This window comes from Candidatus Phytoplasma asteris, from assembly GCF_038505995.1.
GTDB lineage: Bacteria > Bacillota_I > Bacilli_A > Acholeplasmatales > Acholeplasmataceae > Phytoplasma > Phytoplasma asteris.
In genome coordinates, this window is sequence record NZ_CP128414.1 from 115,344 (window position 1) to 171,399 (window position 56,056).

Below are 56,056 nucleotides of genomic sequence, written 5' to 3' on the forward strand. Positions count from 1 at the left end.
TTAGTTGTTATAGTTTCTCATGATACCCAAAGTGCTTATAAATATGCAGACCGCATTATTGAATTTGCTGATGGTCAAATTGCAAAAGACCTTACTAAAAAAGTAACTAAAGCTTCCACTGATAAACCCCAAATATTACAAAATAAAACTTATACCCAAGAAGAAGTTGCTAATTTATTAAAACAAAAAAATAATGCTATGGAACTAGATTTTGCACCCACTTTGGCAAATGAAAATTATAGTTCTCAACATCAAGCAATGCATTTGCCTTTAGTACAAACTCATCTTTCCAAACAAACAGCTCTTTTAGTAACTCAAAATATTTTAAAAAATAATAAGAAATTAGCTTTTAAAATCATTTCTACATCTAGTAATGTTGCTTTATTCTTAACTCTTTCTTTTTTAATATTTTTCAATATGTTTCTTTGGCTTTGTAATTTAGGTTATGTCACACCAGAAAGTCAAGCCAAAACCAAAACATTTTGGTTGTTATTAGCACCTTTATTATTTCACATATATTTTTTAGGTATATCTTTTTATCAAATGATTATTCATATGAGAAATATTATCACCTTAAAAAACAAAGATATTGGCATTCTAAAATCTTTAGGGGTTTCTGATCGAGATATTCACAAAATATTTCATCATTTAAATATAAAAATAGTTATTATTCAATTTTTGGGAATTCCTTTATTCTTTTTGATATTTGTTTTATTCATGGCAATATCAGCTTCTTTGCAAGGCAAATTAGAATTCTTTTTAAAGTATTTGCCCACCCTTTACTCATCTTTAAAAGAATTTGTGCCTCTTTATTTATTTTTGGTAAATATAGTTTTATTTTTTGCTTTAGCTTTTGCTTATCCTTTTTTCTTAAATCATGTTTCAATCAAAAAACAATTAAAAAAAGTCTTAAAAAAAAATCCTTTAACTATTATTTTAACTGTTCCCAAAGCATAATTTTTTGAACCATTTCATTTATTAAGCATTAAGACAATCAAATTTTAATATAATATTTAAGATCAACTTTAAGTTGGTCTTTTTTATTTTTATCGACTAAATTGCTATCATTTCATGCATTCACCAAGTTATTTATATATAATAATTTTTTCAAGCAATCAAACACCAACTAAAATTAATTACCAACTAAAAATTACTAAAAATATTATTTTATTTGACTACTTTTGTTGTATAATTTAGTTAGATAATGCCAATTTTATTTACTGCAATCTATCTATTTTAATTTATGAAAAATTTAAATTAATTGTTTTGCAACGCTTTAACCATTACTAAAAATATTATGAATTTATTTTTTATTTATACTACCCATTAAAATTATTTCTAATAGCTTCGTTGCATTCAAATCCTTAAATTTAAATAAATTATTTATTTGCTTGAGAAAGGTTTAAATTTATGCAAACTCCCCAAATTATTAAAGTTTCAAGCCCTTTGCAATCAGTTGTAAATACCCTCAATAAAGCTCGTGATTTAGTCAAAAAAGACGGTATTGACCTCCAAGTTACTAAGGTAAATTATTATACAGAAGGAACAGATTTAATTTCTTCTGGCAAAGCTGATGGTCTAATATATTTTAATATTCACGTTCTTAATTATCACAACGAAATTTTAAAAACTAACAATAAAGAAATGTTTGAATATGTTCAAGCCTTTTATTATTCTAAATATGGCCTTTATATTAATAAAAATCGCAATCCTGTTTTGAAAGATTTAGAATATGTTAAAAAACATTCTAATTTAAAAGTTCTTTTAGCTGTGACTTTTTCTTATATTTGTCCTTGCGATACTCCTCGTTCTTTGGTTTTGTTAAATAAATTAGGTTTAATTAAAATTGATCCAAAGTATTACAAGAAAAAAAGTTTGGCATTTCTTTTGAAGACCTGCAAAATCCTTACAATTTAGAATTTATTAAGGCTTCTCAAATTCCTGATAAATTTGCCCAAAATCCTCAAAAATACGATCTTATGGCGAACTGGCCTGCTTTTATGAATCCTTATCCTGATTTTGTCCGCATTGGAGCTACCATTGAAGGCAACGAAGAACCAACAGATGATTTTATTGCCTCTTATGCTATTGGACTTTCTTGTTTGAAAAGTCATAAAGATAGCGAACAGATAAAAACTCTTAAAGCCATTTTAAATAATCCTCAAGTAAAAGCATTTCATTTACAAGAAGGTGGCGCCCAACAAGATTATGTTATGGTTAAAGACCCAGAAAAAACTACTAAACATATCAAAGAATTATGGCTACAACATTAAAATTTCAAATAGATAGTAAAAATATTTTAGTTTATTAATATTGCCATTTTTTCAATTCTACAAACAATACCATCCCCAAATTAAAAACAACATTATAAAGCAAAAACAAAAAAGGAATTAACAATGGAACAAATAATTAAAATTGCAAGCCCTTTTCAAAGAGTACTTGATGCTCTTGTTGAAATTAAAGATGATTTTTTACAATACAACGCTAAATTAGAGATTTTAAGCGAACAAGAAGTTCAAGCCCAATATCAATTGTCAGGTAATGACGCCTTAAAACAAGGTTTGATTGATGATAATATTGGTAATAATTTTCATACTATGCAAGGATATAATCAAATTTATAAAACCAAAGAAGGAACTTTGCCTTTAACAATGCCTTTAACAATGGTAAGCCCCTTATTTCATCCTAAATATGTATTATACGTCCACAAAGCAAATACTTTAGGACTCAAAACTTTGGAAGATGTTAAAAAACACAAACATTTACGTGTTTTGTACGCCCTTTTTAATGAATTGCACATAGCTCCTTGTGATTTTGCTCAAAAAATTAGGACTCGTTGAAGTAAGCGAACAGACCATCAAAGAAAAAGGTTTTAATCTATCCTTAAAGGGTGTCAAAAACATTTATGATTTTGAATTTATTAAAACTTCGCATCTTTTAGAAATTCCTCAAAAATTTCAAGATACTCAAAAATATGATCTTGCAATTAATTGTCCTGGTATGATGAGAGATAGTAATTTTGTAAGAGTTGGTTCTATTGGTTTAGGCAAAGAAGAAAATATTGAACCTCAAGAAGATGTTTTTTTATCTTATGCTGTTATTTTAGCTGCTAAAACAGGAACCGAGACAACTCCCAAAGTTACAATCCTTAAAAAAGTTTTAAATGACACTCATTATAGAAAAGTACAATTTTTACATGGTGGCACAACTCAGGATTATATTATGGTAAAAGACCAGAATGAGTTAAGAGAACAAATTCAACAAAAATGGTTATAATCAAATTATTCACATATTTTGTATTATAAGTGCCAGAAAGAAATAAAATGTTTGATGCTAAAAAACACGAAATAATTATGAAACATTATCACAATCCACAAAATCAAACCGATGTTCGACTTCCAGGCTATATTCCGTTTGAAAAGCAAACTTCTTATTGTGGTGATAAAGTTATTATTCAATTAAAGTGTGATAACAATAAAATTATAGATATTAAATATGAAGCTAATGTTTGTTCTATTTGTGTTGCTTCTGCCAGTGTTATGTCAGTTTATTTGCAACATTTAACCAAAACACAAGCCTTAAATAAAATTAATCATTTTATGGCTATGGTACAAAATCAAACTTATGACAGCACTTTGCTTAATTCTGATCTAAAATCATTTGATATAGTTTATCAATTGCCAGGTAAAATTAATTGTGTTTTGTTGCCTTGGCAAACTTTGCAAGAATTCTTACTTGGATAATTTATTACAAAACTTTTAATATTTCATATTATAACAAAAATAAAATAGATAATAAATAATGATTATTACAACAAAAAAGACCGTTTAAAAACGGTCTTTTTTTATTATGAAATGCATTTTCAAACTCACTATTTTTTGTAATTAAGAAAACAAAATTATTCATCATCATTATTTTGATCTAAATCTAATGATTTATAAAACCCTTTTCTTTCTAAAACAGGGATGGGTTTTGTAAATGTTTGGGTGGTGGTTTTTTGTAAAAATTCTTGTAAAGATGTTAATTTGCAATCAATATTATCTAAATACCAAAGTAAAATAGCTTCTCCTATTTGTGGTCTTTTGGCAGCTCCATGTTCTAAAAGTCCATGATGAGAAATTAACATATGTTTTAATAATAATACTTCTTCTTTATCTTGAAAACCCAATAATTGGGCTTCTTTTTCTAATTCACAAGCACCCATGACTAAATGACCCAATAGCAAACCTTTGGGAGTATAGTTTTTTTGTTCTAAATCTAGTTCTTTAATTTTTTCCATGTCATGTAAAATAGTACCTGCAAATAGTAAATCACTATTGAGAAAAGGATAAATTTTTAAAAGAGATTCTGCCATTTTTAACATAGTTAAAGTATGATAACCAAGTCCGCCATAATAATTATGATGAATTTTTAACGCTGCTTTGGAAATTAAAAATTTATTTTTGTTTTTGCAATATAAATTGTAAGTAATTTGTTTTAAGACTTTGTTTTTTATTTTATGTAAATAGTTTTCTAATTCGTCTTTTACTATTGCAAAAGAAATAGGAGCACATTCATAAAAGGCTAAATAAGTTTCATACAAAGTTTGCATATCTAATACATTATAAGCTAAATTGTATGTTTGATTCATCAAAATAAGTTCTTCATTTTTGAGAAGACAAATAGTTTTAAAATGATATATTTGTCCTTGGATAGGTGGTTTGGTTTGAGGTTCTAATTTGATGTTGATGTCGCTTTTGTCTTGTAATTGCAAGGTGATATTATAAAAATGAAGTCCTTGATTGATGCTTGTTACTTTGCCTGTAAAAAAGTTGATTTGTCCTTTTTGATATTTGGGTAAGATGTTGGTTTGGTTTTTTTTCATACGTTTGTTTCCTATTGGTCTAGATTGGGATTGATAAAAATATGTTGATGGAAGTGTTTGTAAATGGAAATAGTAAGTTTGCATTATTACATTTATAAACAAAAATAAATTGATGTTTATAATTTTGTTATTACATAATTTAGTTCATTTTATTTTTATTCATTATTTTATTTATTTATTGTTTATCTAGGATTTGATTTTGGCTAAGTACAAAATTAATTAATTGTTCTTTAATGTTGGGTATTTCTCTATTAAGTACTTTGGTAATTAGTTGTTTTTGTGTATGTTTAATCCATGTTCCTTTGGGTTTGTGGGGTAATTGTTTTAAGACTTCTTGCCAACTAAAATTAAGTTCAGTAATTGTTTTTATTGGTAAATATTGATAAATATATTGTATTTTGGCTGCTGCATAAGGTTCTTTTTGCAAAAGATAATTAATTTGATTAGCTAGGAGACAATTTTTTAATCCATGTTTAAATAAATTAAAAGTAATATTTTCCCAAAGATATAAACTTAAAGAGGCAATGTTTTGGTAGCTTTTTTTCTTTTGTTTGGTAAAAGGAAAAGATGCAAGGATTTGGTTGTTGAGTAAAAGCGACATTGACCAAAAAATTCTTCTTTTTAATTTGTGGTGTGCTTGAATGTATTTAAGTTGAGTTTCATGTAGATAAGCTAAACAAAGAATGCTTTGGGTTAGTTGGGGTAAAAATAGATGGGTTTTAGTTTCTATCATAGTTTTAAAAGTTTGGTGCCAGTTTTTGTGAGTGATGATTTTTTCGATGTGTTCATAGATTCTTTGAGAAGAAATTTTAGCTAATAAATGGTTTTTGTGGATGATAGCTTTTTGGGTAGTTTTTTCTATGCAAAATCCTATTTTAGATTGAAAATAAAAAGCTCTTAAAATTCTTAAAGGGTCTTCTTGGAATCTAATAAAAGGGTCTTTGATGGTGCGGATCAAACCTTGCTTTAAATCTTTTTTTCCTTGTTTTTCAGGTGTGAAATCAAATATTTTACCAGTTTCATCCATTAAAAGAGCGTTAATAGTAAAATCACGTCTTAAAAGGTCTTGATGGACGTTTTTGGTGAAAAAAATTTCACTAGGGTGGCGATAGTCTTTGTAAGTGCCTTCTTTTCTGTAAGTAGTAATTTCGAAAAGATAATTTTCAAAAGTTATTTTAAAGCTACCATAATTAATTTTTATTTGGGTTGTTTTTTCTGGGCATAAAAGGAGTTTTATTTGTTGGGGGGCGGCGTTAGTAGTGATGTCGATGTCTTCGTTAGCATTTATTTTGAGTAAATAATCTCTGACAGTTCCACCCACAATAAAGGCTTCGAATCCGTTTGTTTTTAAGATAGTAATTATTTTTTGAGCTGTTTTTAGTTGATTGGAATGTTTCATATTTTGGGCTTTTAGCAATATTTCTAATTTTTTTATTTTGTTGTGTTTGATTGGTTGGTTGCCTTTGATGATAAATATAGTTAAGATAAAAGTAAAATAGATAATAGATATAAATATTAAAGGTTGTTTTTAGTTTGTTTTATTATTTATTTTTTGGTAAATGTGGTTCAATATAGTATTTTTTATTAGTATTTATTTGTAATTTTAATGTAGGTTGTATTATTTAGGATGTGTCAATATTTAAAATAACAACATTTTATTATTGGCCAATTAGTTTTTTTGAAAATAAAAGACCATCGGTTGTGATGGTCTAATTTGGTTGTGATAAGAGTTTTTATTGGGTTGCTGAAATTATTTTTTTTGTTTTTTTGTTGTTTTTATCGGGATAGTAAATTATTTTTGTTGATTCTTAGTTCTTGAAAAAATTTTTGTAAAAGTTGCATGCTTTCTTGAGCTAAAAGTCCTGATTGGATATTTAATTTATCCATAAAAGGCATATTTTGGATAGATGACATATCATTAAAAGAATATGATTTTTCCATGCTTGTGCCATAATAAAGGTTTTTGATGCCTGCTTGTATGATGGCTCCTGTACACATTAAGCAAGGTTCTAAAGTGACATAAAGAGATACATCATTTAAAAAACGGCTGTTTATCTTTTTGCCTGCTTTCATGAGGGCTAAAAATTCAGCGTGTCCAAAAAAAAGTTTTTTAGTGTTTCTGTTATTGTGAGCTCGTGCAATTATTTTTTGGTTTAAAACAGCGACAGCTCCGATGGGGACTTCTTCTTTGAGGTAGGCTTTTTGGGCTTCTTTTAAAGCTTCTTTCATAAAAAAAATATGTTGTTGGTTGTTATTTTCCATATTTTAAGTATTAATCCACATTCCAAAAGAATTATTGAGATGAATTATTTTAGTGGAGTTATTTAGATTGGTTGGTGAAGTTTTGCCAGTTAATTTTTGTTTTGTCAATATCTGCTAAACAATGGTGTTTGCGACAACGAGGTTCGTGGTATTCTTTTCCGCCTACCAAAACAACAGGTTCATTGCTTTGAGCAGGTTTGCCGTCAATTAATCTTTGAGTGCGGTTGGCTTTTTTGCCACTGATAGCACAAATTGAAGTTAATTTAGTAACGGTGTCTGCAATTGCTAATAAATAAGGCATTGGTCCGAATGGTTTTCCGCAAAAATCAAGTTCTAAACCTGATATAATAACTTCAATATTGCAGTTAGCTAAATAATCTACAATAGCGACAATGTCGTTATCTAAAAATTGGGCTTCATCTATTATGACAACATTAATTTCGGGAGTAATAAACGGGAGAATGTCTTTGCTTTTGTCAATTAAAATAGCAGGAATAGTGTTTTGATTGTGAGAAACTATTTCTTCTTTAACAGAATAACGGTCATCTATTTGCGGTTTAAAGGATAAAATTTTTTTGTTGAGTTGTAATGCTTGATTACTGCGTTGAATTAATGCTTCTGTTTTGCCTGCAAACATTGGTCCACAAACAACTTCAATAAACCCTTGCCCTTGTTCTTTTTGGGTCATTCTTTTGAACTCCTTTATAAATAAGATAATTTGAATTAATTTTTTTGTTTTTTGTGGTGTGATAGTTGGTCCAAAAGAACTTGGAGGGTGATTTTCTATTTTATTTTTTAAGTATTTATTATTTATTTTTAATCAATTCTTCGGTGGTTTCTTTTTGGTTATCAGCATTTGAAGAAACTGTTTTAACTTTTTGGTCTTGGGTAATACCATAACGTTTGTTAAATTTGTCAACTGGCCCTGCTTTAACTACAAAAGTTTGGGCGCCAGTGTAAAAAGGGTGGCAATTAGAACAAGTTTCTATTTTGATTCTAGTAACTGTGGTGCCAATTGGGTGTTGTTTGCCACAAGTTGCACAAGAAACTTCCACTGTTTCAAATTGAGGGTGAATATTTGCTTTCATGTGTTTAGGACTCCTTATTATTTTTTTGATTTTATTTATTTTTATTTTGTTATGCGATGTGTTTGTGTTTTATTATTTATTACTTTTTAATTTTTGATTTTTATTATTTGAACTTTTTGATGGGATTTTTGAACTTTTGATTTTTTATTTCTTTCTTTATCTTTATGAAAAAATCATAAAATATAAATATAAAAAATAAGAAAGAAAAGGAAGGCAAAGAGTTTTTAGGCTCTTTGTAATTTGAGCTTTTTGAGTGCCCTAGCAGAGATTTTTACTTTTTGAACCTTGCCGTTTTCGTCAACAATTTTTACGTTTTGTAAGTTGGCTTTCCAAATTCTTTTAGTTGCGTTCATAGCGTGGCTACGACGATTACCAAAAAGGGTGGTTTTTCCAGTGATATAACATTTACTCATTGTTTTTCTCCTTTGTTAATTACAATATATAAGTTATTATATCACAATAAGGGTTTATTTGGGTGATTTTTTTTGTTAAAAATAAATTTATTGTTAGTTGTTTGGTTTGGGATAATTTTATATTTAGGATAGGGATTTATTTTAATTGCAACATTATTTGATTTGATTGTTTTTATGTTATTTTGCGCACGGTTATTATCTTTTTTGTCCATCATCTCCATTATATTTGTATATTTATTTGATAATTTAGTAAAATAGTTAAAGCCTTTATTTGGTTTGTACATAAACACTTTGTTTTTTCTTGGATTTTTGGTATATTTTTTGCTACAATTAAAATATAATATATATTTAGATGAAACACTCCAATAATTTGCCCCTAGTAAAGAATGAATATTTTATTTTTTTAGTATATTTTGTTTTTGCTTAGGGTTTATTATATTTGTTGTTATTTATTTTATTTATTATTTTCATTCCTAATTATTTTTTTCCTATTTCATTTGCATTATTAACATTTGTATTATTCATATTTTTATTAAGGAGATATTTATGTTTGCGAAAAAAAATTTATTGATTGTCTTTGTGTGTTCCTTAATTGCAATGCTATTTTCGTTGTTAGTTTTTGTAATTGTTGTAATTAAGTTAGGATATTTGAGTTTTAAAGATGTTAAAGAAACTAATTTATCCAAAGACATAAAATCACCTAAAACACAAGAGCAAAGAGATAATAAGACAAATCAATTAGCTCAAAGAGTTGCTGAACAAGTAAAGGAACAATTTCAATTGACTACTTTAACAGAAAGCCAAATTAAAGAAATTAAGGATGGCAAAATAGTTTTATCCAAAGAACAATTAGAAGCAATAAAAGGAGAGTTAAAGCCTTTGGTGGATCTAAATTTTTAACTGAAGAAAATAAATCTAATATTTTAACAATTGATGCAAAAGAACGTTTTAATCGTATTAATAAAGATATTCATTTATTTTGTAGTTCGTTAGAAAATAAAAAAATTGTTAAAGAACATTCAGTTAAGGAAAAAGAAAATTTTATTGTAGAACTTATTATTATGTATTTGCAATTAATTTATCCTGCGCAAATAAAAATCAATAAAGAAGCGATGAATTGTGGAGGTAAAGTTGATATTAAAGTTGATTTTGATGATTTTGTCTATATTGCTGAATGTAAAATGTTTGATAAAGTTCTTAATAAAGAGATGGAAAATATTGATCATGCCTGTGATCAATTAATGAATTATATCAATGGTCAAAATAAAGAAGGTTCTATTTTTTTGTTTAATAAAAACTCTAATTTTGCAGGACAAATAAAAACTATTGAAAAATGGATTAAAGATAAACACAAATTAGAACCTAATAATTGTAAAGGACCAAATCCTAATTCTTGGGTTTTACCAATAAAACACGTAAATGGGCATGATTTTACATTATATATTGCTTGTTATAATTTGAGTAGTTTTGTAGCTGAAAGTAAAAAACATGAAAAGCAAAAAGATGTAGGAATTAAAACAGTTTCATCCCATAAAGAAGGAAATATACAAAGTAATGAAGGCATTCAAGAAAATTTAACGACAAATAAACAAGGAGAATAAAATCAAGTTTTAGATGTCAATAGAGTGAGGTGTTCCAAAAGTTTAGACACTTTTTGCTTTTTAAAAATTCTTTAAGACTAACTTAATAGTTAGTCTTTTTTTTGTTTCAAAGACTAAAAAAATAATTTCATATCTTTTCTAAAAAACGTTTTTAGAGAGGAATTGAATGTTAAGACAAAAATTATTTAAAGATTTTTTAAAAAATAAAAAGAATTTAGAAATTCGCAATCAATTAATCGAACTTCATTTACCTTTAGTAAAAAAACTAACTTATCAATTTAAGTATTACCCTAAAGTTTTAACTAAAGAAGATTTATATCAAGAAGGGATTTTAGGATTAATCAAAGCCCTCAATAATTACCAAGATTTAGGCTATGACTTTGTTACTTACGCAACTCCAAAAATAAAATTTGCAATCAGCGAACTAATAAGAAAAAGCCACTCACCTTCAATCCCCCAAAAAACAACCAAACCAAATAATATCAGTTTTAAAGAAGAACAATACAAACAATCTAATTGGGATAAAATCCTTAATCCACATCAATTATGGCTAAAACAAGTAAAACATGAATTATTAATAAAAAAACTAAAAACTAAACTAAGCAAAAATGAATTCAATGTTATTTGTTTAAATTTTGGTATCTCATTAAAAAACAACAACAAACCTAATCAACAACCCCTATCCAATCATGCAATCGCGCAAAAACTTAATTTAAAACTCTCCCAAATTGAAGATTTAAAAGATAATGCAATTAGAAAACTAAACCCAAATTATAAAAATAAGGAGAATAAAAAATGTTAAATAAAGTACAATTAATCGGTAATATCGCTCATAACCTAGAAAAACAATATATCAATAGCAACAACGAACAAATACCTAAAATAGATTTCAATTTAGCAATTAACAATAAAGATAAAGTTCAATACATCCCTTGTGTCGTTTTTAGAAATCAAGCTGAAACCATGAGTACATATTTAAATAAAGGTTCAAAAATATATGCAGAAGGCGCATTATCCATCCAAAAATATACCACCAACGAAGGTAAAACGCGAACCACATCCAAAGTAATTATTCAAAATGTCATTTTTTTAGATAACAAAACCAAATAATATTTAAAAAATTAAGTCCCCAAAAGGGACTTTTTTTATAAAAAAAGGAGAAAAAAATGAAAACAATTATTAAAGAATTTATTGATGATTACGGAATTAAAGTCGTTCAAGAATTCGACAAAATCACTGGCCATATAATTAAAGCAACTTATTATAAAGATGATGAAAAAATAATTTATTATCGTTCTGATAAAACTATTGACTGTATAATTGAATCCGTTAAAAATACTAGCTTTACGTTTCAAGAAGTTTTTTATCAAGCTGATGGCAAAACTATTGATTATATAGAAAGTTACGAAAGAGATATTGACAAACTAATCAAAGAGACATATTACAAGTCCGATGGCAAAACTATTGATTATATAAAAGAATATGATGGAGAGGATAGCGCACGCATATTACTCAAAAAGACATATTACTATGATGATGGAACTATTAAAAAAATCATTAACTTTTGGAATCAATAAAAATAAAAGGAGATTTTAAAAAAATGAAAAAAATTATAAAAGAAATTATTGATAATAACGGATACAAAATAACCGAGGAATCTAACGAAAACAACCAAATAATCAAAAGAACCACTTACAACCCAGACGGCGTGACAATTTGGTACATCACTGAATACGATCCTCAAACTGGTGAAATAATCAAAGAAACCAATTACAACCCCGACGGAATAACAATTGATTTAATCATTGAATCCGACCCTCAAACTGGTACAATCATCAAAAAAACCTACTACAACAACCTCAACAGCAAAAAAATTGACTTCATCATTGAATATGACCCACAAACAGGAAAAAAAATCAAAAAAACAGGCTACCACCCCGATGGAACTGTTAAAGATATTATTAACTTTTAAAAATCCAATAAAAATAAACAAACAATTAAAAAAAATCAAAAAAGGAGTCAAATCATTATGACGAAAAAAGAATTAATTAAAAAAATAGCTGAGGCAAACAAAACCTCAATTTCAAAAACAGAAGAATTTTATCATATCTTCGAAAAGACTTTAATCGAAGCAATCACTACTAATGAAGAAGTAGTTTTATCAACACAAATTGGCAAATTTAAATTAAAATCAAGAAAAGCCTACATCGGTAGAAACCCCAAAACAAAGAAAAAACTAAAAATACCCGCCAAAACCGTAGTAACTTTCAAACTTTCTAAAACCATTAAAGACCAAGTGAAAACTTTAATTTTAAAATAATCCAATTATTTTCTTTTAAACACCTAAGAAAGGAGGTTCTCTATGTCCTTAAACAAAAAAATTTATTTGAGTTTGATCGGATTATTGAGTTTAGGTTTATTGATTTTATTAATCTTTGGCATCACCCATTCTCGTCCACCAACTCAAAACCCATCATTAACTAAACAACCCTCATCAACACAACAACAAGAGATCGACCACCAAATCAAATTAGAACAAGCCAAAATCCAAGAACTCCAACAACAAGATCGCACCTTAAAAACCCAAATTGATGAAAATGTCAAAACTTTAACTGAAACTATTACCAAAATTAAAACTCTGCAAACCGAATTAACTAATAACCCACAATTACCCCCAAACACGAAAACCCAAAAACAACAACAATTAACAGAACTGAAAAACCAACAACAAAATCAACAAACTTTAGTCAATAATTTATTAGAACAAAGAAAAGCTTTAAACCAAAATCAAAAAGAAAAACAAGAAGAATTAGAAAAATTAGCCCAAGAAAAAGCTCAACTTCAAACCCAAGAAAACCTTCAACAACAAATTTTCCAATTAAACCAAGCCCTTAATTATGTGGAAGCTAATCAAAAAAGAATTGAAGAATTAAAAACGCAAAAAGAATATCGAAAAAATCAAACTGAATTAAAAAATCTAAATGATTTTCAACTGTTCTTAACTGATCAAAAATTCGCTTTTGAAAAACAAAAGAAAAATTTAACTATCCAATTAAATCATTTAAAAGAAAATAAACCTCTTCCTCATACTAAAAAACAAGTGACATTCAAAGATGTTTACGGCATGGAAAGTGAAAAAGAAGAATTAGATGATTTATTAAGTTATTTTCAAACGAACCAATCCTTAATCAACTTCGATCAAGTCCGCCCTAAAGGTTATTTACTTTATGGACCTCCAGGAACAGGAAAAACCTTTTTAATTAAAGCTCTTTGTGGAGAAGCGAACGTGCACTTTATTAACTTAATTCCTTCCAAATTCCGACAAAAATACATTGGCGAAGGGGAAAAAGAAGTTGATAAAGTTTGGCAAGAAGCCGAAAATCATGATAAAACCATTATCTTTATTGATGAAATCGAAGGATTAGAAAATCGTAATGATTCAAACATTTCTTCAGGAGGAGTTAATGTGATTAATACTTTATTAGATAAATTAGATGGTTTTAATAGTAGTAATAAAAAAATTGTCTTAATGGGAGCAACTAATAATCTTCATAAAATTGATACCGCTTTACGCAGTCGTTTCAGTAAAGAAATCTATATCGGTCATTTAAAAGATCATGAAATTGAAGGTTATTTAAAACATATTATTGTTCCTTATCAAATTAGTTATCATACTTTCTTAGCTTTAAAAGATATTACTCAATTATGTCAAGAAAAAAACCTCTCTAATCGTGATTTAACGACCATCATCGAAGAAGCTTACAAAAAAACGGCTAAATGGGCTGAACAAAACCCTCAAACCCACGAAGTTATGTTGCCTTCGGATATTGAAGAAGTCTTAAATTTAAAATTAAAAATAAAACCCGATCACCACCAAGTAAAACAACGCCGAACAGCTTGTGAAAATCAATACGCCCAATGGCGTCAAGGAATCCTTCAATATTTAGATAAACCCAAAGACGAAACTAAAATAGAAACTAATTTTACCTTTGATGGTTTAAACGGAATTAACTATTACAATCGTCGCTATTCTCAAATCCAGTCTGATTTAAATGATATTAAAAGTCAATTAACTAAAATCCACCAAGAAAATAAAATCTCCCAATTAGAACAAGAATTAGTAACTTTAAACCAAACACCTGACAAATATGAACAAACCATTAAAGATAAAAATCAAGAAATTATTGACATTAAAAACGATCTTAAAACTCTTCCAACTCAAGAAGAAAGTTTAAGAAAAGAATTAAAGCTGGTCGATAATCGTCGCGAACTTCAAAAAGAACCCTCTAACTTAGTTTGTTACATCAAAGACCGTCATCCTTTCGACCGTTGGAATAAAAGAGGTTTAACTTACGATCGTACCACTTTAGACGGATTCGATTCCGCTTCTTTCGATAAAAAAGATGACAGTCAATTATATTTATATGTAAAATTTAAAAAACAACAACACAAAGGCCCAGGTGGTAATTGCTTAATCGTTAAATACAAAGGACCTAAACACTTCTTAGAAGACGACAAAGACTATTACCTTGGTGAGGCTTTCGTTCACGATTCCGATTTCAAATTAACCCATTTCCACCTCCACTTTAACCCTGTCCGCAAAACTTTATCCCTTTATCAAGATAAACATCACGCAATATCTCAAAACAATAATCAAAAATAATTTCACCAATATTAAAAGACTCTAATTTAGAGTCTTTTTTATTTTAAAAAAACTTTAAATCCAAAAAAGAAAGCGAGTAAAAATCATATGTCAAAAAAAATAATTGAAACTAAAAAAAATCAATCAAAAAATAATAATAAAACAAATAAAAACACTAAAAATCAATCAAAAAACAATAAATCTAATAAAATAATTATTAAAAGAAAAACTCCAACTCCTAAAATAATTATTGAAACACAAGCTAAAAAAGAAAACTGGTTTCTTAAAATCATTAAAACTTTCTTTAATATCCTCAAATGGTCCATCCCATTATTATTAATTGGTGGGGCGATTTATTGGACCCTTTTCAAATTCTTTCCTGAAGTTTTAAACCAAATCAACACTTTTACAGGTGATGCCGCGGCCAAAACCAAAACGTTATACGATAAAGCCACTCAACCAATTCGTCAAGTTATCGAGTATATTTATAATAAAATAACAGGTAATGATAAAGATCCTAATCACACTCCTTCACCACAAAATAAATTAGGTTATTATCTAGCCACTACTTTAAGCGTCATCGGGATTTGTTTCGGAATTGGAAAAGTCGGTCATTGGTTAAAAAGTGGAAAGAAAAAAACTATTAAAAAAGGTACCACAAAAGCCATTAAAAAAACTTCTCCTTCTAAATTGGCTAATTTAGGTGGTAAAGCGTTAAGAATTGGTAGTAAAGCTTTATTTTGGGTTTCTTTAGCTTCAACTGCTTATGAACTTTACCAATTTTATCACGAAGAAACTAAAACTCCTAATCCCCCACAACAATTAACCCATAAAATGGAAAATCCCCAACCACCAATCTTACAAACACCATCTATTCAACAACAACCAAACAATGAATTATCAACTATAGTTAATCCAATTCAAGAAGAAACAAATCAAGAAGAAAGTGAAACTGGTAACCTTAACAATCCCTGATAAAGGTTCAGTTGAATCAACAACTGAACCTACCTTACTCCAACAAGAACAACTCCCCACACACCCACTTGGTGAGGAATTAAAAGAAACTGCCAAAAACAATGAAACACAACAACTAACTCCTGAAGAAATCATCAAAGCAAAAAACTTATTAGAAATCCAACTTCAACAAGAAAAAATTAATAGTTTAACTTTAGAAACTCAAAAAGCCAATTTAGAACACGATCTAACTCAAAAACAAGAAGAATTAGAAAATAATCAAAAACTATCTGAACAAGAAAAACAAGAACTCCAAAAAGAAATCAATCAACAAACTGACAAAATCCGTTCTAAAGAAAATGAAATCTTTACCCAAGATCAAAAGATTAATCAATTAGAAACTGACCTTCACCAAGAAAAAACCATCAACACTGAAAAAGAAAAACAAATTAATGAATTAATCAATCAAATCAATGAACAAAACCAAATGACTGAACAACTCCAAAACCAACTCCAAGAACAAAAATCGTTAATCGAAACCAAAAATCAAGAATTAATAACCAATCAAGCTTTATCAGAACAAGAAAAACAAGTACTCCAAAATGAAATCAATCAATTAACTACTAATTTTCAACAAAAAGAAAAAGAATATCAAGCAACTATCTACCAAAAAGACCAAGAAATCACCCAACTAAACCAAATCATCAATGAACAAGCCAATGAAATTAACCGTTTAAGCGAGGAATTAGAACAACAAATCGATAAATGGGTGCAACAAGGCCTTCACATTGAAGCTTTAGAAGGAACCATTAAAGCTTTAGAAAACGTCTCTGGTAAATATCTTGAAGAAAACGCCGAACTCCGTCATGAAATCAATAAACTCAAAGAACAAATAAAAGAAGAACAAAAAGCTCATGAAACAACTAAAATAACCTTAAAAGAAAAAAGTGATAATTTAATACAAAAAACAACAGAATACGAACAAATTAAAGACACCATAGACAACCAAAAAACATGGAAAGGTTCAATTCAACCCTTTACTACAAAAATTAAAGCTGACGTAAAAGAAACATCTATTAAAGTAAAATCTTGGTTCAAAAAATGGTTTTAATTAAAATTAAAAAGTCAAATGTGTTAAAATGTTGGTATGTTATAAATTGTCCGAAAGGAATTAATCATGTTTAATATTAAAAAAATCATTAAATGGTTTTTTATTATTTTAGGAATACTTCTTTTTTTATTTATCGGTTTTATTGTTTTAACCGAAATGGAAATCATTAAATTGCCGAAAGAAGAAATTCCTATTTTAAAAGAAAACAAAGCTGATATCAAAGACGAATGGGAAGTAACTGATCACCGAGGAAGAACTAAATCAATGATTGAAATTCATTATACCTTCGATGGCCTTAATGGCATTGGTTATTATGAACAGCAAAAACTTAAGGCAGAACAATTATTTCGCGAACGAGAATCGTTAGAAAAACAAGCTAAAGAAAAAAACCTACAAATTTATTTAAATGATAAAGCCATAGATATGAATCGTTCACCTAATAATCCTGAATTAGATAATTTATCAGAAAAAATCATGAAAAATCACAATGAACTAATCAAAATAAATCAAAAATTAATATTAGATCGCCTCAAAACCCAAAAAGAACCCTCTAACTTAGTTTGTTACATCAAAGACCGTCATCCTTTCGACCGTTGGAATAAAAGAGGTTTAACTTACGATCGTACCACTTTAGACGGATTCGATTCCGCTTCTTTCGATAAAAAAGATGACAGTCAATTATATTTATATGTAAAATTTGAAAAACAACAACACAAAGGCCCAGGTGGTAATTGCTTAATCGTTAAATACAAAGGACCTAAACACTTCTTAGAAGACGACAAAGACTATTACCTTGGTGAGGTTTTCGTTCACGATTCCGATTTCAAATTAACCCATTTCCACCTCCACTTTAACCCAAAAAGAAAAACTTTATCCCTTTACCAAGATAAACACAATAACGATAAAGTCAAAGAAGCCGAAAATAATAAAAGAACCAGCGATGACTGGTGATAAATAATAAGTTTTGATTTAAAAAAATAGTAAATCTATATTAGAAAGTTTATTCAAAAAAAATGAATTTAAATTTTAAAAACATCAACTATACTTCAATTTTTTTATTTATAATATTTTTATTTTTCATATTTATAAATTATTTTATAAAATCTAATTTGGTTTATGCTGGTCAAGTTTATTCAGAAATTAAAAAAACAGATTCTTCAGAACAATTATTTGATTCTTCAGAAACAAAAATTGAGTTTTTAAGATCTAAAATAGATGATTTATCGCGCAAAAGAAATTCAATATTAAAAGAAATTAATAGAATAGAAGAAACATTATCATTTCATTTAAAAATCAGAAGTAAGAAAAATCCTAACGCTTCAGAAAGAAATTCAAGTTTTTTAAAATTTCAAATATCTTTTTTGAAAGAAAAAAAATCTTCTCTTAAAAAAAAATTATATGAAATAAATTTAGAACAAATAGATTTAGAAATTCAATTAAGAAAAAATATATATTCTCTTAAAAAATAACTTGCCTGCAACAAAATATATTAATTTTAAAATATAAATTAAATGAATTTAATAAATTTTTAATCACAAACTAAGACCCTCCTCAGGGTCTTTTTTATTTAACAACACACAAACCTTGGAAAGGAAAAAAACTATGTTCATTAAAAAAATCTTTCAATCTTTACCTAGTAATATCATCTTTTTTATTATCGCCTTATTTTCATTTATTCCAATTATCACCATTTATTATGTCATTAAATTTTATCTTTTCACCGTCAAACTAAGTATTCACCAATTAAAACAAGGAATAGCGGTTAAATTTTATCAATATTTAACCACAAAGCAACCAAATCATCATGTGGAATTTAATTAATACTTGGCTAACTAAGTTAAATAATGTTCTTAATAATATCAGTCATTATTTCTTCACTTATCAAAATCAATGGTTAAACTTAGGTTTATTAACAATTATTTTATTATTTATCCCTCATCTTTTATATTTAATTGATTTTCTTTTTAAATGTCTTTATCACATTCTACGGTTTATTTATTATTTAGGAAAATATCTTCTATTATTATTAAAGAAAATATTTAAGAAAGAATGATTATTATGAGAATTAAAAACTTAAATCAACGCACTAAATTATGGTACCAACATCGAAAAAAATACATCAACGCTTCGGAAATCGCTTCCATTACAGGGTTAGACCCCTTTCGTTCCATGGAACAATTAGTTCATGATAAACTCTTTGGCACCACTTTTACCGCTAATCAATATACGCTTCATGGCCAAAAAATGGAACCTATCGCTCGCCAGTTTTTCATACAAAAAACCAATTTAACTTTTGAAGACACCATTTTCACTGATGATAAAGTTAACCTTTTTTCAGCATCTTTAGATGGTTACAATGAACAACATCAAGCTGTTTTAGAAATTAAATGTCCTTTTGTTAATGAAAACAAAGAAGTCTCATCCACTTGGACTAGTTTTTTAACCAATCCTCAACTCGAAAATATCCCTCAATACTACTGGGCCCAAGTTCAATGTCAACTCTATTGTAGTCAAGCTAAATTCGCTTACTTTTTAGTCTATTTCAATAACACTAATTATCATGTAGTGCGAATTTACCAAGACGATAACTTCATTAATAAAATGATTGCAGATGGTAAAAAATATTTAGAATTACTACACAAAGCAAAACAAGAATTATCACAAACAACTTTTTTAAAACAATTAAGCAAAATAAAATACAACTAAGACTCTCATCACGAGAGTCTTTTTTTTAAACCCAAATTTTTAAAAAGAATCATAAAATGAAATTAATTATATTCGAAGGACTCGACGGGAGCGGAAAAACAAGTCTAATAAAAAGCGTTCAACAAGAATTAACAAAACAAGGTAACGAAGTAATTGTTATTCGCGGATTAGGAAGTTCTACAATCGGAAATTCTATACGTGAAACGTTTTTAACCCACAATACTTTACATAATTTAACTAGATATTTTTTAAGTTTTGCCAACATGATTCAAACCCAAGAAGAGCTCATCAAACCCAACTTACAAACAAATAAAATCATTTTAGTAGATAGATGGTTAGGCTCTAATTTTTCCTATCGCGTATATCCTTCAAAAATTGACAAAAATTACCAAATTTTTAACAAATTAAGTAAAAAATTCATCAAACCTGATATCACTATTTATCTAAAAATTAATCCTCAATTAGGTTTGGAACGAAAAATAAACCAAAAGAATCACAAATTAGATGTGATTGAAACTAGTTCCTTAACTTATTTTCAACAAGTAGAAAAGGGATATTATGAATTTTTGAAAAAACAAAACCTAGGAACTAAAATCATCTTAAATAATATGAATGATAAAGATGCTAAATTTAATCAACAATACATTATCAAAAAAATAGGTGAAATAAAAAATGGCAATAATAATTAAGAAAAAATGTCAAAACGGCAATTTATATATCTATTATAGCAACGGCAAAATCAAAACTATTAAAAAAGATGGAACTATTCAATGGCGCACCAAAAAAATTAAATTTAAAAACCCAAAAAGACTCTTTAATTAGAGTCTTTTTTTATTTAGAAAGGAATAATCAAATGAATCAATTAACTAATTTTCATTTCAACAACATTAATGTTTTTAACCACCAATCTTTGTGTGTTAACATCACTAAACAAATAATCCAACCATCTTTATTCAACAAACCATTTAACGAATATATGATAAAAACCCATAACCTTCTAAACGAATATCTTAATAATAAACAACACAATTCTCAAAGTCAAAAAGTAATCCGTGGTAAAATCAATGAATATTTCATTTTATTATATTTTCAAAACAAAGGAATCATCAATTTATATCCCCAGGCTTATTTATTCTTCATCCCAGACATTAAATTTGATTTAGTTTTATTCACAGAAACCAAACGGATAATGGCGTTTAATTTCAAAACCTGTCTCCGAGACCGCTATAAACAAGCCATGGTAGAGGGACAACAACTAAAAAAACTCGATACTCGTTTTGAATTCTATTTATTAACCAACAACAAAAAAGAAACTCAAAGACTAAATAATAAAATCAATCAAGGAAAAGTACAAGGCATTAATAAAGTAATTAACTTATTTTCCAATTCAGCCAATAATTTTTTACAAAACTTAATTACCACCAAATTCATCCCCTTTTCTAATATCAATATAATTAAAAAATAAAAAAAGGAGTTAATATAAAATGTTAACCAACGAACAAAAAGCGTTAAAACAATTAATAAATTATATCGAACAAGGCCAATGGGAAAAATTAAACCTTTATTGCCAAATAATCAACCCCAAAAATTTACTTGACCCCAAAAATACAAAAATATTTACAGCTTTAAAATATTTATTTTTAGAAAAACAAACATCTCATCCGTGGGACAAACCCACTACAAAACCCATTATTATCAAAGAGTTATTAACATATTTACAAACTAATTTCCCCCAAGCTAATTTTACTTTAGATTCTTTAAATTATTTAAATGATGATTTTAATAAACAAAATAACACTCATTTTTTAGACAATCTAAAACATACTGAAGTGTTCCAAAACTTTAGACACTTTTTACTTTTTAAAAATTCTTTAAGACTAACTTAATAGTTAGTCTTTTTTTCTTTTCAAAGACTAAAAAAATAATTTCATATCTTTTCTAAAAAAGTTTTTTAGAAAGGAATTAAATGTTAAGACAAAAATTATTTAAATATTTTTTAAAAAATAAAAAGAATTTAGAAATAAGAGATCAATTAATTGAACTTCATTTACCATTAGTAAAAAAAATTAGTTCAAAATTCAAATATTACCCTAATTTTTTAACTAGAGATGATTTATATCAAGAAGGAATTTTAGGATTAATCAAAGCACTAAATAATTACGAAGATTTCGGTTATGACTTTATTGCTTACGCAAATCCAACCATCAAATCGGAAATCAAAGAACTTATTAGGAAAAGTCATTCTCCTTCTGTTCCTCAAAAAAATCATAAAGCTAATAATCTTTCTTTTCGAGAAGAACTTTATGAAACATATCAAAAAAATAATCTAAACCCTCATCAATTATGGTTAAAACAAGTTAATCATGAAATTTTTTTAAATAAACTAACCAAAAAATTAAGTCCAAAGGCATTTCATATTATCTGCTTAAGCTTTGGTATTACTTTAGGAAATATTAATGAAGATTATCAAAGATGTTATACCAACGCCGAAATCGCTGAACAACTTCATTTAAAAGTGAGACAAATCAAAAACATTAAAAACATCGCCATTAAAAAATTAAAAAAATTATATAGAAAAGAGAAATAAAATTATGTTAAACAAAGTCCAATTAATTGGCCGTATAAGCCATGATTTAGAAAAACAATACATTAACAGTAATAATGAACAAATCCCTAAAATTGATTTTCAATTAGCGGTCAACCTCAAAAATAAAACCCAATTCATCCCTTGTGTCGTTTTTAGAACACAAACCGAAAACATGAATAAATTTTTACATAAAGGTTCGAAAATCTATGTCGAAGGCGCTTTGGCTATTCAAAAATACACCACGAATGACGGTGAAAACAAAACGACTACTAAAGTCATTATTCAAAATGTGATCTTTTTAGACAATAAACCTCAAGAAACTTTACCTTTTTAAAAAAAATTTAAAAACAAACAATTAAACAAATAAATCAAAGGAGTCAAATCATTATGACAAAAAAAGAATTAATTAAAAAAATCGCTTTATCCAATAAAACTTCCGTAACTAAAACAGAAGAATTTTATCACATCTTCGAAAAGACTTTAATCGAAGCAATCACCAATAACGAAGAAGTAGTTTTATTTCCTAAAATAGGTAAATTTAAATTAAAATCAAGAAAATCCTACATCGGCAGAAACCCTAAAACAAAGAAAAAACTAAAAATCCCTGCCAAAACTGTAGTCACTTTCAAACTTTCTAAAAACATCAAAGACCAAGTGAAAACTTTAATTTTAAAATAACCAAGTTATTTTATTTAAAAAAACTAAGAAAGGAGGTTATCTATGACATTAAACAAAAAAATTTATCTTAGTTTTATAGGATTATTAAGTTTGGGTTTATTGGTTTTATTAATCTTCGGCATCACTCATTCTCATCTACCAACTCAAAACCCATCATTAACTAAACAACCTCCATCAACACAACCACAAGAGATCGACAACCAAATCAAATTAGAACAAGCCAAAATCCAAGCACTCCAACAACAAGACCGCATCTTAAAAACCCAAATTGATGAAAATGTCAAAACTTTAACCGACATTATTACTAAAAATAAAACTCTGCAAACTGAATTAACTAATAACCCGCAATTAAATCCGACAATCAAAACCCAAAAACAACAACAATTAACAGAACTAAAAAATCAACAACAAACCCAACAAACCTTAGTTAATAATTTAATGGAACAAAGAAAAGCGTTAAACCAAAATCAAAAAGAAAAACAAGAAGAACTAGAAAAATTAGCGCAAGAAAAAGCCCAACTTCAAACCCAAGAAAACCTTCAACAACAAATTTCCCACTTAAATCAAGCTCTTAATTATGTCGAAGCTAATCAAAAAAGAATTGAAGAATTAAAAACTCAAAAAGAATATCGAAAAAATCAAACCGAATTAAAAAATTTAAATGATTTTCAACTTTTCTTAACTGATCAAAAATTAGCTTTTGAAAAACAAAAGAAAAATTTAACTATCCAATTAAATCATTTAAAAGAAAATAAACCTCTTCCTCATACTAAAAAACAAGTGACATTTAAAGACGTTTACGGCATGGAAAGCGAAAAAGAAGAATTAGAAGACTTATTAACTTATTTTCGCACGAACCAATCTTTAATTAACTTCGATCAAGTCCGCCCCAAAGGTTATTTACTTTATGGACCCCCAGGAACAGGAAAAACCTTTTTAATCAAAGCCCTTTGTGGTGAGGCTAACGTTCACTTTATTAATTTAATTCCTTCCAAATTCAGACAAAAATACATCGGTGAAGGAGAAAAAGAAGTGGATAAAGTTTGGCAAGAAGCCGAAAATCATGATAAAACCATTATCTTTATTGATGAAATTGAAGGATTAGAAAATCGTAATGATTCCAACATTTCTTCAGGAGGAGTCAATGTGATTAATACTTTATTAGATAAATTAGATGGTTTTAATAGTAGTAATAAAAAAATTGTCTTAATGGGAGCAACTAATAATCTTCATAAAATTGATACCGCTTTACGCAGTCGTTTCAGTAAAGAAATCTATATCGGTAATTTAAAAGATAATGAAATTGAAGGTTATTTAAAACATATTATCACCCCTTATCAAATTAGTTATCATACCTTCTTAGCTTTAAAAGAGATTACTCAATTATGTCAAGGCAAAAATCTTTCTAACCGTGATTTAACTACTATCATTGAAGAAGCTTACAAAAAAACCGCTAAATGGTCTCAACAAAATCCTCAAACCCATGAAGTCATGTTGCCTTCTGATATTGAAGAAGTATTACAACTAAAATTAAAAACAAAACCCGATCATCAAAAAGTAAAACAACGCCGAGCAGCTTGTGAAAACCAATACGCCCAATGGCGTCAAGGGTTCAATCAATATTTAGATAAACCCAAAGACGAAACTAAAATTGAATGTCGTTATACCTTTGATGGTTTAAACGGAATTAACTATTACAATCGTCGCTATTCTCAAATCCAAACGGAATTAAATGATATTAATCAGCAATTAACTAAAATCCACCAAGAAAATAAAATCTCTCAATTGGAACAAGAATTAGTCGCTTTAAATCAAACGCCTGACAAATACGAACAAACCATTAAAGATAAAAACCAAGAAATCATCGATATTAAAAATAAACTTAAAACTCTTCCAGCTCAAGAAGAAAGTTTAAGAAAAGAATTAAAGCTGGTCGATAATCGTCGTGAACTTCAAAAAGAACCATCTAACCTCGCCAACTACATCAAAGACCGTTATCCTTTCGACCGTTGGAATAACAAAGTATTAACTTATGAGGAAACATCTGTGAATGGATTCGAACATGCTCAATTTGATACTAAACATGACAGCTATTTACATTATTATATCAATTTCGAAAAACAATTCAAAGAAAACTCAAGTGGTAACTGTTTAATCCTTAAATACAAAGGTCCTAAACACTTCTTAGACAACGACAAAGACTATTACCTTGGTCGCGCACGTGTTTCCAATTCTAATTTCAAATTAACTGATTTTCACCTTCACTTCAACCCTGTCCGTAAAACCTTGTCGATTTACCAAGATAAACATCACGCAATATCTCAAAACAATAATCAAAAATAATTCCACACGATCAAAAAGACTCTCATTTAGAGTCTTTTTTATTTTAAAAAAACTTTAAATCCAAAAAAAAGCGAGTAAAAATATGTCAAAAAAAATAATTGAAACTAAAAAAAATCAATCAAAAAATAATAATAAAACAAATAAAAACACTAAAAATCAATCAAAAAACAATAAATCTAATAAAATAATTATCAAAAGAAAAACTCAAACTCCTTCAATAATTATTGAAACTCAAACTAAAAAAGAAAACTGGTTATTTAAAATCGTTAAAACTTTCTTTAAAATCCTCATTTGGTGTATTCCGTTATTATTAATTGGTGGGGCGATTTATTGGACCCTTTTCAAATTTTTCCCTGAAGTTTTAAACCAAATCAACACTTTTACGAGCAACACCGCAACTAAAACTAAAGCGTTATACGATAAAGCAACTCAACCAATTCGTAAAGTTATCGAGTATATTTATAATAAAGTAACAGGCAACGATAAAGATCCTAATCGTACTCCTTCGCCTCAAAATAAATTAGGTTATTATCTAGCCACTACTTTAACCGTCATCGGGATTTGTTTCGGAATCGGGAAAATTGGTAATTGGTTAAAAAGTGGCAAGAAAAAAACTATTAAAAAAGGAACTAAAGCCATCATTCAAAAAAAAGCTACTTCCAAAATAGCGAATGTCGGCGGTAAAATCCTTAAAATTGGTAGTAAAGCTTTATTTTGGGTTTCTTTAGCTTCAACTGCTTATGAACTTTACCAATTTTATCAAGAAGAAACCAAAATCCCTAACCCTCCACAACAATTAACCCATAAAATGGAAAATCCCCCAACAACAATCTTACAAGCACCACCTATTCAACAACAACCAAACAATGAATTACCAACTATAGTTAATCCAATTCAAGAAGAAACAAATCAAGAAGAGACAAATCAAGAAGAAAGTAAAACTGGTAACCTTAACAATCCCTGATCATGGTTCAGTTGAATCAACAACTGAACCTATCTTATTGCAACAAGAACAACTCCAACAAACACCACCACTTGGTGAGGAATTAAAAGAAACTAACCAAACAACGGAAACGCAACAACTAACTCCTGAAGAAATCATCAAAGCCAAAAACTTATTAGAAATTCATGCGCTGTTCCGTTTTTTTAGACAACTTTTGTCTCTAAAATTATTCTTTAAAACTTAAAATTAAGTGATAATTTCATATCTTTTCAAACTAACAAAGTATTTTCATTAGACGAAAAAAGTGTCTAATATTTTTTTTATAATTTGCTAGTTTCAAAAGATATTTTTGCTAATATTTTAACCCTTCACTATATAGTTAGGTAAAAAAAATTAAAAACTCGTCAACAAAATAAAAGAAAATGATATTTTTTTTAAATTTTACTATTTTTAGGTAAAAAAAAGCGCACTAAAGTAAACTTTTTCAAGGTTATATTATTTTATGTTAAATCAACTAAAAATTTATCTCAAATTTTGAGAATATTGAGATGGAGTTGAATAGTTTAATTTGCTTAAAATCCACTTAGTATTCCAAAATTGAGGAAATTGATTGATTAATTTTTTCATTTTATCAGGAGATTTTTGAAATAAAAAAGGGTTTTGATGTTGTAAGATCGTTTTCATTTGACCGAAAAAATTTTCAATAACAGCGTTATCACGAGGGGTGGCTTTTCTTGACATGCTGATTAAAAAACCTTTTTTCGTTAAAGTTTGTTGAATTTTGAGCGATTGATAAACTTTGCCTTGATCGGAGTGGATGATACAAGGTTCTTTTAATGAAGGTAATTTTTTAATAGTATTTAAAACTAAATCTTTATTTTGTTGGTTTGAAGTATGAGAAGCGATGATTTGGTTGTTAAAAGAGTCAATAATACAAGAAAAATAGAGAAAACCTTGATTAGTTTTAAAATAAGTAATATCAGTAAAGAGTTTTTGAAGAGGTTTGGTGGCCATAAAGTCTTGATTGATTAAATTAGGAATTATTTGGAGATTATTTTTTAAATTACGGTAAGTAAAATTTTTTTTAATTCTTAAACGACAACTAATGTCGTTTTTTTTCATGATGAGATAAACTTTTTTCTTGGTGATAAATTCATTAAAGGTTTTTTGGTATAAATCAGTGATTTTCCGATGACCGTAAAAATATTGATAATGGAGACATAAAGCTTTAATCCGTTTTTGTTGTAAAAAATATTTTTCTTCTTTTTCTTTTAGTTTTTTTTTAACTTTTAACCAATAATAATAAGTACTTCTTTTAATTTGAATTGTTTTTAAAATGGTGGTTAAATTAAGAGTTTTATTGAATTGGTTTACTAAATGAAAAACAATCTTTTTATCAATTTTTTTAATTTTTTCAATCATTTTTTGTAATAATTTAATTTTTTGTTTTAATTTTTGCATCTTAACACCAATTATCTTTATAAATTATTTTAAATATATCAACTATTATAACTCTAAAAGATTTTTTATTGGAATAAATAAAGCGCTTCAGCGCGTTCTTCTTTTTGTTTAATACATATATTCAATACTTGGGAAGGCAATTAATTTAAAAATTAAAGTTGATTTAATGATTGCAATAAATTAAAAAAATAAAATTACTAAAAAGAGGTTTTTATGATATCGATAAATAATAATGATATAAAAAATGATAATGCGATAATATCAAATATCGAGTATCATTATCATTATCGATATAAAATATCAAATATCACTCCTTCAATGAGTTAATCTTTATATAGATTATTTTCAAAGTCAAATTGTCATAAAAGTGTCAGTGAAGCGTCATAAAAGCGTCAATGAAGTGTCATAAAAGTGTCAGTGAAGTGTCATAAAAGTGTCATTCTTGTTGTTTAGGTATATATTTATATTTGGGATGTAGCTTTTTAACCCGATAACCTTGTTTATCTTTTGTTAAAAAAGATTGAATGTATTTTAAATCTTCTTTTCGATAATAGATGATGTTTAACCCTTTCTTATAGTTTGTTTTTATGGGTTTATGATATTTATCCAGCTTTTGAGGGTCTAGTTGGTATAATTGTAAGTTTTCTAGTTTATGAAGATTGATTTTGCCAATTAATTTTTTGATGATATTTTTAGATTCATTTTTATAATTGATTTGGAAGATATTAAATAGGTGTTTAAGGGAGTTATTTTGGCTTTTAAGCGGGGTTAAATCAGAAAGTAATAGTTTGCTATTACTAGAAGAGAAATTATCATTAATTAAAATTATTTTTGCTTGTTTAATTTCTTCTAAGATTTGAGGATCGACGAAGAGAGTTTGGTTTTTGGGACGGTAATTAGCTTCTTGGTAGGTATTTTTCTTTTTAGAATGAGCAATAATGGTGAGATTAATTAAATCTTCTTTTAATATTTTTAAAAAGTTTTTAATTTGAGTTAAATCATTAGGGGTGGTTTTTGTGTTCCAGCCCCCGATTCTAATTTCTTGACTAGTGTCGTTTTTCATTTCTTTTCTCCTTTTGTTTGGTTTGTTATAAAAATAAAAAACCCCGAATTTGCGAAAAATAAAATCGCAAAATTTAGGGTATATGCGCTTATTTGGGGGTATGTTAATATTTTTATATGTTTAGATGTTATATATTTTGGTATAAAAAAATAATTTAATTAATTACTTCTACTTTGTCTTCACCAAAGAAATGAACCGCTAAATCGACGATGATTTTCTTTTTGGCCTCTTCATAATTAATGTATGGAGCTAAAAAACATTTTTGATATGCTTCTTTTCCGTATTGACGTAATAAATCATCGACATCTTTACAAGTTTTATCATAAGGTGGTAAAATACGTCTAATTTCGTAAATAATATTTTCTTCTTTAAGTTGTTCTCCTAAGGCTTCGCTGCGTTTTCGGCCTGTTTCGTCATTATCTAAGGCAATAATTACTTTGATTTTTTCTTTTTTGAGAATTTCTAGTTGGGATTGCGAAAGTAATTGAGTAACACAAATTAAACCGACCGCGTTTTTAATATTGTTTTGCCAACAACTAATGACATCAAAAAAACCTTCATGAATGATTATAGTTTTCGTTTGTTTAATATATGGTAAAGCTTCAAAAAAACGATAACTAAAATAAAAGGTCGGGGTTTGACTAAAATTATTGAGGGATTTATATTTAGGTTGAAAATAAGAAACTTCACGGAAATGATTTTGATAAAAATGAAAAGTTTGATGATAACCATTTTCAATGGGGATAATAATGGAACCATGAAAAGTATCATGAAAATATTTTTTATTTTGTTGACTGGTTTTTTCTTTGATAAAGCCATATTCAACTAATTTTGTTGTATCAATATTTTGTTTTTTACAATAATTTACTAGACGAAAAGATAAAGGTTTATCAGATAAGGGGGCATACCCTAGTTTAAATTCTTTAATGGTTTCTATAGTGAGTTTTCTTTTTTGAGTTAAATATTCTATTCCTGGTTGACTTTCGTTATTTTGGTTAGAAATTAACAAATAATGATAATAATCTCTAATTTGGTTGAATAAAGGCGATATTTCTTTAAATAATTGTTTCTTTTTGATATTAATTTCCTGTTCGTCAACTGGTTGTTTTAATTTAATAGGTTGATATGGTTGTTGAAAAGGGTTAATAGTTATTTTAGTTATTTCTTTTTCTTGTTGGCTTAAGGTTTTAAATTCGAAAGAATTCATAAATCCTTCTATTCTTTTGATCGCTTCATGAAAGGATTGAATTTGACGGATAGTCATATAAACATCAATAATATCGTAATCACGACAGCATTTCCAACAATGAATTTTGTTAGTAGAAGTTAAATGACAACAAGTGGGGTTTTGTCCTTGATGGACGGGACAAGGAAAACGATATTTGGGGTTGAAGTTTGGTGGTATTATATTTAATTTTTTTAATAAAACTGACATGGGGAAATGAGTTTGGATGTGTTTTATTTTATCTTGATAATTCATTGAGTTTTCTCCTTAATAACTTTCTAATGGATAAGGTAAAATATAACCGATTTCTTGGAAGGTTTGCGTGGTCATTTCAAAGTGATAAACTAAGTTCTTTTTGGTACCACTGCGATTCTTTTTAATAGATAATTCAATGATTTTTTGAGATTCGTTATTTTTTGATGCTAAATATAATTGATTACAATTTTGATTATAGATATTTAAGGGTTTGTCTTGGTCTTTGGATAATTTGGGTTGGAATTCAGACATCATTAAGACGATATCTGAGTTAGTTTCAATTCCACCACTTCCTTTTAAAGCTGTTATTTCTGGTGATTTACTTTGGTAATTGCTGTATGTATCTCTTGAAAATTGAGATAAAATGATAATAACAAGGTTTAATTCCATGGCTAATTGTTTGAGTTTCGTCATAATTTCGTCAATGGCTAAACGGTCATTTTCTAAGTGGGTTGTGGTTTTGGTTATTTGAAGGTGGTCAATGACGATAATTTCGACTTGTTTTTCTAAATGAAGGCGATAAACTAAATCAATTACATAATCAATGTTTTTGCCTTGATCATAACTAAATGATAATTTAAGTTGGGTAAAAAATTGTTTGGCTTGTTTCATCCTTTCCATGTAGGTATGTTGAGTGATGTTTAAGTCTTCCCAATTTTTATCTAAAATAACATCTAAAGGAATTTGATTTTGGTAGGCTAATAAACGACTTAAATTTTCCTCCATCGTCATTTCATAAGAAAAAACTAAGAGATGAGGATGATGATGAGTTTCTTGGTGTTTGGTTTTAGTGATATCTAAAAGAAGGTTGTAAACAAAAGTGGTTTTTCCTAAACCTGTATAGCCCCCAATGGTGATAATTTGACCCTTTTTAAAGCCTTTCGTGGCTTGATTTAAGCCTCGGAAAGTTTCTGATAGGCGGTAATATTCTTCTTGAATTTTTTGTTTGGATTGATTATCAGTTTCAAAAAATTCAGGATGACAAGAAGCCATTTGATTTAAAGTTAACAAAGTCTTATCGGAGGGATGAGGTATAAAGGACATAAATTTTCTTAATTTATCAAAGATTTCTTGGTAGTATAGATGTTTATGATAAGGATCTTTGTTTTCAAAAGAAGGACTAATAATTTTTAAGAGTTGTTGGAACAGTTTTTCTTGGGTATAGGTATGTTTTAGGTTAGCTAAAAAATCAAGGTTATTTTCCTCATTAACATCATCACTTAAAAAAGATAATGATGCTTTAGTGAAGTTATCTTGGGGAAAATGGGTTTGGAGATAAGTGAGTAACTCTTGGATAATCTCCGTTTGAGATTTGATTTTATCAAAGGGATGAGTATTTGTCTGGTTTAAAGTTAAATATTTTAAGGCCTGAAAGATTTTTGTATGTTGTTTATCTAAAAAAGGTTGTGGTTCAATGAGCTGAAAATAAAAACTTAATTGGTCAGTTTTATTTTGGTTCATATAGGAAATGATTTGTTTTAACGCTTTTTGTTCGTTGTTTAACATTTTATATTAACTCCTTTTTTTCTTTGTTAATGATGTTAATGTTAGAAAAAGGTATTAATTGACGGGTAATTAAGTTTTGTAAGAAATTGTTGGCTGAATTGGAAAATAAGTTAATTACTTGATTAATGCCTTGGACTTTTCCTTGATTGATTTTCTTGTTTAGTCTTTGGGTTTCAGTTTCGTTGTTGGTTAATAAATAAAACTCAAAACGAGTATCTAATTTTTTTAATTGTTGTCCTTCTACCATGGTTTGTTTATAGCGGTCTCGGAGACAGGTTTTGAAATTAAAAGCGATTATTCTTTTATTTTTAGTAAATAAAACTAAATCAAATTTAATGTCTGGGATAAAAAATAAATTTACTTGAGGGTATAAATTAGTGATACCTTTATTTTGAAAATATAATAAAATAAGGTATTCATTGATTTTACCACGGATTACTTTTTGACTTTGAGAGTGGATATTATTTTGGTTAAAATAATGGTTTAATTGTTGGTGATTGGTTTTCATATATTTGTCAACAGAAAGATTAAAGGTAGTTTTTTTAAAAAAACCTTTTAAGATGTCCACAGTTTGGATATTAGTATTAAATTGATTAATATTCATAAAATCTTGGTTATTTAACATTTGATATTCCTTTCTTTAAATAAAAAAAGACCTTTAAATTAAGGTCTTTTGTTGGTTTTTTTAGTTTTAAAAATTCTTTTTGTTTTCCAAGTGATGGTGCCATCTTTATGAATAGTTTTGATTTTTCCATTAGAAAAATAGATGTAAGTGTTGCCGTTTTGGCAGGTTTTTTTAATTATGATCACCATTTTATAATGCTCCTATTTGTTTAATAATTTGATTTTGGTTAGTTAATGTTGTTTTGCTATTCATCTCTTTTAAGATTAATTTGTGGCCGAGGTTTTTTATTTCTAAGAATAATTCATATCCTTGGCTTACTTGGCGAAAGTATGATAAAGGATGAGTTTCTATGACGTCTAATTTATGATCTTTTTGGTTTTGTTTGCGTTCTAAACCTAATTGTGGTTTGATTTTGAGATAAACAGTCATATCTGGTTTAATAAATTGTTTATTAAGTAAATTAAAAAGCTGATAATTTTTATCAATGTTGCGAGGATAAGCTTGATAGGCAAAGTTAGAACCTAACCATCTATCTATTAAAATGATTTTATTAGTTTCTAAATGTGGTTTTATTTCCTCTTCTTGGATTTGTTGCATATTAGCAAAACTCAATAAATAGCGAGTTAATGGTTTTAATTGGGCATTAGTTAAAAAGATATCACGAAGAGGTTGGCCGATGGAGGAACTGCCTAACCCTTGTAGAGTAATTACTTCGTGGCCTTGTTTTTCTAATTGTTTTCTAATTTTTTGAATTAAAGTTGTTTTACCACTGCCATCTAAGCCTTCAAAAACTATTAATTTCATTTTTTTCTCCTTTGAATTGAAATTTGGGCATAAAAAAAAGACCTTCGATTTGAAGGTCTTAGGGTTTTAATTATTATTTAAATTTACTTAATCGTTTTAAATAAGTTGTTTGTGATAATTCTTGTTTAGTTTTTGATAAAAGTTCTAAATATTGTTTGCTATCTTGAATCATTTTGGTAATAAAATTATTATCTAAGTAAATTCTGACTACATGATAATCATTATCATTAAAATAAACTAAAAAATAAGCAAATTTAGCTTGGGAACAATAGAGTTGACATTGAATTTGAGCCCAGTAGTTAATAGGGACTTCTTGGTAGGAAAAGAAGCCATTCCATGATGTTGATATATTGTTGTTTTCATCGCGATAAGGACATTTGATTTCTAAGAGAGTGTTGGTTTGTTGATTATAACCATCTAAGGAAGCGGAAAACATTTTGACTTCATCATCGGTAAAGATGGTATCAGGAAAATTTAGATTAGTTGTTTTTTAAAAGAAAGTTCTAGCTAAAGGTTCGGTTTTATTACCATGTTCGGTGTATTTATTGGAAGTAAATGTGGTGCCAAAGAGTTTATCATGGACTAATTGTTCCATGGAACGAAAAGGATCTAAACCCGTTATCGAAGCAATTTCAGAAGCGTTGATGTATTGTTTGCGGTGTTGATACCATTCTTTGGTACGTTGTGATAGTTTGATTTGCATGGTTATTTACCTTTCTTAAATAATGAGATGATATATTGGCCTAAATAATAAATAAATTTAATTATATAATGTAAAAATTTAAAAAGAAAATCAATTAAACATAAGAGATGAGGTAAAAATAATAAAATAATGGTTAATAAAGCTAAATTAAGCCATTGGTTTTGATTATTAAAAAAACAATTACTTATAGCAACAAACCCATTATTTAACTTTGTTAACCAAGTATTAATTAGGTTCCACATGATTATTAGTTTTAATAGTGGTTAGATGTTGATAAAATCTAACTACGATGCCTTTCTTTAACCTTTGGATGTTTAATTGATAAGTAAAAAGATAGAATTTGATGAAATAATTAATAAAAATTAAAGGGATTAAAAAAATAAAGATAATGATGTTAATGGATAAAGATGGTAAGATTTTTTTAATGAACATAATTTTTGTTTCCTTTCTTGGTGAAATAAAAAAACTCTCTATAAGAGAGAGTCTTTGTTTTGTAATATAATTTTTTTATTCTTTTAAATTTTTTAAACATTAAAATATTTTTTTATACAATGAATTAAAAATACCCATATAAGTAGTTGTTTTTTGATTTAATTCTTGTTGTAATTTGTTTATATTATTTTGTTGATTTAAAAATTTTTCTTTTTCTTTTTGTAATTCTATATATTTTAAGTTTAATTGTTGTTTTAATTTTTCATTTTCTAAATTAATATTTTGGTTTTTTTTGTTAATTTCTTCTAAATTATTTATATAATTTTCTAGATTTAGAATAATTTTTTTTGTATTAAGATAAATATTTGTTTGGTTATCTATTTCTTTTTCTAATTGTAATTTTATTTCTTTAAATAAATTTAATTCAATATTTAATTTTTCTATTTCAATATTTTTCAATTTTATTTTTAATTGGTAAAATATTTCTTTATTTATAATATCTTTTTGAGTTTTAATTTGTGGATATAATGTTTTTGTTAACCAAAAAATATACATATTTTTTGCTCCATTGCCCATTTCATTTAGATCTTCTAAAGAATAAAATTCATCTTCATTAGATCTAATTCCACTATCAAAAAAAACAAATAATAAATTATTAGGAGGTTCTTTAATACGCCAGCAAAGATCATTTTTATTATTGGTGGAGCTATTATAACAAGGATAATCTAAAGTTAAATAACTAAATATTTGATCAATATTTTTATTTATAACATGAGACACAATATCTTCTTTTTTTTGAATCCAAATATTATGAATCTTCATATTTAGATTGCATATTTTTTTATTTTCTATTGCCATCACTGGATGATGATTAACCAAAAACAACAATCCTAAGCTAATAAAGAATAAATTTATTCTACTAAATTGATTTTTTAAATTTAACATTAATTAAAATCTCCTTTAATTTTTATTTTTACCAACCATTAGGATGGTTTTTGTTCATTTCTGCTTCTTCAACTTTATCATTGTTATGTTTATCTTTAAAAATGGATAAAGTTTTGCGGACAGGGTTGAAGTGGAGGTGGAAGTTAGTTAGTTCGAAGTTGGAATCGGAAACACGAGCGCGACCAAGGTAGTAGTCTTTGTCGTCATCTAAGAAGTGTTTAGGGCCTTGGTATTTAAGGATTAAACAGTTGCCATTTGAGTTTTCTTTGAATTGTTTTTCTAATTTCACATATAGATATAATTGACTGTCATCTTCTTTATCGAAACGAGAAAATTTAAATCCATTAATGGAGGTTTCCTTATAAGTTAACCCTTTATTGTTCCAACGGTCGAAAGGATGACGATCTTTGATGTAACAAGCTAAGTTAGAGGGTTCTTTTTGGGTTTCGAGGCGATCTAATATTAATTTTTGATTTATTTTGATTAGTTCATTGTGATTTTTCATGATTTTTTCTGATAAATTATCTAATTCAGGATTATTAGGTGAACGATTCATATCTATGGTTTTATCATTTAAATAAATTTGTAGGTTTTTTTCTTTAGCTTGTTTTTCTAACGATTCTCGTTCGCGAAATAATTGTTCTGCCTTAAGTTTTTGCTGTTCATAATAACCGATTCCATTAAGGCCATCAAAGGTATAATGAATTTCAATCATTGATTGAGTTCTTCCTCGGTGATCAATTTCTTCCCATTCTTCTTTTATATCAGCTTTGGTTTCTTTTATGCTGGGAATTTCTTTTTTTGGTAATTCTGGTAATTTAATGATGTTCATTTCGGTTAAAAAGAAAAAACCAATCAATAAACATAATAATAACCCTAATATGATAAAAAACCATTTAATGATTTTTTTAATAATATTAAACATGATTAGTTCCTTTCGGGTAATTTATAATATACCAACATTTTAACACATTTGACTTTTTAATTTTAATTAAAACCATTTTTTGAACCAAGAAGTTACTTTATTAACATTTTCCTTTGTACCGTTAATTGTTTGTTTTATATTTTCTTTAAATTTTGTTTTCAAAGGTTGAATTGCGGCACTATAGGTTTTTTCTTGATTTTTGAGAATTTTGTCAATTTTGTCTAATTCCTCTTTTTCGGTGGTTAATTGATCGCTTTTTTCTTTTAAGGTTATTTTAGTTGTTTCATGAGCTTTTTGTTCTTCTTTTATTTGTTCTTTGAGTTTATTGATTTCATGACGGAGTTCGGCGTTTTCTTCAAGATATTTACCAGAGACGTTTTCTAAAGCTTTAATGGTTCCTTCTAAAGCTTCAATGTGAAGGCCTTGTTGCACCCATTTATCGATTTGTTGTTCTAATTCCTCGCTTAAACGGTTAATTTCATTGGCTTGTTCATTGATGATTTGGTTTAGTTGGGTGATTTCTTGGTCTTTTTGGTAGATAGTTGCTTGATATTCTTTTTCTTTTTGTTGAAAATTAGTAGTTAATTGATTGATTTCATTTTGGAGTACTTGTTTTTCTTGTTCTGATAAAGCTTGATTGGTTATTAATTCTTGATTTTTGGTTTCGATTAACGATTTTTGTTCTTGGAGTTGGTTTTGGAGTTGTTCAGTCATTTGGTTTTGTTCGTTGATTTGATTGATTAATTCATTAATTTGTTTTTCTTTTTCAGTGTTGATCGTTTTTTCTTGGTGAAGGTCAGTTTCTAATTGATTAATTTTTTGATCTTGGTTAAAGATTTCGTTTTCTTTAGAACGGATTTTGTCAGTTTGTTGATTGATTTCTTTTTGAAGTTCTTGTTTTTCTTGTTCAGATAGTTTTTGATTGTTTTCTAATTCTTCTTGTTTTTGAGTTAATTCATGTTCTAAATTAGCTTTTTGAGTTTCTAAAGTTAAACTATTAATTTTTTCTTGTTGGAGTTTAATTTCTAATAAGTTTTTGGCTTTGATGATTTCTTCAGGAGTTAGTTGTTGATTTTCAGTTGTTTTGTTAGTTTCTTTTAATTCCTCACCAAGTGGGTGTGTTTGTTGGAGTTGTTCTTGTTGGAGATGTTTTGGTTCAGTTGTTGGTTTATTAACTGAACCATTATCAGGGATTGTTAAGGTTACCAGTTATACTTTCTTCTTGATTTGTTTCTTCTTTAACTTCATTATTATTAGTTAAAGTTGATTCTTCATCTTCAATAATGGTTGTATTTTGTGTTTGTAAGATGGGTGTTGGGGGATTTTCTATTTTATTAGTTAATTGTTGTGGTGGATTAGGGATTTTAGTTTCTTCGTGATAAAATTGGTAAAGTTCGTAAGCAGTTGAAACTAAAGAAACCCAAAATAAAGCTTTACTACCAATTTTAAGGATTTTACCACCGACATTCGCTATTTTGGAAGTAGCTTTTTTTTGAATGATAGTTTTAGTTCCTTTTTTAATGGTTTTTGTCTTTCCGCTTTTTAACCAATGACCGACTTTCCCAATTCCCAAACAAATGCCGATGACGCTTAAAGTAGTTGCTAGATAACAACCTAATTTATTTTGCGACGAAGGATTGTGATTAGGATCTTTATCATTGCCTGTTAATTTATGATAGATATATTCAATAAAATTACGAATTGGTTGAGTAGCTTTATCGTATAACGATTTAGTTTTAGCTGGGGCATCACTCGTAAAAGCGTTGATTTGGTTTAAAACTTCAGGAAAAAATTTGAAAAGTGTCCAATAAATTGCCCCACCAATTAGGATAAATGGTAATAAAAATAAGATTTTGTTTATAATTGATTTTAAGGTTTTAAGGAACCAATTTTCTTTTTTAGTTTGTGTTTCAATAATTATTTTAGGAGGTTCGGTTATCGGTTTTCTTTTAGTAATGATTATTTTTCCCGTTGATTTTTTTGTATTTTTTTTGTTATTTTTTTTATTCATAGTTTTTCTCTCTTTCTTTAATTTGATATAAAAAAAGACTCTAATCAATATTAGAGTCTTAAGTTGATATAAGTTGTTATTTATTGGATATTGGGATTAATTACATTATGTTTATCTTTAAAAATGGATAAAGTTTTGCGGACAGGGTTGAAGTGGAGGTGGAAGTTAGTTAGTTCGAAGTTGGAATCGGAAACACGAGCGCGACCAAGGTAGTAGTCTTTGTCGTCATCTAAGAAGTGTTTAGGGCCTTGGTATTTAAGGATTAAACAGTTGCCACTTGAGTTTTCTTTGAATTGTTTTTCTAATTTCACATATAGATATAATTGACTGTCATCTTCTTTATCGAAACGAGAAAATTTAAATCCATTAATGGAGGTTTCCTTATAAGTTAACCCTTTATTGTTCCAACGGTCGAAAGGATGACGATCTTTGATGTAACATACAAGGTTAGAAGGTTCTTTTTGAAGTTCACGACGATTTTCGACCAGCTTTAATTCTTTTCTTAAATTTTCTTCTTGAGCTGGAAGATTTTTAAGTTTATTTTTAATATCGATGATTTCTTGGTTTTTATCTTTAATGGTTTGTTCGTATTTGTCAGGTGTTTGGTTTAAGGTTACTAATTCTTGTTCTAATTGTGGAATTTTGTTTTCTTGGTGGATTTTAGTTAATTGCTGATTAATATTATTTAATTCCGTTTGGATTTGAGAATAGCGACGATTGTAATAGTTAATTCCGTTTAAACCATCAAAAGTAAAATTGGTTTCTATTTTGGTTTCATCTTTAGGTTTATCTAAATATTGAAGGATTCCTTCACGCCATTGAGCGTATTGATTTTCACAAGCTGTTCGGCGTTGTTTTATTTGTTGATAATCGGGTTTTGTTTTTAATTTTAGTTGTAAGACTTCTTCGATATCAGAAGGCAACATGACTTCATGGGTTTGAGGGTTTTGTTGAGCCCATTTAGCTGTTTTTTTGTAAGCTTCTTCGATGATCGTGGTTAAATCACGGTTAGAAAGATTTTTGCCTTGACATAATTGGGTAATCTCTTTTAAAGCTAAGAAAGTATGATAACTAATTTGATAAGGGGTGATAATATGTTTTAAATAACCTTCAATTTCATGATCTTTTAAATGACCGATATAGATTTCTTTACTGAAACGACTGCGTAAAGCGGTATCAATTTTATGAAGGTTATTCGTCACTCCCATTAAGACAATTTTTTTATTACTACTATTAAAACCATCTAATTTATCTAATAAAGTATTGATAACATTAACTCCTCCTGAAGAAATGTTAGAATCATTACGATTTTCTAATCCTTCAATTTCATCAATAAAGATAATGGTTTTATCGTGGTTTTCGGCTTCTTGCCACACTTTATCCACTTCTTTTTCTCCTTCACCGATGTATTTTTGGCGGAATTTGGAAGGAATTAAGTTAATAAAGTGCACGTTCGCTTCTCCACAAAGAGCTTTAATTAAAAAGGTTTTTCCTGTTCCAGGCGGTCCATAAAGTAAATAACCTTTGGGACGAACTTTATCAAAGTTAATTAAGGATTGGTTTGTTCGAAAATAACTTAATAAATCATCTAATTCTTCTTTTTCTGTTTCCATACCGTAAACATCTTTGAATGTCACTTGTTTTTTAGTATGAGGAAGAGGTTTATTTTCTTTTAAATGATTTAATTGGATAGTTAAATTTTTCTTTTGTTTTTCAAAAGCTAATTTTTGATCAGTTAAGAACAGTTGAAAATCATTTAGATTTTTTAATTCAGTTTGATTTTTTCGATATTCTTTTTGCGTTTTTAATTCTTCAATTCTTTTTTGATTAGCTTCGACATAATTAAGAGCTTGGTTTAATTGGGAAATTTGTTGTTGGAGGTTTTCTTGGGTTTGAAGTTGGGCTTTTTCTTGAGCTAATTTTTCTAATTCTTCTTGTTTTTCTTTTTGATTTTGGTTTAACGCTTTTCTTTGTTCTAATAAATTATCGACTAAGGTTTGTTGGGTTTGTTGTTGGGTTTTTAGTTCGGTTAATTGTTGTTGTTTTTGGGTTTTGATGGTCGGAGTTAATTGAGGATTATTAGTTAATTCGGTTTGGAGAGTTTTAATTTTGGTAATAATGTCGGTTAAAGTTTTAACATTCTCATCAATTTGGGTTTTTAAGGTGTAATCTTTTTGTTGTAATTCTTTGATTTTGGTTTGTTCTAATTTGATTTGGTTTTCGATCTTTTGTTGTTTTGTTGATGAGGGTTGTTTAGTTAATGATAGGTTTTTAGTTGGTGGACGAGAATGAGTGATGCCAAAGATTAATAAAATCAATAAACCTAAACTTAATAATCCGATCAAACTCAGATAAATTTTTTTGTTTAATGTCATAGAGAACCTCCTTTCTTAGGTTTTTGAAAGAAAATAATTGGGTTATTTTAAAATTAAAGTTTTCGCTTTATCTTTAATGGATTTTGAAAGTTTAAAAGCGACTACTGTTTTCGCAGGAATTTTTAATTTTTTCTTTGTTTTAGGGTTTCTACCGATGTAGGCTTTTCTTGGTTTTAATTGGAATTTACCGATTTGAGGTGATAAAACTACTTCTTCATTAGTAGTAATTGCTTCGATTAAAGTCTTTTCGAAGATATGATAAAATTCTTCTGTTTTTGAAATTGAGGTTTTATTTACCTCAGCGATTTTTTTAATTAATTCTTTTTTAGTCATAATGATTTGACTCCTTTTTTGATTTTTTTGGAAAATTACTGTTATTTAAATTAAAATAGAGTTTCATATCCAATTTAATGATGTGAAACGATAGTGAAAATTTTAATTTTACTCATAATTTTTAATAATGATTTCTTGATGGATTTTTTTGTTGGTGAGATAATGGCTTGTTGTTGTTTTTGTTTTAATGATGTGACAATTTGAAAATAAATGAAGAATTGGGGTTGTTTCATAATTGGTATATAACCATTTAACACCCCTTTTGGTTGCTTGGTGTAATTCCAAGGCTAATTGTTGATGATCAGTAAAAGAAAATGGTTTTTGGTAAAAATCTTTATCTTTAATCCCTTCATAGTAATATGGTGGATCGATAAAAAGAAAATCGCCTTGTTGACTATTGGCGATAATTTGACGAAAATCCATACAATATAAAACATGTTTTTTATTTTGGAAATGTCTTTAGAATGTAACTAATTCGTTTAAATTGATGATGGGAGTTTTTTGTTTGGATTTATACCCAAAATTTGTTTTTAAATTACTTTGCTTATCATAACGAGTAATACCACGAAAAGCGTATTTATTTAAAACATAAAAGATAGCTGACCTGGTTAATTTTTTTCTTTTTTTGACATTTTGATTATATTGGTTTAATAAATGTTTAAAAGCTTGTTTTTGGTTCTTTTGGTTGTTATATTGGTAAATATAATTTTCTATGGCTTTGACCTTGTTAACGAAATGATCGGGATTTTGGAGACTTTGTTTCCACATAGTGATTAATTGGTGATCATTATCGTTTAAAATCGCTTTTGATGGTTGTAAATAAAAATAAAGAACCCCACTTCCTAAAAAAGGTTCGTAATAAGTTTTAAATTGTTTGGGTAAATGAGAAATAATTTGAGGCAAAAGTTTTTTCTTACATCCAATCCAATTAATTTTCATCTTTCTTCTCCTTATTCCATAAATAAAATAAAAAGAAAATATCAGAAAAGATGGCGATCATAGCGTTAAATTTTAATCCTAATTCAAAATTGAAAAATAAAGCCATAATATTACTAATGATGAAAAATAAATAGGAAATGGTTAATAAAATAGGATATCTTTTTTTCATTTTGTCTCCTTTATTTTTTTATTTCTTTTGGTGTCCTTACCAATAATTGTGTGTTTTTTTCAAATAAAAAACCCCTTTTCAAAAGGGGTTAGATGATTAAGTTTATTTGGTTGTTATTGAGTTTTATGAATTGATTGTTTTAAAAAGGTAAAGTTTCTTGAGGTTTATTATCTAAAAAGATCACGTTTTGAAGAATAACTTTAGTGTTAATTTTAGTTTGACCTTCATTATTCGTATATTTTTGAATGGATAAAAGCCCTTCAAGATAAATTTTCGAACCTTTATGTAAATATTTCTTCATGTTTTCGGCTTTTTTTCGAAAAGCGACACAAGGGATGAATTGGGTTATCTCTTTAAGGTTAACCGCTAATTGAAAATCGATTTTAGGGATTTGTTCGTTGTTTGAATTGATATATTGTTTTTCTAAATCATGGCTTATACGGCCTATTAATTGAACTTTATTTAACATATTTTAATTTTCCTTCTTTTTGATATATTTTTTTATTTATCCATCAATAAAACTTTTGAAAACAAATGTATTGAACGACTATCTAATTTGTTGATGTTGGAATCGTTTATTACTGTTGTTTCAAAAATTTTATGTTGAGTTTTGATACAAAAAAAGATTACTTTGAAAGTAATCTGGTTTTTTTTATTGTTTCAAATAACTAGTTTAACGTCATTACGGACGAGAAAGGTTAACGTTTTTTTGTTTTTTTTAATTTTTTGATAGCGATGTTTTTAATATTTTCTACTTGTTTTAAAGATAAATGGAGTTTTTGGGCTATTTCTTCATTCGAATAACTAGTTTGATAATCTTCGTTGATATTCCCTAAAGGAACACCAAAACTTAAATGGATAATTTTGAATTCGGTTTCGCTTAATTTTGCTTTCATTTTTTTTAAAAAATTTTCATGCTTAACTTGTTTTAACCATAATTGATGAGGATTTAGTTTATTTATTTGATATGGTTCACAAAAATCTTCTTGAAAAGAAAGATTATCCTTTTTATGATTTTTTTGTGGGATTGAAGGAGAATGGCTTTTTCTTATTATTTCTCTTATTTCCGATTTGATGGTTGGAGTAGCATAAGCGATAAAGTCATAACCTAAATCTTGGTAATGATTGAGGGCTTTGATTAATCCTAAAATCCCTTCTTGATATAAATCTTCTTTAGTTAAAACTCGAGGATAATATTTAAATTGATTTACTATTTTTTTGATTAATGGTAAATGAAGTTCAATTAATTGATCTCGTATTTCTAAATTCTTTTTATTTTTTAAAAATTCTTTAAATAATTCTTCTCTTAACATTTAATTCCTTTCTAAAAACGTTTTTAGAAAAGATAAGAAATTATTGTTTTAGCCTTAGAAAAGAAAAAAAGACTAACTTAATAATTAGTCTTACAGAATTTTTAAAAAGCAAAAAGTGTCTAAACTTTTGGAACAGTTCATCAACTCCAACAAGAAAAAATTAATAGTTTAGCTTTAGAAACTCAAAAAGCTAATTTAGAACATGATTTAACTCAAAAACAAGAAGAATTAGAAAATAATCAAAAACTATCTCAACAAGAAAAACAAGAACTCCAAAAAGAAATCAATCAACAAACTGACAAAATCCGTTCTAAAGAAAACGAAATCTTTACCCAAGATCAAAAAATTAATCAATTAGAAACTGACCTTCATCAAGAAAAAAAGATCAACACTGAAAAAGAAAAACAAATTAATGAATTAATCAATCAAATCAACGAACAAAACCAAATGACCGAACAACTCCAAAACCAACTCCAAGAACAAAAAACCTTAATTGAAACTAAAAACAAAGAATTAATAAATAATCAAGCTTTATCTGAACAAGAAAAACAAGCACTCCAACAGGAAATCAATCAATTGACTACTAATTTTCAACAAAAAGAAAAAGAATATCAAGCAACTATCTACCAAAAAGACCAAGAAATCACCCACTTAAACCAAATCATCAACGAACAAGCAAATGAAATTAATCGTTTAAGCGAAGAATTAGAACAACAAATCGATAAATGGGTGAAACAAGGCCTTCACATTGAAGCTTTAGAAGGAACCATTAAAGCTTTAGAAAACGCTTCTAGCAGATACATCGAAGAAAACGCCGAACTCCGTCATGAAATCAACAAACTCAAAGAACAAATAAAAGACGAACAAAAAGCCCATGAAGCAACTAAAGTAAAATTAAAAGAAGAAGAAAATAAATTAATCGAAAAAACAAAAAAATTTGACGAACTTGATGAAAATTTTAAAAACCAAAAGATTACCTATAGTGCCGCAATTCAACCTTTAAAAACAGTATTTAAAGAAGATGTAAGACAAAGAATTAGGGGTGCAAAAGAAAATGTTGAAAAAGTAACTTCTTGGTTCAAAAAATGGTTTTAATTAAAATTCAAAAGTCAAATGTGTTAAAATATTGATATGTTATAAATTACCCGAAAGGAACTAATCATGTTTAATATTAAAAAAATCATTAAATGGTTTTTTATCATATTAGGGGTACTTCTTTTTTTATTGATTGGTTTTTTCGTTTTAACCGAAATGAACATCATTAAATTGCCAGAATTACCAAAAAAAGAAATTTCCAGCATAAAAGAAACTAATTTTGAAAACATCGAAGAATGGTATGATAATAATAACAAATGTACCATGATTAAAGCCAAATACACCTTCGATGGCCTTAATGGAATTGGTTATTATGAAAAACAACTTCAAGAAAAAAAGGTAGTCATAACGATATTTCAATCGCTCAAAAACGCCTCGAAAAACAAAAAGAACCTTCAAACCTCGCCAATTACATCAAAGACCGTTATCCTTTCGACCGTTGGAATAACAAAGGGCTAACTTATGAGGAAACATCCGTGAATGGATTCGAACATGCTCAATTTGATACTAAACATGACAGCTATTTACATTATTATATCAATTTCGAAAAACAATTCAAAGAAAACTCAAGTGGTAACTGTTTAATCCTTAAATACAAAGGTCCTAAACAATTCTTAGACAAAGACAAAGACTATTACATTGGTCGCGCACGTGTTTCCAATTCTAATTTCAAATTAACTGATTTTCACCTTCACTTCAACCCAGTCCGTAAAACCTTGTCGATTTACCAAGATAAACACAATAATGATAAAGTTCAAGAAGCTGAAAATAATAAAAGAACCATCCCTGACTGGTAATAAAATTTAACAACTTTCAAATATGTTAAATTTAAAGAAATAAAAAGGAGATTTTTTTAATGTTTAAATTACAAAATCAATTTAAAATAATAAATATTTGTTTATTAGTTTTTTGAGGGTTGTTATTTATTAATAATAATTATCAAGTGATGGCAATGGGTAATAAAAATAGTAGTAATAATAGTGAAATTTCTAATGATAAAGAATATGCCTTATATGTAAAAGCAGAATTAGCAATACAAAGCGAATTAACAATTTTAAAACTTAATAACGAAAAAAAATCAGAACTTTCACATAAACAAAAATGTATTACAACAGAAATCAACAAATATAATAAAAGAAAAAACAATAATAGATTATCTGAACAACCAGAAAGTTCTAGACAAAATATCAGTTCTGCAATAAATGATGATGAAAACGAATTATCAGATGATGAACTTCAACCTATGAATTTAATGAAAAGAAATTATAAATGTCCAATTGATAAATCAGAAAGTTCCAAAAAGAATGATTATAAAAAATAAAAAAGGAGATTTAATTTATGTTTAAATTACAAAATCAATTTAAAATAATAAATATTTGTTTATTCTTTTTATTATTAGAATTTTTAATTATTAATAATACTCAAATAATGGCTGCCCCTAATGAAGAGTTTGTTGGTGATATGAGAATCATTAATGTAACTGTATCAAATATTAATATTATTAAAAATCACGAAACATTTAAAAAATATTTTGATTTTACTCTAACTAGTCCGTGTTATAACGGAAACATAGCAGAATTTTCAATTATGTGGAAGATTAAAAATTCACCTCGAAATTTATTAGGTGTTTTTTTTGATGATGGCATTAGAGATGATGAAGATAATAAATATACTTTAGAAGATTTAAAACAAATGGGTAATGGAGCTAAAAATATGTATATTTTTTGGCAATATGAACAAAAATAATTTTTATGAATTAAAAAAGGAGTTTTAATTAATGTTTAAATTACAAAATCAATTTAAAATAATAAATATTTGTTTGTTTGTTTTATTAGGATTGCTATTAATAACTAATAATCATAAAATTATGGGAATGGGCAATAATAATTCATCAAATGAACTTAATGAATTAAACGAAAAATTAAATAAATTATTAGAAGAACAAGAACAAAATATAGCTAAAATTATAAATATTGAATATCATGAAGAAATAATGTTAGAATCTTTTAATAATAAAGTTCATTTAAATCATGAAGCTATTAATGAAGTTAAAGGACATATTTATATTTTAACCGAAAGAAAAATAATTGATGAAAAAATGAATAATTTTATTGATAAACGTAACGACACAATTATTCAAATATTAAATTCTAACGGTAGTGTTCGTATTCAAATTATTTTAGAACTTATAAAGCTAAATAAACAAGTCGACTGTTTAAATAGAAGAGAACAAAGATTAAACAATTTTTTAAAAATTTATCAAAAAGATCACCAAAATAATACATCTACTAGTTATTAATAATTAATAAAATTATCTAAAGAATAATTTATATATAAAATTTTACTATTTTAATTAAAAGACCCTTCAGGGTCTTTTTTTATTTAACAACAACAACAACCTTGGAAAGGAAACAAAAATTATGTTAATTAAAAAAATCTTTCAATCTCTACCTAGTAATCTCATCTTTTGTATCATTATTTTATTTTCATTTCTTCCAATTATCACTATTTATTATGTTATTAAATTTTATCTTTTCACTGTCAAACTAAGTATTTACCAATTAAAACAAGGAATAGTGGTTCAATTTTACCAATATTTAACTATGAAGCGACCAAATCATCATGTGGAATTTAATTAATACTTGGTTAACTAAGTTAAACAACAACCTTAATATTATCAGTCATTATTTCTTTACTTATCAAAATCAATGGTTAAACTTAGGTTTATTAATAATTATTTTATTATTTCTTCCTCATTTCTTATATTTAATTGATTTTCTTTTTAAATGTCTTTATCACGTTCTACGGTTTATTTATTATTTAGGAAAATATCTTTTATTATTATTAAAAAAAATTTTTAAGAAAGAATAATTATTATGAGAATCAAAAACTTAAATCAAAGAACCCAATTATGGTATCAACACCGCAAAAAATACATTAACGCTTCCGAAATTGCTGCGATTACAGGTTTAGATCCGTTCCGTTCCATGACACAATTAGTCCATGATAAACTCTTTGGTACCACTTTTACGGCTAATCAATATACATTGCATGGGCAAAAAATGGAACCGATCGATCGCCAGTTTTTCATACAAAAAACCAATTTAACTTTTGAAGACACCATTTTCACTGATGATCAAGTTAACATTTTTTCCGCATCTTTAGATGGTTACAATGAACAACATCAAGCTGTTTTAGAAATTAAATGTCCTTTCGTTAACGAAAACCAAGAATTCTCATCCACTTGGACTAATTTTTTAACTCACCCTCAACTAGAAAATATCCCTCAATACTACTGGGACCAAGTTCAATGCCAATTATATTGTAGTCAAGCTAAATTTGCTTACTTTTTGGTTTATTTTAACGACCAAAACTATCATGTGGTACGAATTTATCAAGATAATCAATTTATCTCTAAAATGATTCAAGATAGCGAAAAATACTTAACACTTTTAACCAAATCCAAAGAAGAATTATCACAAACAACTTATTTAAAACGATTAAGTAAATTTAAATAATAATTAAAACTCTAAGGCCTTCAATTTGAAGGTCTTTTTTTATGCCCAAATTAAGATTAAAAGGAGAAAAAATCATGAAATTAATCGTTTTTGAAGGACTCGACGGGAGCGGAAAAACAAGTCTAATAAAAAGCGTTCAACAAGAATTAACAAAACAAGGTAATGAAGTGATGGTTATTCGCGGATTAGGTAGTTCTACAATTGGTAATTTTATACGTGAAACGTTTTTAACCCACAATACTTTGCATAATTTAACTAGATATTTTTTAAGTTTTGCCAACATGATTCAAACCCAAGAAGAACTCATCAAACCCAACTTACAAACCAACAAAATCATTTTAGTAGATAGATGGTTAGGCTCTAATTTCGCCTATCGTGTATATCCTTCAAAAATTGACAAAAATTACCAAATTAAGTAAAAAATTCATCAAACCTGATATCACTATTTATCTAAAAATTAATCCTCAATTAGGTTTGGAACGAAAAATAAACCAAAAGAATCACAAATTAGATGTGATTGAAACTAGTTCCTTAACTTATTTTCAACAAGTAGAAAAGGGATATTATGAATTTTTGAAAAAACAAAACCTAGGAACTAAAATCATCTTAAATAATATGAATGATAAAGATGCTAAATTTAATCAGCAATGCATTATCAAAAAAATAGGAGAAATAAAGAATGGCAATAATTATTAAGAAAACTGTCAAAACGGTAATTTATATATCCATTATAGCAACGGCAAAATCAAAACTATTAAAAAAGATGTAACTATTCAATGGCGTACCAAAAAAATTAAATTTAAAAACCCAAAAAGACTCTTTAATTAGAGTCTTTTTTTATTTAGAAAGGAATAATCAAATGAATCAATTAACTAATTTTCATTTCAACAACATTAATGTTTTTAACCACCAATCTTTGTGTGTTAACATCACTAAACAAATAATCCAACCATCTTTATTCAACAAACCATTTAACGAATATATGATAAAAACCCATAACCTTCTAAACGAATATCTTAATAATAAACAACACAATTCTCAAAGTCAAAAAGTAATCCGTGGTAAAATTAATGAATATTTCATTTTATTATATTTTCAAAACAAAGGAATCATCAATTTATACCCCCAGGCTTATTTATTCTTCATTCCAGACATAAAATTTGATTTAGTTTTATTCACAGAAACCAAACGAATAATGGCGTTTAATTTCAAAACCTGTCTCCGAGACCGCTATAAACAAGCCATGGTAGAGGGACAACAATTAAAAAAATTAGACACGCGTTTTGAGTTCTATTTATTAAACAACAACGAAACAGAAACTCAAAGACTAAACAATAAAATCAATCAAGGAAAAGTACAAGGTATTAATAAAGTAATTAACTTATTTTCCAATGCAGCCAATAATTTCTTACAAAACTTAATTACCACCAAATTCATCCCCTTTTCTAATATTAATATAATTAAGAATTAAAAAAAAGGAGTTAATATTAAAATGTTAACCAGTGAACAAAAAGCGTTAAAACAATTAATAAATTATATCGACCAAGGCCAATGGGAAAAGTTAAACCTTTATTGCCAAATAATCAATCCCAAAAATTTACTTGACCCCAAAAATACAAAAATATTTACAGCTTTAAAATATTTATTTTTAGAAAAACAAACATCTCATCCATGGGACAAACCCACTACAAAATCCATTATTATCAAAGAGTTATTAATATATTTACAAACTAATTTCCCACAATATAATTTTACTTTAGATTCTTTAAATTATTTAAATGATGATTTTAATAACCAAAATAATACTCATTTTTTAGACAATCTAAAACATACCTATACTCAAGAAAAACTATTTCAACAATTAATAAAAATCATTAGCCCAACATACGAAAACCAAGACCCATACCACAAAAATTTATATTACCAAGAAATATTTGATAAATTAAGAAATTTTATCTCTTCAATCCCCCACAAAAACGATAAAACACACTTTACTTTAAACCAAATGGCCTCTTTACATCCTGAATTTTTTGATACCGATCAACAATCAAAACAAAAAATCCAAGAAGAATATTACCGTTTATCAGAAACTTTTAAAAGACTCAACCAATCCACAAAAGGATTTAAAAAAGGTCAAATCATAACTATTGGGGGGTATACTGGATTAGGTAAAACAACTTTTGTCTATAATCTTCTTTTAGATATAGCAAAAACCAAACACAAAGAAATATCTCATTATCCTCATATTTTGGTATTTTCTTATGAAATGACCTTAGAAGAAAATTTAAATCGTTTATTAGCCCACCAAACTCAAATTCCTCTAGATGTTATTTTAGATAAAAATTTTGAAGATACCAATATCACACCTCTCAAATACACGGAAAGGATGAAAATAGCAAAACAATTTTTCGCCAACATAAATTTATCATTTAGTTATGATAAAAGCAAAAATATTGATTATGTAATCGATTTAGTTTATCGCCTTCATTTAGAAAAACAAGTCGAAATCATCGTCATTGACCACCTTCAAATCACCAAAACCACCAATCATTTAGAAAACGACCGTCTAGCCATTGACGAAATTATGACCAAACTCAAAAAATTAGCCATTGAATTAAACATCGTTATTATCATTTTATCTCAATTTTCAAGAGATACATACAGCAATCAACAAGGTAAATCACCAGAAATAACAGCTTTAAAAGGCAGTGGTGGAATTGAAACTAACTCCGATATCGTCTTAATGATGTCTGAATTCCAACCCAAACTATCCAAAGACAAAGAAAAACCAATAAATATATATAATTCAACCTTAGAAGAGCTATATTCAGATTATAATGACAATGAAAATCAAAAAATAATCGAAGTATGTATCAAAAAAAATAGAAGTGGTACCAAAAAAACCTTAATTTATCACTTTGAAATGACCACTCAAACCTTCCAAGAAATCGGTTATGTTTTGCCTTATAAAATAGAAACTTATTATTAATCAAAAAAACTAGGAGTTAAAATAAATGAAAAATAATTCCAAACAAATTATAAAATAACACTAAATCAACTCTAAAAAAATAATAATCATAAAAAATGTGTTAAATATATAATGAAAAAGAATAGAAATAAAATAAATATATAAATATGAACTAAATCACAATAAAATACAATACTTAAATTATTATACTTATAATAATGAATTAAAAAATAATTCTTCTTGTGTTATTGTTAGTTATTTTTATTGGAAAAAAACAATTAAAAAAAGAAAGATAGGTTTTTCAATTGACAAATAAAATTCAATTCGGTCAATTTTTTACTAAAAAACAAAATTGGTTCACAAAACCATTAGAAGAATTTATTTTTGATAATTTAAAAGAAAATCATATTATCTTAGATCCCTTCGCTGGCGAAGGGGATATTTTAAATTTTTTAAAATATTATTTTAAAAATAAAATTAATAATTTAAATTTTATAGGGTATGACATTGATAAGAAATTTGTTAAATATAAAATGAATGATTCTTTAAAAAATATACCTTATGAAAAAAAACATAAATATTTTATATCAACAAATCCTCCGTATTTAGCAAAGAATAGTTGTTATCGTAAAAAATATACACAAACTTATAAAGACTATTTTAAAACATCTAATTTTGCTGATCTTTATTTATTAGCTTTAAGTAAGATGATATCCACAAATCAACCAGGTTTTGCAATTGTCCCAGAAACTTTTATTAATTCAAAATTTGATAAAACCAATGTTAACAGAATTATTATCATTGAACCCAATCCTTTTGAAGATACTACCGTACCTATTTGTATTGTTTGTTTTAATGGCGCCAAATTAGAAAAACAAATTATTTATAAAAATGATGATAAAATTGGTTCTTTACAAGAATTAAAAAAATTAAAAATTTTTGTTAAAGAAAAAAGTGATTTTTTAAAAAAATTACGATTTAACGATGTTAATGGATTTATTGCGTTGTTGGGTGTAGATTCCACAAATCCTGAAAAAAAAATTAAATTCATTCATAAAAATAAATTAAAATATAATATTTCAAATATAAAAATTTCGTCTCGTGCGATTACTATAGTTAACAGCGAAGAATTTAAATATTTAGATGATTCAAAAATTGAAAAAATAATTATTAACGCAAATCAAATTTTAAATACATTTAGAACAAAAACTAAGGATGTTTTGTTGTCTCCATTCAAAGGAAATAACAAAGATAATCAACGTAGACGTAGGTTAGATTTTCATTTAGCTAGAAATATTTTAACAAAGGCTTTTATTGATTATTGTAATAATATAAATGAGGATAGTATTTATGAAAAAGATAAATTATAAAACAAAATATAAAGAACAATTAAAACAAAATTTGGAAAATTTCAATATTAAAGATAAAAAAAACTTTAAAAAAAATTAAAAAATTTTGTGAAAAATTTAATTTTATTCAAGAAGAAGTAGAAACATCAATTAAACATAATAATTTTTTAAAAGCTTGGTTTATTTTAGAACCTTTAAATATTTTAGGCGATTAAAGAACCATTAAAAAAAATACCAACTTTTAAGTTGGTTTCCTTATTGTTTCTAAATACTAAAAAATATTTTTCTTATTAAATAATAAAAAAGGAGATTAAAATGGCGAGAAATTACAGACGTTCTTATTTCATTAAAAAATCTTTTAGAAGAAATAAATTAACTTTAGGCAGTTTTTTTACATATTGGATTTTACCTACATTAGGCATTGTTATTCCTTTGATTGTTTATTTTGCTTCAAAAGGTTATTTATCAATAGCTAAATAATAAAAAGGAGGATAAAAAATGACTTTAAGACAAATATTAATTTTAATTGCTCTTGGTTGTATTTTTATATTTGCAGCTTATAAACTTGGTTTTATTGTTCCTGATGCAACTAAAATTACATGGATTAAATAAATGAGTGTTTTTTTAAAAAAACACTCATTAAGGATAATATATGAATAAATTAAGTTAAAATTAAGGATTTTTTTAAAATGGATAAAAAACAAAAATTAAAGAAAGAATTTTACGAACATTGTCAATGTTGCGGAAGTGATTTGGGAATGAATATAAATGATATTGATTTGAATTTGCTTACTTTTTGGTTTATTTTAACGACCAAAACTATCATGTAGTTCGCTATTTAACAAAACAATAACTTCATTAATAAAATGATTGTAGATGGTAAAAAATATTTAGAATTACTACATAATGCAAAACATGAATTTTATTCTATAATAGAAGAAGTAAAAAAAGAAAAGGAATAATAAAAAAATGTATCGAGTTGATAGAAATAATTTTTTTAAAAATGAAAAAAAATCTACTATTTATGCTCCTAGTTGGGTATCGCAATTTTTATATGATATTTTATCACCTCAAATTAAATGCGGTTTGATTTTTGATCCCTGCGTTGGTGAAGGTTCTTTGTTATTACCTTGGCAAGAAAAAGGTTTTGATGTTTTGGGGGTCGATGTAGAAAAAACCTCCTTTCCTGATTTAATTCATAAAAATTTTTTAGAATTAAGCCAAAAAGATTTAAAGAAACAAAAAATATCTTTGGTAATAACCAACCCCCCTTTTAATTTAGATTTTAAAACTAAAAGTTATGTTAAGAAAAAATACGGCGGTCGTCCATTGTTACCTGAGTTGTGGTTAAAAAAAATAATTGAAATTTTTGGCAAAGATATGCCAATTGTTTTATTCACACCTTATGGATTTAGACTTAATCAATCACTAAATAGCAAGCGATTACAAAAATTTATAAATCAAGAATATCCTGAAATTACTTCTATTATTAGTCTTCCAAAAGACGTTTTTGAAAATGTTGTTTTTCATTCAGAAATTTTAATTTTTAATGTTAACAATTTAAAACCACATTATTTTTGTAGAGGAGCGATGATTTAAAATGGATAAAAAACAAAAAATAAAGAAAGAATTTTACGAACATTGTCAATGTTGCGGAAGTGATTTGGGAATGAATATAAATGATATTGATTTGAATTTATTTGGTGTAATAATGGCTTTAATGATTTTAATTAGTTTTGGATTTTTTGTATTATTTGGGGTTTTGAGTTTATTTTCATTTTTTCAAATTAATAATGAAATTTTTACAACTCTTATTTATATTTTTTTTTATTGATATTCTTTCATTTTGTTTAATAGCTCACTTTATGCCAAAATTGCTTTTTGAAAAATTAGATTATGAAAAGGTTGAAAAAGAATAAAAGAAAATTAGATGAAAAAATATAATCTATTTGATAATTTTATTTGTTTATTGATTGGTTCAATTATTGGTATATTTTTATATATTAATTTTTTTGTTGAAAATAATAAAGAATTAGAAACAATCCAAAAAGACAATAAACCAGTTGAAACAATCCAAAAAGATAATAAAATAGTTGAAATAATAAAGAAATTAAAAAAGGAATAATTTTATAGAAAGGAATAATTGATGGATATACAACAAACAATTATTAATATTGTTGAATCTAAAGTATTTATTTCTTTTACTTCTTTTATCTTTGGTATTTTTATTTATTGGCTTTATTTTTATATTAAAGAATTGAAAAGTAAATATGATTTTAGTGATGAATTACGAGATATAGTAAACCATTATCTTAAAAAAGGTAAAATTAGTATTAGTGAATATGGTGCCTTAGTTAGATTAATGGCAAATATGGGGAATTACTTAGGTATATATAGAAAACATGTTGAAACAATGATTAAAGAATTTGGAGAAAATGGAGGACTTAATTTTTCTGAGGGTATTTTTGATGAAAAAGATAATAATCAAGAAAATAAAGAAAATAATAATTTAGATGAAATTTTAAAAGAAAATTTAAAATTAAAAAATCAATTAAATAATATAAAAAATCCTTTAATTATGGAATCTATTGATGATACTGAAAATGATTTTTAGTTTTAATTTTTTAAAATATTTAATTTCCTTTGATTTTAAAGATTTTTTTTATTTATTATATAGTATTTTTTATAGTATTTTTTTTACTAAATCATCTTTTTTATTTGGTTTTAATGTTGGTTGGAATATTAATTTTATTAATATTTATAATATTATAAAAACTATATTTATTTTTATATGGGAACATTTAACAACTTTAATTTATCCTTTAAAATTATTTAGTTCATTGTTTGATTTTTTAATGCAAATATTAAAAATTTTTATTGATGTTTTTGGTAGTATTATAGGTTATATTAAAAGTTCTATAACAAGTCTTACTGGTCAAAAATTAATGGACCCTAGTGAAAGTATGTGGGAAAAAATAAAAGAAATAGCAAAACTGATTTTTAGTGTTGCTGTTGGTGGCTCTGTTATTTATTTTTTTAAAGAAGTTAATAGTTTTCTTTTAAACTCTTTCATTAAAATAGGTGATTTGTTGTTTAAAATTATTTTAAGAATATTAGACATTATTTCAATTGTTTTAAAATTCTTTTTATTTTTGTTTAAAAAGGTTATAATAATATTGAGTTTCATTTTATCATTTTTTATTAATTTCCTATATTTATGGGTATTTGAAAATGCTAAAAAAACGCTTTAATTATTTTTGATAATAGAAAAGAGGTTTAAAAATGTCAAGTTTTAGAATAGGCAATAAACATTATAAAATAATTCCTTTTTTAATTACTACTGGAACATTAATTTTTTTTGTTTTTTGGATAGGCGGGCTTGCTTATAAATATCATTTAGAAACCGAAGAAAGACGTAAATTACAAGAAGTAGATATTAAAGCAAAAGCAAGAGAGTTAAATAACGATATATATAATGAAAATAAAAAACTTAAAAAAGAAAACGAATATATGAAAGATACTCCTTATGAGCTTCAAAGAGATAACGGAGAAAAAGAATATTATAATTTATTTACTAATAAATTAGTTAAAAAAATTGATAAAGATGATACAATTTGGGAATATGATAAAAATAATGGTCTTTTGTTGAAAAAAACTGATAGATATAATAATTTTGAAGAGTATGGTTCACATGGGAAAATGATTAAAAAAACTTTATCAGATGGTGTATGGATGGAATATAATCCTTTTAATGCAAAAATGATGAAACGTAAAAATATTGATGGTTCTATTGAAGAATTTGATGATAATTCAGAAAGATTTAAAGAAATAGATAAAAATGGTAAAGTTA

Annotated in this window: 71 protein-coding genes and 6 pseudogenes (2 of these 77 only partly in view); 52 read left to right on the top strand and 25 right to left on the bottom strand. The window is 26.8% G+C overall.

All coding sequences use genetic code 11. The features are described from left to right. The 6 genes from QN326_RS00655 to QN326_RS00680 all read left to right on the top strand — a co-directional run. Window positions 1-957, top strand: partial view of an ATP-binding cassette domain-containing protein gene (locus QN326_RS00655; RefSeq protein ID WP_342386645.1) — the 3' portion only. Its footprint begins 555 nt before the window's first position; only the last 957 of its 1,512 coding nucleotides appear in the window; its start codon lies off the left edge, out of view; its stop codon occupies window positions 955-957. 453 nt (window positions 958-1,410) lie between these two features. After that, window positions 1,411-1,917: a hypothetical protein gene (locus QN326_RS00660; RefSeq protein WP_238568796.1), complete on the top strand. Its 507-nt coding sequence runs from the start codon at window positions 1,411-1,413 to the stop codon at window positions 1,915-1,917. Between the two features lie 62 nt (window positions 1,918-1,979). Beyond that, window positions 1,980-2,273, top strand: a complete 294-nt coding sequence (locus QN326_RS00665) for a hypothetical protein (protein ID WP_238568797.1) — start codon at window positions 1,980-1,982, stop codon at window positions 2,271-2,273. A 123-nt stretch (window positions 2,274-2,396) separates the two neighbouring features. Continuing rightward, window positions 2,397-2,840 carry a hypothetical protein gene (locus QN326_RS00670; RefSeq protein WP_238568798.1) on the top strand — a complete coding sequence of 148 codons (444 nt, stop codon included), beginning with the start codon at window positions 2,397-2,399 and terminating at the stop codon, window positions 2,838-2,840. Then, the gene (locus QN326_RS00675) at window positions 2,809-3,276 is read left to right on the top strand and encodes a hypothetical protein (RefSeq protein WP_342386646.1); all 468 of its coding nucleotides are present in this window, start codon (window positions 2,809-2,811) and stop codon (window positions 3,274-3,276) included. Before QN326_RS00670 ends, QN326_RS00675 begins: the two co-directional genes overlap by 32 nt. 47 nt (window positions 3,277-3,323) lie before the next feature. Continuing rightward, complete coding sequence (locus tag QN326_RS00680) at window positions 3,324-3,743, top strand: iron-sulfur cluster assembly scaffold protein (RefSeq protein ID WP_342386647.1); 420 nt, start codon at window positions 3,324-3,326, stop codon at window positions 3,741-3,743. Window positions 3,744-3,898: 155 nt separating this feature from the next. On the opposite strand, the gene QN326_RS00685 is transcribed toward QN326_RS00680, so the two are convergent. From QN326_RS00685 to rpmB, 6 genes are all read right to left on the bottom strand, one after another. After that, window positions 3,899-4,864 (bottom strand): HD domain-containing protein, encoded by a 966-nt coding sequence (locus QN326_RS00685; protein WP_342386648.1) that lies wholly within the window; start codon window positions 4,862-4,864, stop codon window positions 3,899-3,901. Window positions 4,865-5,039: 175 nt separating this feature from the next. After that, entirely contained in the window at window positions 5,040-6,263 is a 1,224-nt protein-coding gene (locus QN326_RS00690) for a CCA tRNA nucleotidyltransferase (RefSeq protein ID WP_034172227.1), read from the bottom strand. A gap of 377 nt (window positions 6,264-6,640) precedes the next feature. Then, window positions 6,641-7,126 carry a nucleoside deaminase gene (locus QN326_RS00695; RefSeq protein ID WP_342386649.1) on the bottom strand — a complete coding sequence of 162 codons (486 nt, stop codon included), beginning with the start codon at window positions 7,124-7,126 and terminating at the stop codon, window positions 6,641-6,643. 58 nt (window positions 7,127-7,184) lie between these two features. Further along, the gene (locus QN326_RS00700; protein WP_011160479.1) at window positions 7,185-7,814 is read right to left on the bottom strand and encodes a thymidine kinase; all 630 of its coding nucleotides are present in this window, start codon (window positions 7,812-7,814) and stop codon (window positions 7,185-7,187) included. Window positions 7,815-7,932: 118 nt separating this feature from the next. After that, a complete protein-coding gene (rpmE, locus tag QN326_RS00705) occupies window positions 7,933-8,214 on the bottom strand; it encodes a 50S ribosomal protein L31 (protein ID WP_342386650.1) in 282 nt (93 codons plus the stop codon). 224 nt (window positions 8,215-8,438) lie between these two features. Beyond that, window positions 8,439-8,627: a 50S ribosomal protein L28 gene (rpmB, locus tag QN326_RS00710; RefSeq protein ID WP_011160481.1), complete on the bottom strand. Its 189-nt coding sequence runs from the start codon at window positions 8,625-8,627 to the stop codon at window positions 8,439-8,441. 546 nt (window positions 8,628-9,173) lie between these two features. On the opposite strand from rpmB, the gene QN326_RS00715 reads away from it, so the two are divergent. The 25 genes and pseudogenes from QN326_RS00715 (at window position 9,174) to QN326_RS00835 (ending at window position 26,436) form a co-directional block, all read left to right on the top strand. Further along, on the top strand, window positions 9,174-9,527 hold the full coding sequence (locus tag QN326_RS00715) for a hypothetical protein (protein WP_342386651.1): 354 nt from the start codon (window positions 9,174-9,176) through the stop codon (window positions 9,525-9,527). Window positions 9,528-9,688: 161 nt separating this feature from the next. Next, window positions 9,689-10,228 carry a hypothetical protein gene (locus tag QN326_RS00720; RefSeq protein WP_342386652.1) on the top strand — a complete coding sequence of 180 codons (540 nt, stop codon included), beginning with the start codon at window positions 9,689-9,691 and terminating at the stop codon, window positions 10,226-10,228. A 166-nt stretch (window positions 10,229-10,394) separates the two neighbouring features. Then, complete coding sequence (locus tag QN326_RS00725; protein WP_342386653.1) at window positions 10,395-11,030, top strand: sigma-70 family RNA polymerase sigma factor; 636 nt, start codon at window positions 10,395-10,397, stop codon at window positions 11,028-11,030. Beyond that, a complete protein-coding gene (locus QN326_RS00730; protein ID WP_342386546.1) occupies window positions 11,024-11,338 on the top strand; it encodes a single-stranded DNA-binding protein in 315 nt (104 codons plus the stop codon). The genes QN326_RS00725 and QN326_RS00730 overlap by 7 nt, the downstream gene beginning before the upstream one ends. A gap of 56 nt (window positions 11,339-11,394) precedes the next feature. Next, complete coding sequence (locus tag QN326_RS00735) at window positions 11,395-11,805, top strand: DUF2963 domain-containing protein (protein ID WP_342386654.1); 411 nt, start codon at window positions 11,395-11,397, stop codon at window positions 11,803-11,805. A gap of 23 nt (window positions 11,806-11,828) precedes the next feature. After that, on the top strand, window positions 11,829-12,200 hold the full coding sequence (locus QN326_RS00740) for a DUF2963 domain-containing protein (protein ID WP_017193723.1): 372 nt from the start codon (window positions 11,829-11,831) through the stop codon (window positions 12,198-12,200). Between the two features lie 57 nt (window positions 12,201-12,257). Continuing rightward, on the top strand, window positions 12,258-12,548 hold the full coding sequence (locus QN326_RS00745) for an HU family DNA-binding protein (RefSeq protein WP_342386655.1): 291 nt from the start codon (window positions 12,258-12,260) through the stop codon (window positions 12,546-12,548). Between the two features lie 42 nt (window positions 12,549-12,590). After that, entirely contained in the window at window positions 12,591-14,891 is a 2,301-nt protein-coding gene (locus QN326_RS00750; protein ID WP_342386656.1) for an ATP-binding protein, read from the top strand. An 87-nt stretch (window positions 14,892-14,978) separates the two neighbouring features. Next, complete coding sequence (locus tag QN326_RS00755) at window positions 14,979-15,845, top strand: hypothetical protein (protein WP_342386657.1); 867 nt, start codon at window positions 14,979-14,981, stop codon at window positions 15,843-15,845. After that, window positions 15,817-16,935, top strand: coding sequence for a hypothetical protein (locus QN326_RS00760; protein WP_342386658.1), 1,119 nt, complete (start codon window positions 15,817-15,819; stop codon window positions 16,933-16,935). The genes QN326_RS00755 and QN326_RS00760 overlap by 29 nt, the downstream gene beginning before the upstream one ends. A gap of 66 nt (window positions 16,936-17,001) precedes the next feature. Beyond that, window positions 17,002-17,886, top strand: coding sequence for a hypothetical protein (locus QN326_RS00765; protein WP_342386659.1), 885 nt, complete (start codon window positions 17,002-17,004; stop codon window positions 17,884-17,886). Window positions 17,887-18,044: 158 nt separating this feature from the next. Continuing rightward, window positions 18,045-18,404: an effector protein gene (locus tag QN326_RS00770; protein ID WP_342386660.1), complete on the top strand. Its 360-nt coding sequence runs from the start codon at window positions 18,045-18,047 to the stop codon at window positions 18,402-18,404. 133 nt (window positions 18,405-18,537) lie between these two features. Further along, window positions 18,538-18,756: a hypothetical protein gene (locus QN326_RS00775; protein WP_342386661.1), complete on the top strand. Its 219-nt coding sequence runs from the start codon at window positions 18,538-18,540 to the stop codon at window positions 18,754-18,756. Next, on the top strand, window positions 18,740-18,988 hold the full coding sequence (locus tag QN326_RS00780; RefSeq protein ID WP_342386662.1) for a hypothetical protein: 249 nt from the start codon (window positions 18,740-18,742) through the stop codon (window positions 18,986-18,988). The genes QN326_RS00775 and QN326_RS00780 overlap by 17 nt, the downstream gene beginning before the upstream one ends. A 5-nt stretch (window positions 18,989-18,993) precedes the next feature. Next, window positions 18,994-19,641, top strand: a complete 648-nt coding sequence (locus QN326_RS00785; protein ID WP_342386778.1) for a lambda-exonuclease family protein — start codon at window positions 18,994-18,996, stop codon at window positions 19,639-19,641. A 56-nt stretch (window positions 19,642-19,697) separates the two neighbouring features. Continuing rightward, entirely contained in the window at window positions 19,698-20,330 is a 633-nt protein-coding gene (gene tmk, locus QN326_RS00790; protein ID WP_342386663.1) for a dTMP kinase, read from the top strand. After that, window positions 20,314-20,463, top strand: a complete 150-nt coding sequence (locus QN326_RS00795; RefSeq protein ID WP_342386664.1) for a hypothetical protein — start codon at window positions 20,314-20,316, stop codon at window positions 20,461-20,463. The genes tmk (QN326_RS00790) and QN326_RS00795 overlap by 17 nt, the downstream gene beginning before the upstream one ends. Window positions 20,464-20,494: 31 nt before the next feature. Next, on the top strand, window positions 20,495-21,106 hold the full coding sequence (locus QN326_RS00800; RefSeq protein WP_342386665.1) for a hypothetical protein: 612 nt from the start codon (window positions 20,495-20,497) through the stop codon (window positions 21,104-21,106). 19 nt (window positions 21,107-21,125) lie between these two features. Further along, window positions 21,126-21,467 (top strand): annotated as a pseudogene (locus QN326_RS00805) (replicative DNA helicase); the annotation flags it as partial. A 140-nt stretch (window positions 21,468-21,607) separates the two neighbouring features. Then, window positions 21,608-22,228 carry a sigma-70 family RNA polymerase sigma factor gene (locus tag QN326_RS00810; RefSeq protein WP_342386666.1) on the top strand — a complete coding sequence of 207 codons (621 nt, stop codon included), beginning with the start codon at window positions 21,608-21,610 and terminating at the stop codon, window positions 22,226-22,228. A 4-nt stretch (window positions 22,229-22,232) separates the two neighbouring features. Then, window positions 22,233-22,562 carry a single-stranded DNA-binding protein gene (locus QN326_RS00815; protein WP_342386667.1) on the top strand — a complete coding sequence of 110 codons (330 nt, stop codon included), beginning with the start codon at window positions 22,233-22,235 and terminating at the stop codon, window positions 22,560-22,562. Window positions 22,563-22,615: 53 nt separating this feature from the next. Continuing rightward, entirely contained in the window at window positions 22,616-22,906 is a 291-nt protein-coding gene (locus QN326_RS00820; protein WP_342386668.1) for an HU family DNA-binding protein, read from the top strand. A 42-nt stretch (window positions 22,907-22,948) separates the two neighbouring features. Then, complete coding sequence (locus QN326_RS00825) at window positions 22,949-25,249, top strand: ATP-binding protein (RefSeq protein ID WP_342386669.1); 2,301 nt, start codon at window positions 22,949-22,951, stop codon at window positions 25,247-25,249. A gap of 82 nt (window positions 25,250-25,331) precedes the next feature. Next, a complete protein-coding gene (locus QN326_RS00830) occupies window positions 25,332-26,213 on the top strand; it encodes a hypothetical protein (protein ID WP_342386670.1) in 882 nt (293 codons plus the stop codon). A gap of 37 nt (window positions 26,214-26,250) precedes the next feature. Continuing rightward, window positions 26,251-26,436: a hypothetical protein gene (locus QN326_RS00835; RefSeq protein ID WP_342386671.1), complete on the top strand. Its 186-nt coding sequence runs from the start codon at window positions 26,251-26,253 to the stop codon at window positions 26,434-26,436. A gap of 278 nt (window positions 26,437-26,714) precedes the next feature. On the opposite strand, the gene QN326_RS00840 is transcribed toward QN326_RS00835, so the two are convergent. The 19 genes and pseudogenes from QN326_RS00840 to QN326_RS00930 form a co-directional block, all read right to left on the bottom strand. Then, the gene (locus tag QN326_RS00840) at window positions 26,715-27,653 is read right to left on the bottom strand and encodes an IS3 family transposase (protein WP_342386672.1); all 939 of its coding nucleotides are present in this window, start codon (window positions 27,651-27,653) and stop codon (window positions 26,715-26,717) included. 436 nt (window positions 27,654-28,089) lie between these two features. Continuing rightward, window positions 28,090-28,716 (bottom strand): phase variable surface lipoprotein, encoded by a 627-nt coding sequence (locus QN326_RS00845; protein ID WP_342386673.1) that lies wholly within the window; start codon window positions 28,714-28,716, stop codon window positions 28,090-28,092. A 154-nt stretch (window positions 28,717-28,870) separates the two neighbouring features. Next, the gene (locus QN326_RS00850; protein WP_342386674.1) at window positions 28,871-30,196 is read right to left on the bottom strand and encodes a toprim domain-containing protein; all 1,326 of its coding nucleotides are present in this window, start codon (window positions 30,194-30,196) and stop codon (window positions 28,871-28,873) included. Window positions 30,197-30,208: 12 nt separating this feature from the next. After that, on the bottom strand, window positions 30,209-31,702 hold the full coding sequence (locus tag QN326_RS00855) for a replicative DNA helicase (RefSeq protein ID WP_342386675.1): 1,494 nt from the start codon (window positions 31,700-31,702) through the stop codon (window positions 30,209-30,211). 1 nt (window position 31,703) lies between these two features. After that, the gene (locus QN326_RS00860) at window positions 31,704-32,327 is read right to left on the bottom strand and encodes a hypothetical protein (RefSeq protein WP_342386676.1); all 624 of its coding nucleotides are present in this window, start codon (window positions 32,325-32,327) and stop codon (window positions 31,704-31,706) included. A gap of 38 nt (window positions 32,328-32,365) precedes the next feature. Further along, window positions 32,366-32,515, bottom strand: a complete 150-nt coding sequence (locus QN326_RS00865; RefSeq protein ID WP_173401684.1) for a hypothetical protein — start codon at window positions 32,513-32,515, stop codon at window positions 32,366-32,368. 1 nt (window position 32,516) lies between these two features. Next, a complete protein-coding gene (gene tmk / locus QN326_RS00870) occupies window positions 32,517-33,131 on the bottom strand; it encodes a dTMP kinase (protein WP_011160718.1) in 615 nt (204 codons plus the stop codon). A 73-nt stretch (window positions 33,132-33,204) separates the two neighbouring features. Next, window positions 33,205-33,834: pseudogene (locus QN326_RS00875) on the bottom strand (YqaJ viral recombinase family protein). 225 nt (window positions 33,835-34,059) lie between these two features. Further along, entirely contained in the window at window positions 34,060-34,266 is a 207-nt protein-coding gene (locus tag QN326_RS00880) for a hypothetical protein (RefSeq protein WP_017193158.1), read from the bottom strand. Window positions 34,267-34,365: 99 nt separating this feature from the next. Then, on the bottom strand, window positions 34,366-35,211 hold the full coding sequence (locus QN326_RS00885) for an SVM family protein (RefSeq protein WP_011160720.1): 846 nt from the start codon (window positions 35,209-35,211) through the stop codon (window positions 34,366-34,368). Between the two features lie 28 nt (window positions 35,212-35,239). After that, window positions 35,240-36,136 carry a hypothetical protein gene (locus QN326_RS00890; RefSeq protein WP_342386677.1) on the bottom strand — a complete coding sequence of 299 codons (897 nt, stop codon included), beginning with the start codon at window positions 36,134-36,136 and terminating at the stop codon, window positions 35,240-35,242. A 66-nt stretch (window positions 36,137-36,202) separates the two neighbouring features. Next, entirely contained in the window at window positions 36,203-36,850 is a 648-nt protein-coding gene (locus QN326_RS00895) for an ATPase (RefSeq protein ID WP_342386678.1), read from the bottom strand. Between the two features lie 472 nt (window positions 36,851-37,322). Then, window positions 37,323-38,147 carry a hypothetical protein gene (locus QN326_RS00900; RefSeq protein WP_041624737.1) on the bottom strand — a complete coding sequence of 275 codons (825 nt, stop codon included), beginning with the start codon at window positions 38,145-38,147 and terminating at the stop codon, window positions 37,323-37,325. A gap of 80 nt (window positions 38,148-38,227) precedes the next feature. Then, window positions 38,228-40,522 carry an AAA family ATPase gene (locus QN326_RS00905; RefSeq protein ID WP_342386679.1) on the bottom strand — a complete coding sequence of 765 codons (2,295 nt, stop codon included), beginning with the start codon at window positions 40,520-40,522 and terminating at the stop codon, window positions 38,228-38,230. A gap of 42 nt (window positions 40,523-40,564) precedes the next feature. After that, window positions 40,565-40,855, bottom strand: coding sequence for an HU family DNA-binding protein (locus QN326_RS00910; protein ID WP_011160691.1), 291 nt, complete (start codon window positions 40,853-40,855; stop codon window positions 40,565-40,567). Between the two features lie 108 nt (window positions 40,856-40,963). After that, window positions 40,964-41,794: pseudogene (locus tag QN326_RS00915) on the bottom strand (DNA adenine methylase). After that, complete coding sequence (locus QN326_RS00920; protein WP_034172243.1) at window positions 41,784-41,963, bottom strand: hypothetical protein; 180 nt, start codon at window positions 41,961-41,963, stop codon at window positions 41,784-41,786. The pseudogene QN326_RS00915 and the gene QN326_RS00920 overlap by 11 nt, the downstream one beginning before the upstream one ends. A 139-nt stretch (window positions 41,964-42,102) precedes the next feature. Further along, window positions 42,103-42,432: a single-stranded DNA-binding protein gene (locus QN326_RS00925; protein ID WP_011160693.1), complete on the bottom strand. Its 330-nt coding sequence runs from the start codon at window positions 42,430-42,432 to the stop codon at window positions 42,103-42,105. 229 nt (window positions 42,433-42,661) lie between these two features. Then, entirely contained in the window at window positions 42,662-43,276 is a 615-nt protein-coding gene (locus QN326_RS00930; RefSeq protein WP_342386680.1) for a sigma-70 family RNA polymerase sigma factor, read from the bottom strand. 447 nt (window positions 43,277-43,723) lie between these two features. On the opposite strand from QN326_RS00930, the gene QN326_RS00935 reads away from it, so the two are divergent. The 21 genes and pseudogenes from QN326_RS00935 to QN326_RS01030 form a co-directional block, all read left to right on the top strand. After that, complete coding sequence (locus QN326_RS00935; RefSeq protein ID WP_342386681.1) at window positions 43,724-44,371, top strand: ATPase; 648 nt, start codon at window positions 43,724-43,726, stop codon at window positions 44,369-44,371. A gap of 66 nt (window positions 44,372-44,437) precedes the next feature. Next, window positions 44,438-45,168, top strand: a pseudogene (locus tag QN326_RS00940) (effector). Window positions 45,169-45,227: 59 nt separating this feature from the next. Beyond that, window positions 45,228-45,284 carry an SVM family protein gene (locus tag QN326_RS00945; RefSeq protein ID WP_425323428.1) on the top strand — a complete coding sequence of 19 codons (57 nt, stop codon included), beginning with the start codon at window positions 45,228-45,230 and terminating at the stop codon, window positions 45,282-45,284. 39 nt (window positions 45,285-45,323) lie between these two features. Continuing rightward, entirely contained in the window at window positions 45,324-45,692 is a 369-nt protein-coding gene (locus QN326_RS00950; RefSeq protein ID WP_342386792.1) for an effector protein, read from the top strand. A 17-nt stretch (window positions 45,693-45,709) separates the two neighbouring features. Beyond that, window positions 45,710-46,117, top strand: coding sequence for an SVM family protein (locus QN326_RS00955; protein ID WP_342386682.1), 408 nt, complete (start codon window positions 45,710-45,712; stop codon window positions 46,115-46,117). Between the two features lie 31 nt (window positions 46,118-46,148). Next, the gene (locus tag QN326_RS00960; RefSeq protein WP_034172311.1) at window positions 46,149-46,670 is read left to right on the top strand and encodes an SVM family protein; all 522 of its coding nucleotides are present in this window, start codon (window positions 46,149-46,151) and stop codon (window positions 46,668-46,670) included. A gap of 121 nt (window positions 46,671-46,791) precedes the next feature. Beyond that, window positions 46,792-47,010 (top strand): hypothetical protein, encoded by a 219-nt coding sequence (locus QN326_RS00965; RefSeq protein ID WP_342386683.1) that lies wholly within the window; start codon window positions 46,792-46,794, stop codon window positions 47,008-47,010. Continuing rightward, window positions 46,994-47,242, top strand: a complete 249-nt coding sequence (locus tag QN326_RS00970) for a hypothetical protein (protein ID WP_342386684.1) — start codon at window positions 46,994-46,996, stop codon at window positions 47,240-47,242. The genes QN326_RS00965 and QN326_RS00970 overlap by 17 nt, the downstream gene beginning before the upstream one ends. Window positions 47,243-47,247: 5 nt before the next feature. Continuing rightward, on the top strand, window positions 47,248-47,889 hold the full coding sequence (locus QN326_RS00975; RefSeq protein WP_342386685.1) for a YqaJ viral recombinase family protein: 642 nt from the start codon (window positions 47,248-47,250) through the stop codon (window positions 47,887-47,889). A 74-nt stretch (window positions 47,890-47,963) separates the two neighbouring features. Beyond that, window positions 47,964-48,585, top strand: a pseudogene (gene tmk, locus QN326_RS00980) (dTMP kinase). A 163-nt stretch (window positions 48,586-48,748) separates the two neighbouring features. After that, window positions 48,749-49,360 (top strand): hypothetical protein, encoded by a 612-nt coding sequence (locus QN326_RS00985; RefSeq protein WP_024563623.1) that lies wholly within the window; start codon window positions 48,749-48,751, stop codon window positions 49,358-49,360. Window positions 49,361-49,381: 21 nt separating this feature from the next. Next, the gene (locus QN326_RS00990; protein WP_342386686.1) at window positions 49,382-50,878 is read left to right on the top strand and encodes a replicative DNA helicase; all 1,497 of its coding nucleotides are present in this window, start codon (window positions 49,382-49,384) and stop codon (window positions 50,876-50,878) included. A 284-nt stretch (window positions 50,879-51,162) separates the two neighbouring features. After that, the gene (locus tag QN326_RS00995) at window positions 51,163-52,227 is read left to right on the top strand and encodes a hypothetical protein (RefSeq protein WP_342386687.1); all 1,065 of its coding nucleotides are present in this window, start codon (window positions 51,163-51,165) and stop codon (window positions 52,225-52,227) included. 294 nt (window positions 52,228-52,521) lie between these two features. Beyond that, a complete protein-coding gene (locus tag QN326_RS01000) occupies window positions 52,522-52,686 on the top strand; it encodes a hypothetical protein (protein ID WP_173401686.1) in 165 nt (54 codons plus the stop codon). A gap of 209 nt (window positions 52,687-52,895) precedes the next feature. Beyond that, a complete protein-coding gene (locus QN326_RS01005; protein ID WP_342386688.1) occupies window positions 52,896-53,036 on the top strand; it encodes a hypothetical protein in 141 nt (46 codons plus the stop codon). Next, window positions 52,988-53,168 (top strand): annotated as a pseudogene (locus QN326_RS04150) (hypothetical protein); the annotation flags it as partial. The gene QN326_RS01005 and the pseudogene QN326_RS04150, both read left to right, overlap by 49 nt. Window positions 53,169-53,175: 7 nt before the next feature. Further along, entirely contained in the window at window positions 53,176-53,805 is a 630-nt protein-coding gene (locus QN326_RS01010; RefSeq protein WP_342386689.1) for an N-6 DNA methylase, read from the top strand. A gap of 331 nt (window positions 53,806-54,136) precedes the next feature. Then, on the top strand, window positions 54,137-54,331 hold the full coding sequence (locus QN326_RS01015; protein WP_041624753.1) for a hypothetical protein: 195 nt from the start codon (window positions 54,137-54,139) through the stop codon (window positions 54,329-54,331). Window positions 54,332-54,352: 21 nt separating this feature from the next. Next, window positions 54,353-54,820, top strand: a complete 468-nt coding sequence (locus QN326_RS01020) for a hypothetical protein (protein WP_342386690.1) — start codon at window positions 54,353-54,355, stop codon at window positions 54,818-54,820. Window positions 54,821-55,046: 226 nt separating this feature from the next. Beyond that, window positions 55,047-55,457 carry a hypothetical protein gene (locus tag QN326_RS01025; RefSeq protein ID WP_342386691.1) on the top strand — a complete coding sequence of 137 codons (411 nt, stop codon included), beginning with the start codon at window positions 55,047-55,049 and terminating at the stop codon, window positions 55,455-55,457. 31 nt (window positions 55,458-55,488) lie between these two features. Continuing rightward, on the top strand, window positions 55,489-56,056 hold the 5' portion of the coding sequence (locus QN326_RS01030) for a DUF2963 domain-containing protein (protein ID WP_342386692.1). The gene runs 509 nt beyond the window's last position; the window shows 568 of its 1,077 coding nt (coding positions 1-568); the start codon lies at window positions 55,489-55,491; its stop codon lies beyond the right edge, outside the window.

What these genes read in the sequence shown, in the direction of transcription:
- QN326_RS00660 (WP_238568796.1), top strand. Translation starts at nt 1,411, where the DNA reads ATGCAAACTCCCCAAATTATTAAAGTTTCAAGCCCTTTGCAATCAGTT.
- QN326_RS00665 (WP_238568797.1), top strand. Translation starts at nt 1,980, where the DNA reads ATGGCGAACTGGCCTGCTTTTATGAATCCTTATCCTGATTTTGTCCGC.
- QN326_RS00670 (WP_238568798.1), top strand. Translation starts at nt 2,397, where the DNA reads ATGGAACAAATAATTAAAATTGCAAGCCCTTTTCAAAGAGTACTTGAT.
- QN326_RS00680 (WP_342386647.1), top strand. Translation starts at nt 3,324, where the DNA reads ATGTTTGATGCTAAAAAACACGAAATAATTATGAAACATTATCACAAT.
- QN326_RS00685 (WP_342386648.1), bottom strand. Translation starts at nt 4,864, where the DNA reads ATGAAAAAAAACCAAACCAACATCTTACCCAAATATCAAAAAGGACAA.
- QN326_RS00690 (WP_034172227.1), bottom strand. Translation starts at nt 6,263, where the DNA reads ATGAAACATTCCAATCAACTAAAAACAGCTCAAAAAATAATTACTATC.
- QN326_RS00695 (WP_342386649.1), bottom strand. Translation starts at nt 7,126, where the DNA reads ATGGAAAATAACAACCAACAACATATTTTTTTTATGAAAGAAGCTTTA.
- QN326_RS00700 (WP_011160479.1), bottom strand. Translation starts at nt 7,814, where the DNA reads ATGACCCAAAAAGAACAAGGGCAAGGGTTTATTGAAGTTGTTTGTGGA.
- rpmE (WP_342386650.1), bottom strand. Translation starts at nt 8,214, where the DNA reads ATGAAAGCAAATATTCACCCTCAATTTGAAACAGTGGAAGTTTCTTGT.
- rpmB (WP_011160481.1), bottom strand. Translation starts at nt 8,627, where the DNA reads ATGAGTAAATGTTATATCACTGGAAAAACCACCCTTTTTGGTAATCGT.
- QN326_RS00715 (WP_342386651.1), top strand. Translation starts at nt 9,174, where the DNA reads ATGTTTGCGAAAAAAAATTTATTGATTGTCTTTGTGTGTTCCTTAATT.
- QN326_RS00720 (WP_342386652.1), top strand. Translation starts at nt 9,689, where the DNA reads ATGTATTTGCAATTAATTTATCCTGCGCAAATAAAAATCAATAAAGAA.
- QN326_RS00725 (WP_342386653.1), top strand. Translation starts at nt 10,395, where the DNA reads ATGTTAAGACAAAAATTATTTAAAGATTTTTTAAAAAATAAAAAGAAT.
- QN326_RS00730 (WP_342386546.1), top strand. Translation starts at nt 11,024, where the DNA reads ATGTTAAATAAAGTACAATTAATCGGTAATATCGCTCATAACCTAGAA.
- QN326_RS00735 (WP_342386654.1), top strand. Translation starts at nt 11,395, where the DNA reads ATGAAAACAATTATTAAAGAATTTATTGATGATTACGGAATTAAAGTC.
- QN326_RS00740 (WP_017193723.1), top strand. Translation starts at nt 11,829, where the DNA reads ATGAAAAAAATTATAAAAGAAATTATTGATAATAACGGATACAAAATA.
- QN326_RS00745 (WP_342386655.1), top strand. Translation starts at nt 12,258, where the DNA reads ATGACGAAAAAAGAATTAATTAAAAAAATAGCTGAGGCAAACAAAACC.
- QN326_RS00750 (WP_342386656.1), top strand. Translation starts at nt 12,591, where the DNA reads ATGTCCTTAAACAAAAAAATTTATTTGAGTTTGATCGGATTATTGAGT.
- QN326_RS00755 (WP_342386657.1), top strand. Translation starts at nt 14,979, where the DNA reads ATGTCAAAAAAAATAATTGAAACTAAAAAAAATCAATCAAAAAATAAT.
- QN326_RS00765 (WP_342386659.1), top strand. Translation starts at nt 17,002, where the DNA reads ATGTTTAATATTAAAAAAATCATTAAATGGTTTTTTATTATTTTAGGA.
- QN326_RS00775 (WP_342386661.1), top strand. Translation starts at nt 18,538, where the DNA reads ATGTTCATTAAAAAAATCTTTCAATCTTTACCTAGTAATATCATCTTT.
- QN326_RS00780 (WP_342386662.1), top strand. Translation starts at nt 18,740, where the DNA reads ATGTGGAATTTAATTAATACTTGGCTAACTAAGTTAAATAATGTTCTT.
- QN326_RS00785 (WP_342386778.1), top strand. Translation starts at nt 18,994, where the DNA reads ATGAGAATTAAAAACTTAAATCAACGCACTAAATTATGGTACCAACAT.
- tmk (WP_342386663.1), top strand. Translation starts at nt 19,698, where the DNA reads ATGAAATTAATTATATTCGAAGGACTCGACGGGAGCGGAAAAACAAGT.
- QN326_RS00795 (WP_342386664.1), top strand. Translation starts at nt 20,314, where the DNA reads ATGGCAATAATAATTAAGAAAAAATGTCAAAACGGCAATTTATATATC.
- QN326_RS00800 (WP_342386665.1), top strand. Translation starts at nt 20,495, where the DNA reads ATGAATCAATTAACTAATTTTCATTTCAACAACATTAATGTTTTTAAC.
- QN326_RS00810 (WP_342386666.1), top strand. Translation starts at nt 21,608, where the DNA reads ATGTTAAGACAAAAATTATTTAAATATTTTTTAAAAAATAAAAAGAAT.
- QN326_RS00815 (WP_342386667.1), top strand. Translation starts at nt 22,233, where the DNA reads ATGTTAAACAAAGTCCAATTAATTGGCCGTATAAGCCATGATTTAGAA.
- QN326_RS00820 (WP_342386668.1), top strand. Translation starts at nt 22,616, where the DNA reads ATGACAAAAAAAGAATTAATTAAAAAAATCGCTTTATCCAATAAAACT.
- QN326_RS00825 (WP_342386669.1), top strand. Translation starts at nt 22,949, where the DNA reads ATGACATTAAACAAAAAAATTTATCTTAGTTTTATAGGATTATTAAGT.
- QN326_RS00830 (WP_342386670.1), top strand. Translation starts at nt 25,332, where the DNA reads ATGTCAAAAAAAATAATTGAAACTAAAAAAAATCAATCAAAAAATAAT.
- QN326_RS00840 (WP_342386672.1), bottom strand. Translation starts at nt 27,653, where the DNA reads ATGCAAAAATTAAAACAAAAAATTAAATTATTACAAAAAATGATTGAA.
- QN326_RS00845 (WP_342386673.1), bottom strand. Translation starts at nt 28,716, where the DNA reads ATGAAAAACGACACTAGTCAAGAAATTAGAATCGGGGGCTGGAACACA.
- QN326_RS00850 (WP_342386674.1), bottom strand. Translation starts at nt 30,196, where the DNA reads ATGAATTATCAAGATAAAATAAAACACATCCAAACTCATTTCCCCATG.
- QN326_RS00855 (WP_342386675.1), bottom strand. Translation starts at nt 31,702, where the DNA reads ATGTTAAACAACGAACAAAAAGCGTTAAAACAAATCATTTCCTATATG.
- QN326_RS00860 (WP_342386676.1), bottom strand. Translation starts at nt 32,327, where the DNA reads ATGTTAAATAACCAAGATTTTATGAATATTAATCAATTTAATACTAAT.
- QN326_RS00865 (WP_173401684.1), bottom strand. Translation starts at nt 32,515, where the DNA reads ATGGTGATCATAATTAAAAAAACCTGCCAAAACGGCAACACTTACATC.
- tmk (WP_011160718.1), bottom strand. Translation starts at nt 33,131, where the DNA reads ATGAAATTAATAGTTTTTGAAGGCTTAGATGGCAGTGGTAAAACAACT.
- QN326_RS00880 (WP_017193158.1), bottom strand. Translation starts at nt 34,266, where the DNA reads ATGTTCATTAAAAAAATCTTACCATCTTTATCCATTAACATCATTATC.
- QN326_RS00885 (WP_011160720.1), bottom strand. Translation starts at nt 35,211, where the DNA reads ATGTTAAATTTAAAAAATCAATTTAGTAGAATAAATTTATTCTTTATT.
- QN326_RS00890 (WP_342386677.1), bottom strand. Translation starts at nt 36,136, where the DNA reads ATGTTTAATATTATTAAAAAAATCATTAAATGGTTTTTTATCATATTA.
- QN326_RS00895 (WP_342386678.1), bottom strand. Translation starts at nt 36,850, where the DNA reads ATGACTGAACAACTCCAAAACCAACTCCAAGAACAAAAATCGTTAATC.
- QN326_RS00900 (WP_041624737.1), bottom strand. Translation starts at nt 38,147, where the DNA reads ATGAATAAAAAAAATAACAAAAAAAATACAAAAAAATCAACGGGAAAA.
- QN326_RS00905 (WP_342386679.1), bottom strand. Translation starts at nt 40,522, where the DNA reads ATGACATTAAACAAAAAAATTTATCTGAGTTTGATCGGATTATTAAGT.
- QN326_RS00910 (WP_011160691.1), bottom strand. Translation starts at nt 40,855, where the DNA reads ATGACTAAAAAAGAATTAATTAAAAAAATCGCTGAGGTAAATAAAACC.
- QN326_RS00920 (WP_034172243.1), bottom strand. Translation starts at nt 41,963, where the DNA reads ATGAAAAAAAGATATCCTATTTTATTAACCATTTCCTATTTATTTTTC.
- QN326_RS00925 (WP_011160693.1), bottom strand. Translation starts at nt 42,432, where the DNA reads ATGTTAAATAAAGTTCAATTAATAGGCCGTATAAGCCATGATTTAGAA.
- QN326_RS00930 (WP_342386680.1), bottom strand. Translation starts at nt 43,276, where the DNA reads ATGTTAAGAGAAGAATTATTTAAAGAATTTTTAAAAAATAAAAAGAAT.
- QN326_RS00935 (WP_342386681.1), top strand. Translation starts at nt 43,724, where the DNA reads ATGACCGAACAACTCCAAAACCAACTCCAAGAACAAAAAACCTTAATT.
- QN326_RS00950 (WP_342386792.1), top strand. Translation starts at nt 45,324, where the DNA reads ATGGGTAATAAAAATAGTAGTAATAATAGTGAAATTTCTAATGATAAA.
- QN326_RS00955 (WP_342386682.1), top strand. Translation starts at nt 45,710, where the DNA reads ATGTTTAAATTACAAAATCAATTTAAAATAATAAATATTTGTTTATTC.
- QN326_RS00960 (WP_034172311.1), top strand. Translation starts at nt 46,149, where the DNA reads ATGTTTAAATTACAAAATCAATTTAAAATAATAAATATTTGTTTGTTT.
- QN326_RS00965 (WP_342386683.1), top strand. Translation starts at nt 46,792, where the DNA reads ATGTTAATTAAAAAAATCTTTCAATCTCTACCTAGTAATCTCATCTTT.
- QN326_RS00970 (WP_342386684.1), top strand. Translation starts at nt 46,994, where the DNA reads ATGTGGAATTTAATTAATACTTGGTTAACTAAGTTAAACAACAACCTT.
- QN326_RS00975 (WP_342386685.1), top strand. Translation starts at nt 47,248, where the DNA reads ATGAGAATCAAAAACTTAAATCAAAGAACCCAATTATGGTATCAACAC.
- QN326_RS00985 (WP_024563623.1), top strand. Translation starts at nt 48,749, where the DNA reads ATGAATCAATTAACTAATTTTCATTTCAACAACATTAATGTTTTTAAC.
- QN326_RS00990 (WP_342386686.1), top strand. Translation starts at nt 49,382, where the DNA reads ATGTTAACCAGTGAACAAAAAGCGTTAAAACAATTAATAAATTATATC.
- QN326_RS01000 (WP_173401686.1), top strand. Translation starts at nt 52,522, where the DNA reads ATGGCGAGAAATTACAGACGTTCTTATTTCATTAAAAAATCTTTTAGA.
- QN326_RS01005 (WP_342386688.1), top strand. Translation starts at nt 52,896, where the DNA reads ATGGATAAAAAACAAAAATTAAAGAAAGAATTTTACGAACATTGTCAA.
- QN326_RS01010 (WP_342386689.1), top strand. Translation starts at nt 53,176, where the DNA reads ATGTATCGAGTTGATAGAAATAATTTTTTTAAAAATGAAAAAAAATCT.
- QN326_RS01015 (WP_041624753.1), top strand. Translation starts at nt 54,137, where the DNA reads ATGAAAAAATATAATCTATTTGATAATTTTATTTGTTTATTGATTGGT.
- QN326_RS01020 (WP_342386690.1), top strand. Translation starts at nt 54,353, where the DNA reads ATGGATATACAACAAACAATTATTAATATTGTTGAATCTAAAGTATTT.